The sequence below is a fragment of the Streptomyces sp. NPDC032721 genome (genome assembly GCF_055579625.1).
On sequence record NZ_JBVIMX010000016.1, the window covers coordinates 150,704 to 206,503 of the forward strand.

56 protein-coding genes (2 of these 56 only partly in view) are annotated in these 55,800 nt (G+C 72.1%); 35 read left to right on the top strand and 21 right to left on the bottom strand.

Annotated features, from left to right (window positions below; all coding sequences use genetic code 11):
• Window positions 1-222: the 5' end (the start) of an AMP-binding protein gene (locus ACZ5PB_RS30370; RefSeq protein WP_468695535.1), read on the bottom strand. The gene continues 795 nt to the left of window position 1, outside the view; 222 of the gene's 1,017 nt are visible here — the first part of the coding sequence; it begins with the start codon at window positions 220-222; its stop codon lies off the left edge, out of view.
• Between the two features lie 397 nt (window positions 223-619).
• Between ACZ5PB_RS30370 and ACZ5PB_RS30375 the strand changes: the two genes are divergently transcribed.
• The 4 genes from ACZ5PB_RS30375 (at window position 620) to ACZ5PB_RS30390 (ending at window position 3,823) form a co-directional block, all read left to right on the top strand.
• Window positions 620-1,447, top strand: a complete 828-nt coding sequence (locus ACZ5PB_RS30375; RefSeq protein ID WP_468695536.1) for an NAD(P)H-binding protein — start codon at window positions 620-622, stop codon at window positions 1,445-1,447.
• A 155-nt stretch (window positions 1,448-1,602) separates the two neighbouring features.
• Window positions 1,603-2,238 (top strand): hemerythrin domain-containing protein, encoded by a 636-nt coding sequence (locus ACZ5PB_RS30380; RefSeq protein WP_468695537.1) that lies wholly within the window; start codon window positions 1,603-1,605, stop codon window positions 2,236-2,238.
• The gene (locus tag ACZ5PB_RS30385; RefSeq protein WP_468695539.1) at window positions 2,235-2,783 is read left to right on the top strand and encodes an anthrone oxygenase family protein; all 549 of its coding nucleotides are present in this window, start codon (window positions 2,235-2,237) and stop codon (window positions 2,781-2,783) included. The genes ACZ5PB_RS30380 and ACZ5PB_RS30385 overlap by 4 nt, the downstream gene beginning before the upstream one ends.
• Window positions 2,784-2,824: 41 nt before the next feature.
• Complete coding sequence (locus ACZ5PB_RS30390; protein WP_468695541.1) at window positions 2,825-3,823, top strand: AraC family transcriptional regulator; 999 nt, start codon at window positions 2,825-2,827, stop codon at window positions 3,821-3,823.
• A 20-nt stretch (window positions 3,824-3,843) separates the two neighbouring features.
• Here the strand turns inward: ACZ5PB_RS30390 and ACZ5PB_RS30395 are convergent, their stop codons facing one another.
• The 6 genes from ACZ5PB_RS30395 to ACZ5PB_RS30420 form a co-directional block, all read right to left on the bottom strand.
• Window positions 3,844-4,521, bottom strand: a complete 678-nt coding sequence (locus ACZ5PB_RS30395; protein ID WP_468695542.1) for a 4'-phosphopantetheinyl transferase family protein — start codon at window positions 4,519-4,521, stop codon at window positions 3,844-3,846.
• A gap of 32 nt (window positions 4,522-4,553) precedes the next feature.
• Window positions 4,554-5,390, bottom strand: coding sequence for an alpha/beta fold hydrolase (locus ACZ5PB_RS30400; protein ID WP_468695543.1), 837 nt, complete (start codon window positions 5,388-5,390; stop codon window positions 4,554-4,556).
• Window positions 5,387-5,899, bottom strand: a complete 513-nt coding sequence (locus ACZ5PB_RS30405; protein ID WP_468695545.1) for an SRPBCC family protein — start codon at window positions 5,897-5,899, stop codon at window positions 5,387-5,389. The genes ACZ5PB_RS30400 and ACZ5PB_RS30405 overlap by 4 nt, the downstream gene beginning before the upstream one ends.
• A gap of 161 nt (window positions 5,900-6,060) precedes the next feature.
• Window positions 6,061-7,599: an FAD-binding protein gene (locus ACZ5PB_RS30410; protein ID WP_468695547.1), complete on the bottom strand. Its 1,539-nt coding sequence runs from the start codon at window positions 7,597-7,599 to the stop codon at window positions 6,061-6,063.
• A gap of 57 nt (window positions 7,600-7,656) precedes the next feature.
• The gene (locus ACZ5PB_RS30415) at window positions 7,657-9,216 is read right to left on the bottom strand and encodes a flavin-containing monooxygenase (RefSeq protein WP_468695549.1); all 1,560 of its coding nucleotides are present in this window, start codon (window positions 9,214-9,216) and stop codon (window positions 7,657-7,659) included.
• A gap of 10 nt (window positions 9,217-9,226) precedes the next feature.
• Window positions 9,227-10,123: a class I SAM-dependent methyltransferase gene (locus ACZ5PB_RS30420; RefSeq protein ID WP_468695551.1), complete on the bottom strand. Its 897-nt coding sequence runs from the start codon at window positions 10,121-10,123 to the stop codon at window positions 9,227-9,229.
• 278 nt (window positions 10,124-10,401) lie between these two features.
• Between ACZ5PB_RS30420 and ACZ5PB_RS30425 the strand changes: the two genes are divergently transcribed.
• The 3 genes from ACZ5PB_RS30425 to ACZ5PB_RS30435 are packed head-to-tail and all read left to right on the top strand — an operon-like array spanning window position 10,402 to window position 12,403.
• Window positions 10,402-10,656 (top strand): hypothetical protein, encoded by a 255-nt coding sequence (locus ACZ5PB_RS30425; RefSeq protein ID WP_468695552.1) that lies wholly within the window; start codon window positions 10,402-10,404, stop codon window positions 10,654-10,656.
• An 11-nt stretch (window positions 10,657-10,667) separates the two neighbouring features.
• Window positions 10,668-11,654, top strand: a complete 987-nt coding sequence (locus ACZ5PB_RS30430) for a 3-oxoacyl-ACP synthase III family protein (protein ID WP_468695553.1) — start codon at window positions 10,668-10,670, stop codon at window positions 11,652-11,654.
• Window positions 11,651-12,403 (top strand): SDR family NAD(P)-dependent oxidoreductase, encoded by a 753-nt coding sequence (locus tag ACZ5PB_RS30435; protein WP_468695554.1) that lies wholly within the window; start codon window positions 11,651-11,653, stop codon window positions 12,401-12,403. Before ACZ5PB_RS30430 ends, ACZ5PB_RS30435 begins: the two co-directional genes overlap by 4 nt.
• Window positions 12,404-12,601: 198 nt before the next feature.
• Here ACZ5PB_RS30435 and ACZ5PB_RS30440 read toward each other — a convergent pair whose 3' ends face one another.
• On the bottom strand, window positions 12,602-13,540 hold the full coding sequence (locus ACZ5PB_RS30440; RefSeq protein WP_468695556.1) for an AfsR/SARP family transcriptional regulator: 939 nt from the start codon (window positions 13,538-13,540) through the stop codon (window positions 12,602-12,604).
• Between the two features lie 312 nt (window positions 13,541-13,852).
• On the opposite strand from ACZ5PB_RS30440, the gene ACZ5PB_RS30445 reads away from it, so the two are divergent.
• The 16 genes from ACZ5PB_RS30445 to ACZ5PB_RS30520 all read left to right on the top strand — a co-directional run bounded on the left by ACZ5PB_RS30445 (window position 13,853) and on the right by ACZ5PB_RS30520 (window position 26,930).
• Window positions 13,853-15,064, top strand: coding sequence for an aminotransferase class I/II-fold pyridoxal phosphate-dependent enzyme (locus tag ACZ5PB_RS30445; RefSeq protein WP_468695557.1), 1,212 nt, complete (start codon window positions 13,853-13,855; stop codon window positions 15,062-15,064).
• Window positions 15,065-15,111: 47 nt separating this feature from the next.
• Entirely contained in the window at window positions 15,112-16,365 is a 1,254-nt protein-coding gene (locus tag ACZ5PB_RS30450) for a beta-ketoacyl-[acyl-carrier-protein] synthase family protein (RefSeq protein ID WP_468695559.1), read from the top strand.
• Window positions 16,362-17,210 carry a MaoC/PaaZ C-terminal domain-containing protein gene (locus ACZ5PB_RS30455; RefSeq protein WP_468695561.1) on the top strand — a complete coding sequence of 283 codons (849 nt, stop codon included), beginning with the start codon at window positions 16,362-16,364 and terminating at the stop codon, window positions 17,208-17,210. Before ACZ5PB_RS30450 ends, ACZ5PB_RS30455 begins: the two co-directional genes overlap by 4 nt.
• On the top strand, window positions 17,207-18,781 hold the full coding sequence (locus ACZ5PB_RS30460; protein ID WP_468695563.1) for an AMP-binding protein: 1,575 nt from the start codon (window positions 17,207-17,209) through the stop codon (window positions 18,779-18,781). The genes ACZ5PB_RS30455 and ACZ5PB_RS30460 overlap by 4 nt, the downstream gene beginning before the upstream one ends.
• A complete protein-coding gene (locus ACZ5PB_RS30465; protein ID WP_468695564.1) occupies window positions 18,778-19,041 on the top strand; it encodes an acyl carrier protein in 264 nt (87 codons plus the stop codon). Before ACZ5PB_RS30460 ends, ACZ5PB_RS30465 begins: the two co-directional genes overlap by 4 nt.
• Window positions 19,042-19,117: 76 nt before the next feature.
• Window positions 19,118-20,197 carry a hypothetical protein gene (locus ACZ5PB_RS30470; protein WP_468695566.1) on the top strand — a complete coding sequence of 360 codons (1,080 nt, stop codon included), beginning with the start codon at window positions 19,118-19,120 and terminating at the stop codon, window positions 20,195-20,197.
• The gene (gene trpA / locus ACZ5PB_RS30475) at window positions 20,190-21,035 is read left to right on the top strand and encodes a tryptophan synthase subunit alpha (protein ID WP_468695568.1); all 846 of its coding nucleotides are present in this window, start codon (window positions 20,190-20,192) and stop codon (window positions 21,033-21,035) included. The genes ACZ5PB_RS30470 and trpA overlap by 8 nt, the downstream gene beginning before the upstream one ends.
• Before the next feature lie 90 nt (window positions 21,036-21,125).
• Complete coding sequence (locus tag ACZ5PB_RS30480; RefSeq protein ID WP_468695569.1) at window positions 21,126-21,500, top strand: ectoine synthase; 375 nt, start codon at window positions 21,126-21,128, stop codon at window positions 21,498-21,500.
• A 62-nt stretch (window positions 21,501-21,562) separates the two neighbouring features.
• Window positions 21,563-22,708: an acyl-CoA dehydrogenase family protein gene (locus ACZ5PB_RS30485; protein WP_468695571.1), complete on the top strand. Its 1,146-nt coding sequence runs from the start codon at window positions 21,563-21,565 to the stop codon at window positions 22,706-22,708.
• Window positions 22,705-23,421, top strand: coding sequence for a phosphoribosylanthranilate isomerase (locus ACZ5PB_RS30490; RefSeq protein ID WP_468695573.1), 717 nt, complete (start codon window positions 22,705-22,707; stop codon window positions 23,419-23,421). The genes ACZ5PB_RS30485 and ACZ5PB_RS30490 overlap by 4 nt, the downstream gene beginning before the upstream one ends.
• 25 nt (window positions 23,422-23,446) lie before the next feature.
• Window positions 23,447-24,169, top strand: coding sequence for a beta/alpha barrel domain-containing protein (locus tag ACZ5PB_RS30495; protein WP_468695574.1), 723 nt, complete (start codon window positions 23,447-23,449; stop codon window positions 24,167-24,169).
• On the top strand, window positions 24,166-25,302 hold the full coding sequence (locus ACZ5PB_RS30500) for an alpha/beta hydrolase (protein ID WP_468695575.1): 1,137 nt from the start codon (window positions 24,166-24,168) through the stop codon (window positions 25,300-25,302). Before ACZ5PB_RS30495 ends, ACZ5PB_RS30500 begins: the two co-directional genes overlap by 4 nt.
• Before the next feature lie 89 nt (window positions 25,303-25,391).
• Window positions 25,392-25,709, top strand: a complete 318-nt coding sequence (locus tag ACZ5PB_RS30505; protein ID WP_468695576.1) for a DUF6191 domain-containing protein — start codon at window positions 25,392-25,394, stop codon at window positions 25,707-25,709.
• A 46-nt stretch (window positions 25,710-25,755) separates the two neighbouring features.
• Window positions 25,756-26,259 (top strand): hypothetical protein, encoded by a 504-nt coding sequence (locus tag ACZ5PB_RS30510; protein ID WP_468695578.1) that lies wholly within the window; start codon window positions 25,756-25,758, stop codon window positions 26,257-26,259.
• A gap of 70 nt (window positions 26,260-26,329) precedes the next feature.
• Window positions 26,330-26,557: a hypothetical protein gene (locus ACZ5PB_RS30515; RefSeq protein ID WP_468695579.1), complete on the top strand. Its 228-nt coding sequence runs from the start codon at window positions 26,330-26,332 to the stop codon at window positions 26,555-26,557.
• A gap of 1 nt (window position 26,558) precedes the next feature.
• Window positions 26,559-26,930, top strand: coding sequence for a toxin Doc (locus ACZ5PB_RS30520; RefSeq protein ID WP_468695581.1), 372 nt, complete (start codon window positions 26,559-26,561; stop codon window positions 26,928-26,930).
• Window positions 26,931-26,985: 55 nt separating this feature from the next.
• On the opposite strand, the gene ACZ5PB_RS30525 is transcribed toward ACZ5PB_RS30520, so the two are convergent.
• Genes ACZ5PB_RS30525 through ACZ5PB_RS30535 form a run of 3 tightly spaced genes read right to left on the bottom strand, consistent with a single transcriptional unit; the run spans window position 26,986 to window position 29,745 of the window.
• Window positions 26,986-27,618, bottom strand: coding sequence for a DUF6875 domain-containing protein (locus ACZ5PB_RS30525; protein ID WP_468695582.1), 633 nt, complete (start codon window positions 27,616-27,618; stop codon window positions 26,986-26,988).
• Window positions 27,615-28,295 (bottom strand): hypothetical protein, encoded by a 681-nt coding sequence (locus tag ACZ5PB_RS30530; protein ID WP_468695583.1) that lies wholly within the window; start codon window positions 28,293-28,295, stop codon window positions 27,615-27,617. Before ACZ5PB_RS30530 ends, ACZ5PB_RS30525 begins: the two co-directional genes overlap by 4 nt.
• Window positions 28,296-28,347: 52 nt before the next feature.
• On the bottom strand, window positions 28,348-29,745 hold the full coding sequence (locus ACZ5PB_RS30535; protein ID WP_468695585.1) for a pyridoxal phosphate-dependent decarboxylase family protein: 1,398 nt from the start codon (window positions 29,743-29,745) through the stop codon (window positions 28,348-28,350).
• A 705-nt stretch (window positions 29,746-30,450) separates the two neighbouring features.
• Between ACZ5PB_RS30535 and asnB the strand changes: the two genes are divergently transcribed.
• The 8 genes from asnB to ACZ5PB_RS30575 all read left to right on the top strand — a co-directional run bounded on the left by asnB (window position 30,451) and on the right by ACZ5PB_RS30575 (window position 41,011).
• Window positions 30,451-32,652, top strand: coding sequence for an asparagine synthase (glutamine-hydrolyzing) (gene asnB / locus ACZ5PB_RS30540; RefSeq protein WP_468695586.1), 2,202 nt, complete (start codon window positions 30,451-30,453; stop codon window positions 32,650-32,652).
• A gap of 52 nt (window positions 32,653-32,704) precedes the next feature.
• A complete protein-coding gene (locus ACZ5PB_RS30545) occupies window positions 32,705-33,751 on the top strand; it encodes a diiron oxygenase (RefSeq protein ID WP_468695588.1) in 1,047 nt (348 codons plus the stop codon).
• Window positions 33,748-35,019, top strand: a complete 1,272-nt coding sequence (locus tag ACZ5PB_RS30550) for an MFS transporter (RefSeq protein WP_468695590.1) — start codon at window positions 33,748-33,750, stop codon at window positions 35,017-35,019. Before ACZ5PB_RS30545 ends, ACZ5PB_RS30550 begins: the two co-directional genes overlap by 4 nt.
• Window positions 35,020-35,167: 148 nt before the next feature.
• A complete protein-coding gene (locus ACZ5PB_RS30555) occupies window positions 35,168-36,682 on the top strand; it encodes an FAD-binding oxidoreductase (protein WP_468695591.1) in 1,515 nt (504 codons plus the stop codon).
• On the top strand, window positions 36,675-37,745 hold the full coding sequence (locus ACZ5PB_RS30560) for an aspartate carbamoyltransferase (RefSeq protein ID WP_468695592.1): 1,071 nt from the start codon (window positions 36,675-36,677) through the stop codon (window positions 37,743-37,745). Before ACZ5PB_RS30555 ends, ACZ5PB_RS30560 begins: the two co-directional genes overlap by 8 nt.
• Window positions 37,746-37,791: 46 nt before the next feature.
• Entirely contained in the window at window positions 37,792-39,048 is a 1,257-nt protein-coding gene (locus ACZ5PB_RS30565; RefSeq protein ID WP_468695594.1) for an acyl-CoA dehydrogenase family protein, read from the top strand.
• A 38-nt stretch (window positions 39,049-39,086) separates the two neighbouring features.
• Window positions 39,087-39,956: a hypothetical protein gene (locus tag ACZ5PB_RS30570; protein WP_468695595.1), complete on the top strand. Its 870-nt coding sequence runs from the start codon at window positions 39,087-39,089 to the stop codon at window positions 39,954-39,956.
• The gene (locus ACZ5PB_RS30575) at window positions 39,953-41,011 is read left to right on the top strand and encodes a pyruvate kinase (protein ID WP_468695597.1); all 1,059 of its coding nucleotides are present in this window, start codon (window positions 39,953-39,955) and stop codon (window positions 41,009-41,011) included. Before ACZ5PB_RS30570 ends, ACZ5PB_RS30575 begins: the two co-directional genes overlap by 4 nt.
• A gap of 7 nt (window positions 41,012-41,018) precedes the next feature.
• On the opposite strand, the gene ACZ5PB_RS30580 is transcribed toward ACZ5PB_RS30575, so the two are convergent.
• From ACZ5PB_RS30580 to ACZ5PB_RS30625, 10 genes are read right to left on the bottom strand one after another with little or no spacing between them, the layout of a single operon-like run.
• Window positions 41,019-41,582, bottom strand: coding sequence for a GNAT family N-acetyltransferase (locus ACZ5PB_RS30580; protein ID WP_468695599.1), 564 nt, complete (start codon window positions 41,580-41,582; stop codon window positions 41,019-41,021).
• A gap of 40 nt (window positions 41,583-41,622) precedes the next feature.
• Window positions 41,623-42,531: an ArsR/SmtB family transcription factor gene (locus ACZ5PB_RS30585; RefSeq protein ID WP_468695601.1), complete on the bottom strand. Its 909-nt coding sequence runs from the start codon at window positions 42,529-42,531 to the stop codon at window positions 41,623-41,625.
• A complete protein-coding gene (locus ACZ5PB_RS30590) occupies window positions 42,528-42,842 on the bottom strand; it encodes a PqqD family peptide modification chaperone (RefSeq protein ID WP_468695603.1) in 315 nt (104 codons plus the stop codon). The genes ACZ5PB_RS30585 and ACZ5PB_RS30590 overlap by 4 nt, the downstream gene beginning before the upstream one ends.
• Window positions 42,839-43,627, bottom strand: a complete 789-nt coding sequence (locus ACZ5PB_RS30595) for a hypothetical protein (RefSeq protein WP_468695605.1) — start codon at window positions 43,625-43,627, stop codon at window positions 42,839-42,841. Before ACZ5PB_RS30595 ends, ACZ5PB_RS30590 begins: the two co-directional genes overlap by 4 nt.
• A 28-nt stretch (window positions 43,628-43,655) precedes the next feature.
• The gene (locus ACZ5PB_RS30600) at window positions 43,656-45,638 is read right to left on the bottom strand and encodes an FAD-dependent monooxygenase (RefSeq protein WP_468695607.1); all 1,983 of its coding nucleotides are present in this window, start codon (window positions 45,636-45,638) and stop codon (window positions 43,656-43,658) included.
• Window positions 45,635-46,285, bottom strand: coding sequence for an O-methyltransferase (locus ACZ5PB_RS30605; protein WP_468695609.1), 651 nt, complete (start codon window positions 46,283-46,285; stop codon window positions 45,635-45,637). Before ACZ5PB_RS30605 ends, ACZ5PB_RS30600 begins: the two co-directional genes overlap by 4 nt.
• Complete coding sequence (locus ACZ5PB_RS30610) at window positions 46,282-47,700, bottom strand: flavin-containing monooxygenase (RefSeq protein ID WP_468695611.1); 1,419 nt, start codon at window positions 47,698-47,700, stop codon at window positions 46,282-46,284. Before ACZ5PB_RS30610 ends, ACZ5PB_RS30605 begins: the two co-directional genes overlap by 4 nt.
• A complete protein-coding gene (locus ACZ5PB_RS30615) occupies window positions 47,697-48,383 on the bottom strand; it encodes a hypothetical protein (protein WP_468695612.1) in 687 nt (228 codons plus the stop codon). Before ACZ5PB_RS30615 ends, ACZ5PB_RS30610 begins: the two co-directional genes overlap by 4 nt.
• 44 nt (window positions 48,384-48,427) lie before the next feature.
• Window positions 48,428-49,504, bottom strand: a complete 1,077-nt coding sequence (locus tag ACZ5PB_RS30620) for a pyruvate kinase (RefSeq protein ID WP_468695614.1) — start codon at window positions 49,502-49,504, stop codon at window positions 48,428-48,430.
• 12 nt (window positions 49,505-49,516) lie between these two features.
• Complete coding sequence (locus tag ACZ5PB_RS30625; protein ID WP_468695616.1) at window positions 49,517-50,515, bottom strand: phosphotransferase family protein; 999 nt, start codon at window positions 50,513-50,515, stop codon at window positions 49,517-49,519.
• A gap of 260 nt (window positions 50,516-50,775) precedes the next feature.
• Here ACZ5PB_RS30625 and ACZ5PB_RS30630 point away from each other — a divergent pair, with 260 nt between their 5' ends.
• The 4 genes from ACZ5PB_RS30630 to ACZ5PB_RS30645 form a co-directional block, all read left to right on the top strand.
• Window positions 50,776-51,774: a LysR family transcriptional regulator gene (locus tag ACZ5PB_RS30630; protein WP_468695617.1), complete on the top strand. Its 999-nt coding sequence runs from the start codon at window positions 50,776-50,778 to the stop codon at window positions 51,772-51,774.
• A gap of 734 nt (window positions 51,775-52,508) precedes the next feature.
• Window positions 52,509-53,972 (top strand): multicopper oxidase family protein, encoded by a 1,464-nt coding sequence (locus ACZ5PB_RS30635; RefSeq protein ID WP_468695619.1) that lies wholly within the window; start codon window positions 52,509-52,511, stop codon window positions 53,970-53,972.
• Between the two features lie 224 nt (window positions 53,973-54,196).
• A complete protein-coding gene (locus ACZ5PB_RS30640; RefSeq protein ID WP_468695635.1) occupies window positions 54,197-55,753 on the top strand; it encodes an acyl-CoA carboxylase subunit beta in 1,557 nt (518 codons plus the stop codon).
• 29 nt (window positions 55,754-55,782) lie between these two features.
• A protein-coding gene (locus ACZ5PB_RS30645) for an acyl-CoA carboxylase subunit epsilon (protein WP_468695621.1) crosses the window boundary here: on the top strand, window positions 55,783-55,800 show its start. The gene runs 258 nt beyond the window's last position; the window shows 18 of its 276 coding nt (coding positions 1-18); it begins with the start codon at window positions 55,783-55,785; its stop codon lies beyond the right edge, outside the window.

Below are 55,800 nucleotides of genomic sequence, written 5' to 3' on the forward strand. Positions count from 1 at the left end.
GAGTTCCAGGTACGTCGCCTGGTCCTCCGCGTCCTGTGCGGCGATGCGGTCCGGGTGGCGGGCGGCCACCGCCGCGAAACGGGCGTCGACGCGGTCCCGTCGCTCCGGCCGCTCACCGGCCGGGTCGAGCCCGATCCGGCCGAGCATCGAGGCCAGGTCACCGGACAGTCGGTCGAGCTCCGGCTGCTCCAGCTGCTCAGGCTGCTCAGGAGCGGGGTTCATGCGGCCTCCCGGGCCCTCGGGTCGGTACGGGGTCGGTGCGGGTCGGTACGACGTCGGTGCGGGGGCGAGTCGCGGTGTGCGTGCGGTGCCCCCGGAGGCCGATGGTGGCGCGTGAGGGCGGAGTACCGCTCAAGTCCTGGTGCAATCACGGGACTTGGCGCAAGAATGCGCTTTCGGGCGCGGCGCACCGGAACATACTCCAGCAAGACTCAAGAGTCGGTCCACGCGGGATCCAGGACGGGTGGAGAGGCTGTGACACGACCCGCCCGCAGATGCCACGCTTCTCGGGCTCATGCCACTGCCGCACTCTCCACAACCGCGCATCCTTAGACGGACGCGTATGGAACTGAGCTTTGTGGCTATGGCCCGTCTCGCGAGACTGGACTTGACTGTACTCATGACTCAGAACGCGCAGAACACGCAGACCACCCTCGTCATCGGCGGAACCGGCAAGACCGGACGCCGAGTTGCCGAGAAGCTCTCCGCGCAGGGCCGTCAGGTCCGGATCGGTTCGCGCAATGGTGAGCCGCCCTTCGAGTGGAACGACCCGTCCACCTGGGACGCCGCACTTGCCGGTGTCGACCGCGTGTACGTCACCTACTACCCCGACCTCGCCTTCCCGGGTGCGTCCGACCAGGTCGGCGCCTTCTCCAAGGCCGCCGTCGCCGCCGGCGCCCGCCGGCTGGTGCTGCTCTCCGGCCGTGGCGAGGAGGCCGCCGAGGTCGCCGAGAACAAGCTCAAGGAGTCCGGCGCCGAGTGGACCGTCATCCGGGCCGCCTGGTTCAACCAGAACTTCGACGAGAGCTTCTTCCTGGAGCCCGTCCTCTCCGGTGAGATCGCGCTGCCGACCGGCGACGCCGTCGAGGCCTTCGTCGACGCCGACGACATCGCCGACGTCGCGGTGGCCGCACTGACCGAGGACAAGCATGTCGGCAAGACCTACGAGGTGTCGGGCCCGCGCCTGCTCAGCTACAGCGACGTGGCCGACGAACTGTCCCGCGCCACCGGCCGCGACATCAAGTTCATCCCGGTCACCGACGCGCAGTACCGCGCGGTGCTCAAGGAGAACGGCCTCCCCGAGGAGTTCGCCGACCTGTTCGCGCTGCTCCTCGACGGCCGCAACGCGCACATCGTGCACGGTGTCGAGGAGGCCCTGGGCCGCAAGCCCAAGGACTTCGCCGACTACGCCCGCGACGCCGCCAAGACCGGTGTCTGGAACGTCTGACCGTACGAGTACGGCACACCGCAACACCCCTTGAGACCCTGACCGGTTGGGCGGCGACTCTGGTACGGCCGCCGCCCGACCGGTAGACGGGCATCAGCACCAAGCAGCACCAAGCAGCACCAAGCAGCACCAACCCGGCAGGAGGCGTTCGTCCCATGCCCACTCCGAAGACCTGGTCCAGCGAACAGGGACTGCACCACCTCCCCCCGCACTTCCACGGCTTCGCCCTGATGCACATCGCCATGCGGCGCGACGCGGCCCGGCTGCGCACCGCCGCCCCCCACTGGCAGGGCACCGGAAACGAGTGGTGGCAGCGCTTCCGCGAAGTCATCGAATGGCACCACACCAGCGAGGACGACGTCCTGTGGCCCGGCCTGCGCCGCCGCGACGCCGACTTCGACGCCCAGGCCCGCGAACTCCACGACGACCACGACGAACTCGACCGCGCCATGGCAGCCGTCTCCTCGGCCGTCCAGCACGGCGGCGCCGGCCTCGTACAGGCCGCCGCGCACTTCGAGGGAATCCTGCACGACCACCTCCGCGACGAGGAACAGGTCGTCTTTCCCGTCTTCGACCGGCTCGGCGAACGCGCCTACCTCGCCGAGGAGCGCAAGGTCGTCTCCAGCGCCCCGCGCCGCGTGATGACCTACCTCCAGCCCTGGATGTTCGACGGCGCCGACCGCCGCGCGGTGGCCCACGTCTCGGCCACCATCCCGCCGCCCGTCCGGCTCCTCGGCTCGACGGTGCTGCGCAGGCGGTACGAACGCACCCTGAGGGGGATCCTGACGTGAGCAACGCACAAGTGACCGACATGGTGTCCGAAGTGGTCACCGGCTCCACCACCGGCTCCACCACCACCCAGTCCGTGACCCTGGTCGCCGCGACCGTCGGCACCGGACTGATGGCCGGGCTCTACTTCGCCTTCGACATCTCCGTGATGCCGGGCCTCGGACGCGGCGACGACCACACGTACGTCACCGCCATGCGCAACATCAACGACGCCATCGACAACGGCCTCTTCGGCCTCCTCTTCCTCGGCGCCTTCCTCGCCACCGGCATCGCCGCCGTCCAGCAGCAGCGCGGCGGCCGGCCCGACGCGGCCCGCTGGGGCTGGACCGCGTTCGCGCTCTACGGGCTCTCGCTCGTGGTCACCGCGGCCGTCAACATCCCGCTCAACACCCAACTGGCGCGCGCCGGTTCGGACGTGAGCGCCGCCCGCACCCGGTTCGGCTCCCGCTGGACCAGCGGCAACCTCATCCGCACCGTGGCCTGCACGGCGGCCCTCGCCGCCCTGGGCCGCGCACTGACCCTGCACGGCCGGGGCTCGGCAGCGTAACTCGGCACGACCCGGCGTGACTTCGCGAGGATGATGGAGCGATGGACACCCTCACCGGCCTGCTGGAAGGTCCCAAAGCACGCGGCGCCTTCCTCCTCAAGTCCGTGTTCAACCCGCCCTGGTCGCTGCGCGTCGAGGACCACGCGCCCATCTCCATCGTCACCATGGCCCACGGCGACGCCTGGCTGATACCCGACCACGGCACGCCCGCCGCGATCCGCCCCGGCGACGTCGCGGTGGTGCGCGGCCCCGACCCGTACACCGTCGCCGACTCCCTGGACACCCCCGTCCAGATCACGGTGGGCCCGCAGCAGCGGTGCAGCACCGAGGACGGCGAGGACGTCACCGAGGCCATGGCCCTGGGCGTACGGACCTGGGGCGCGGCCTTCCAGGAGACCGACTCGGCCGTGATGCTCAGCGGCACCTACCAGGCCCCCAGCGAGATCGGCCGCCGGCTGCTGAGCGCCCTGCCGACCCTCCTGGTACGGCCCTCCGAGGGCGCCGACACCACCCTGATCACCCTGCTCGCCACCGAGATGGCCCGCGACGAACCGGGCCAGGAGATCGTCCTCGACCGGCTCCTGGACCTGCTCCTCATCGGGGTGCTGCGCACCTGGCTCGCCGATCCGGGCAGCGGCGCCCCCGCCTGGTACCGCTCGCAGAGCGACCCGGTGGTCGGTCCCGCGCTGCGGCTGCTGCACGAGAACGCGGCCCACGGCTGGACCGTCGAGGAGCTCGCCCTCAAGGTCGGCGTCTCGCGCGCCTCGCTGGCGCGCCGCTTCAACGACCTGGTGGGCGAGCCCCCGATGGCGTACCTCACGGGCTGGCGGCTGGCACTCGCCGCCGACCTGCTGCGCGAACCCGACTCCACGGTGGCCTCGGTGGCCGGACGGGTGGGCTACGGCTCGGCGTTCGCGCTGTCCAGCGCCTTCAAGCGGGTACGGGGCATCAGCCCGCAGGAGTACCGGTCGGGCGCGACGCCGAGCAGCCCGCGCGAGACCCCGCCCGTGCCCCGTACCGTCATCCTGCCGAAGGCCTGAACCCCGGCTACGGCCGGACGCTACGGCCGGACGCGCGCCACGGCCGTGAGGACCAGGCCCTCCTCGGCCAGCCAGCGGCCGTCGTACGCGGGGTCGACGGTGGCTTCGCGCGGCGGGCGGATCTCCGACGTGAACGTGCCGTCCATGGCCAGCGACAGCGTGGCGTCGCGGAACCCCAGCCAGATGCCGGTCGCCGGGTACCAGGCCTTGTACACCGCCTCCTTGGCCGAGAAGAACACCCGCTCCCAGGGGACCGCGGGGTCCAGCTCCGCCAGCGCCGCCAGTTCCGCGCGCTCCGCCGGTGAAGTGATCAGCCCGAGCACGCCCTTGGGCAGCGGCCCGGCGGGCTCCGCGTCGATGCCCAGCGCGGCGTACCGGGAGGCGGACGCGACGACCGCGGCCCGGTAGCCCTCGCAGTGCGTGATGCTGCCGACCACCCCGGCCGGCCACTGCGGGGCGCCGCCGGGCCCGGGGAGCAGCGGGGCGGGGGAGCGCCCCAGCTCGGCCAGGCACCGCCGGGCACAGGCCCGTGCCGAAGCGAACTGCCGCCTCCTGCGCGGCAGTCGACCCCTCATCAGGGCCGCCTCGGCGAGGAACAGCGGGGCGGGCGCCGCGTCGTCGAAGACCTCCGACGACGTGACGCCCGGCGGGAGTATCCGCCCGATCAGCGCGGCGGTTCCCACCCTCGCGAGGGGCATTGCGTGGGGCGTCGCGAGGGTCATCGCGAGGCTCATCGCGAGGCGAGTTCGGCCACCGCGGACACCGCTGCCGACGGGCGCTCCAGCGGCAGCATGTGGCCCGCGTCCTCGATCCGTTCGAAGCGGGCCCCGGGCAGCACCTGCGCGAGGATCTCGGCCAGTCCGATGCTGATCACCTTGTCCGCCGTGCCGTGCAGGACCACCGCGGGGACGTTGACGGACTTGAGGGCCTCGCGCACGTCCCAGCCGCGCGTGCAGCGGAAGAAGTCCGCCCGCACCCGGGGCTGGGTCGCCGAGAACATCTGGCGGTTGACGTCCCGGACCACCGGGTCGACCACCTTGCCCATCGTCGAGCTCAGCAGCTTGCGGCCCAGCCAGCCCCGGCGCAGTCCCCAGGAGAAGGGGGCGCCGCCCATCATCTTGACCTCGCTGTCGGGGGTGTCCTGGCCGTGCGCGGCCGTGCCCAGGAGCACAAGTCCCTTGAGGCGTGCGGCGGATGGCGAGGTGGCCGCGTAGTTGAGTGCGGCGAAGCCGCCGCCCGAGTGGCCGACCACGACCGCCTCGCGGGCGCCCGTCTCGGCCAGCACCGCCGCCAGGTCGGCGCCGAGGCGCTCGACCGAGACCGGCGTACGGCCGAGGGTGGAGGCGCCGTGGCCGCGCTGGTCGTACAGCACGACCCGGTGTCCGGCCCTGATCAGCCGGTCGGAGACGGTGCCCCAGGTGCGGCGGGTGTGTGCCCAGCCGTGCACCAGGACCACGTCACAGGCCCCCGAGAGCCCGGCCAGCGGCGTCAGCACCGTGACCGCGAGGTCGGCGCCGTCGTCGGTGCGGACCGTCAGCTCGTGGGTCAGCTCGGGGATGGTGGTCACTTCCGCACCGCCGAGGGCTTGGCGGGCTTGCCCGTGGAGGACTTCGCGGCGGACAGCCGCCTGTTCAGCGACTCGAAGGCCGCCAGGGTGCCCCTGGAGTGCTCCGCGCCCAGGTCGGCGACCTTGGCGAGGATCTTCAGCCAGCCGTGCGGGGTGCCCGTGAAGTGCATCGACAGACGGGTGCGGCCGTCCTCCAGCGGGTCGAGGCGGAAGGTGCTCGGGCCCCGGAAGACGCCCTCGACGTACTCGATGTCCAGCCGGCGGCCCGGCTCGACCGCCACCGTGCGCGAGGTGAAGCGCAGCTTCAGGCCGCCCTTGTCGGAGCCCTTGGTGTGCACGGTCACCCCCGTCCTGCCGCCCACCTCGTCGGGCTCGCCGGAGACCGCGTGGAAGGTGTTGGCCGGAACCCACCACTCCTTCGCCCCGCGGAACTCGGAGACGAGTGCCTCCCAGACGGCGTCCGCCGGGGCGTCGATCACCGCCTCGTCGATCAGGTCGTACGTGGTCATCCGAAGCCTCCGTAGAAATTCGTGGAATCAGCAGGAACGGCAAAGGCGGGGGGGGGGGGGGGGGGGGGGGGGAGGGGGACCCCCCCCCCCCCCCCCCCCCCCCCGCCGCCGTCACCTCAGGTACCTCAGGGCCGTCACGGCCATCAGTGCCGTCAGGGCCGTCAGGCGAAGATGCTCTGGCCCGGCGTGAAGAGGTTCTTGGGGTCGTACTTCTTCTTCGCCGCCACGAAGCCCGCCCAGCGGGTCCCGTAGTGGGCCTTCCAGTCCGCCACGGTCATGTTCGGGATCGCGCCTACCAGGTAGCGCTTGGCGCCCATGCTGACCGCGAGGTCGTACAGGCGTCGGTTCTGGTCGAGCATCGCCGTGGTGTTGGGGTCACCCGGGTTGGGGAAGCGCAGCAGGTCGAAGAGGTAGCCGATGGTCTCGTTGGGCTGGACCGCCAGCGGTGCCTTGATCTTCGACGTGTAGTACGGGTAGAAGAGCAGGAATCCGCCGCCGAGCGAATCGGCCGTCAGCTCCTGCTCGACCCGCTGCATGAACGCCTTGGTCTTCGAGGCGGGCAGGAACATGCTCAGCCACGGCTTGGGCGTGAACCAGTGGCCGGTCTCCTTGAGGTACACCTCGAAGGCGTCCAGGCGGAACATGTAGTCCCGGTAGGTGTGGTCCTCGATGACCGCCTCGGCCCGGATGTCCCTCAGTCCGGCCAGCAGCTTCGTACGGTCGGGAACCGTGGTGTTGTAGGTGGCGCCGGCCTCCATCTTGTAGCGCCAGCCCGAACCGTCCGGCGTGCGCACCATCTCGCCCGCGTTGACCTGGAAGCGGCCCTCGGCCAGGAGCTTCTCGGAGTCCGCGAGGTACGTCTCCAGATCGGCGTAGTAGAGGGTGAAGATGACCGCACGCTTCGGCGCGGGCACCAGCTTCACCTTGACCCGGACGATGATGCCGACCTGGCCGCCGCCCGCCAGGGCCGCGTGGAACAGGTCGGGGCGGATCAGCCGCGACGCGGTGACCAGCGAGCCGTCACCCGTGACGATGTCGAGGGAGTCGACGTTGTCGACCATCAGCCCGTACTTGTGGACGGTGCCGCCGATGCCGCCGACGCTCAGCGTGCCGCCGATCGACAGGTGCAGGTAGTCCGGCAGCGCCGGCGGGGTCTTGCCGAGCTTGATGGCGGCCTCGGTCAGCTGACCCCAGGTCACCCCCGCCTCGACCTGGACGACGCTGTTGCCGAAGGAGCAGATCTTCGACATGCCCCGGGCGTCGATCGAGATGCCGCCCGGCACCCGCGCCTGGCCGTACACCGAGTGCGACTCGATGTCCGTGCCGGTGCCGCCCTGGCCGTTGACGGCGACCTTGATGTTGTTGGCGTTGGCGAACTTGACGATCTTGACGATGTCGTTGATGCTGCCGGGCCGCAGCACGGCCCACGGCTTGTTGCCGCCGCCGTCGAAGAAGTGCCCGAAGTCGTGGGCGAAGGAGTCGACCACGGCGGGCGTGGTCACCAGGCTGCCGTCAAGCACCGGCACCGGCACCGCTGCCCGGCTGTCGCCGGGCTCGGCGGCCGTGGCCCACGACTGGTCCAGGGCGTTCCAGCCGACGACCGCGACGGCGGTGGCCGCGATGCCGCCCAGCACTCGGCGCCGGGACGGCTCGGCGACCGTGCCCGCGCCTGGGCGGGCGGCAACTGTTCTCGGGGTCATGCTCATCTGCGTACGTCTCCCGTTTGATGTCCCACGAATCCCATGGCCTGCTGCGTCCTACTGGGGCACCTGAGTGCCGGTGCGCACCTGCGAGGCGAGCTGGTACTCGCTCAGGTCGAAGCGCTTGGTCTGGGCGCGGAAGCGCCACGTGTACGTCGGCCAGATCGACGGGTTGCGGCCACTGGCGTCCAGGTACCAGCTCTGGCAGTTGCCCGCGTTCCACACGGTGCCGTCCAGCTTGGCGTCGAGCGCCTTGTTGTACGCCTCCTGCGCCTGCGGCCGAACCTCGACGCTCGCCAGGCCCCGCTGCTCGATCTTCTTGAGCGCGTCCAGGACGTAGGCGATCTGCGCCTCGATCATCACGACCTGCGAGGAGTGCCCCAGGGTCGTGTTCGGGCCCAGCAGCATGAACAGGTTCGGGAAGCCGGCGATGGTGGTGCCGCGGTGCGCGGACATGCCGTCCTTCCACGCCTCGCGCAGCTGCACCCCGTCCCGGCCCCAGATGCGGCGGGCGACCGGCCGGTCGGTGGCCTGGAAACCGGTGCCCAGGATGATGGTGTCGACCTCGCGCTCCACCCCGTCCTTGCCGACGATCGACTTGGCCCGGACCTCCTGGATGCCGTCGGTGACCAGGTCCACGTTGGGCTGCTGGATCGCCGGGTACCAGGCGTTGGAGAACAGCAGCCGCTTGCAGGCCATCACGTAGTCGGGGGTCAGCTTGGCGCGCAGCGCCTCGTCCGGGACCGACTTCTTCAGATGGTCGCTGGCCATCTTCTGCATCTTCCCGGCGACCTTCGGGCGGGCCATCACGAAGGCCAGGAACTCCCGGCCCCACATGTTGAAGTTCCGCCGGAAGTTCTGGTAGCCGGGCAGCGAGCGCAGCAGCTTGGCCTGCAGCGGGCTGGTCGGCTTGTCGCTCTTGGGGCCGATCCAGGCGGGCGTGCGCTGGTAGAGGTCCAGGTGCCCGACCTCGGGCTGGATCTGGGGTACGAACTGGATCGCCGAGGCACCCGTACCGATGACGGCGACGCGGCGGCCGGCCAGCTCGTGGTCGTGGTCCCAGTTCGAGGAGTGGAAGACCTTGCCCTCGAAGTCCTTCAGGCCCTTGATGTCGGGGACGGCCGCCTCGCTGAGGTAGCCGGTGCCGGTGACCAGGACCTGGGCGGTGTAGTCGCCCTGGGACGTCTCGATCTTCCAGTGGCGCTCGCCGTCGTCCCAGCGGGCGGCGACCAGCTCGTGCCCGAAGCGGATGTGCGGGCGCACCCCGAAGCGGTCGGCGGTGTCGCGCAGATACGCGTACAGCTCGTCGCGCTTGCCGAAGGTGGACTTCCAGTTCGGGTTCTGGGCGAACGAGAACGAGTAGAGGTGTGACATGACGTCGCACGCACAACCCGGGTAGCTGTTGTCGCGCCAGGTGCCGCCGACCTCGTCGGCCCGTTCGAACACCAGGAAGTCGTCGATGCCCGACTGCAGCAGCCGGACGGCGGTGCCCAGGCCCGAGAATCCGGTGCCGATGACCGCGACCCGCAGATGCCGGGTGGGGCCACGGCCGCCGGGGGCCGTATCGGCGGTGGTGCGTGCTCCGCCGTCCTTGGCCGGTTCGAGAATGCTCGTCACGTCAACCTCCTCAGCGGCGCGTGATGGTGACGCGGAAGTTGTTGAAGAACTTGTCTTCGAGCGTGTACGCGAAGATGTCCAGGTAGCGCTCGAAGCGGGCGACGACCTCCTCGCCCTCCATGGCCACGGCCTCGTCCCGGCGCTCCGCCAGCAGGACCAGCCAGGCGCGGCAGGCCATCGCGAACGACTCGCGCTCGTTGACGATCTCGTCGACCTCGAAGAGACCCTCGGCGGCGGCGGTCAGCTCGTGCAGGTGCGGGATGTGGCAGCCCTCGAACTCCGAGCGCTGGAGGAACTTCAGGTCGTCCAGGAGCGCCCGGTTCATCGGCAGCGCCTCGGCGGTCATGGTGTGCAGCACGAACTTGGCGCCCGGGTTGAGGGCGTTCGCGATCTGCTGGAAGAAGAAGCGGTAGCGCTTGGTGCGCTCCTTCGGCGGCAGGTTCGAGGAGACGAAGTGCTCCAGGGCGTTGATGCAGAACGCGGCGTCGTACTTCTCGCTGTCGTCGGCGACCTTGTAGTCCGCCCAGCTCGTCACCAGCGTCTTGATCCGCGGGTTGTTCAGCGCGTCGTTGAACGCCTCCTGCGTACGGGAGAGCGTCAGGCCGACCGCGGCCTCCGCGCCGTGCACGGTGGTGACGCGGTTGATCATGGTGCCCCAGCCGCAGCCGATGTCGAGCACCCGCTTGGCACCGCCGGGACGCACGTTCGCGATCTCGGCGAACTTGTCCAGCTTGCGGTACTGGGCCGCGTCGAGGGCCTCGTTGAGATCCTCGCCGTCCTCCCAGTAACCACCGGAGTACATCATCGAGGGACCCAGGATCAGCCGGTACAAGTCATTGCTGACTTCGTAGTGGTGCCTGATCGCATCGACTTCCGGGTCCACCGACTTGGGCGCGACCGTTGTCATCTGATCCTCATTCCTGTTCCGGCGGGCCAGCACGTACCTTCAATTCGCGTCCGAGGAAACCGGATGCCCCGCAAGGAATGCGCAATACGGGCCGCCCACCGCCCCTCGCGCAATGGAGGGGACGGCCGGGAGGAATCCCGGGAGAGTTTCGGACGAGATCAGGTGGAATCCCGGGGCCGGCCCACCGGAATCCCCCGGGCGTCTTGCGACTTCCTTGCGGGGGCGGCGCTTTCATCGCATCGGTAAAACAGGACGCACCGCCGAGAGAGGACCGACCCATGTCGCTGCCCACCATCGAAGAACTGGCCAGCCAGCTAGAGGCCGTTTCCGGCGCCGCCGAGGTCAAGCCCGACGCCCCGCTCCAGCACATCGCGGACGTCGACTCGCTGGACCTGATGGAGTGGCTGTACGGCTTCCAGAACCAGTACCCGCACATCCCGGCCGACGAGTCGCTCTTCGCCGACCTCGACGACACCACCACGCTGCGCGACGTCTACGCGAAGATCGTGGCGCTCGTCCCGGCGAACGCGTAGGCGAGGGGCCTGTGTCCGGCTTCGACATCACCGGGTGGGGCATGTCCGTACCCGAACGCGTCGTCACCAGCGCGGAGCTCGCCGAGCGCTTCGGCGTCGACGAGCACTGGGTGGTCAGCCGCTGCGGAATCCGCGAGCGGCGAGCGGTGGACCCGGGGCAGACAACCGCCTCGCTGGCCGTCGAGGCCGGCCGGCGGGCGCTGGAGAAGGCCGGTCTGACCGGCGACGACATCGCCCACCTCATCGTCGCCACCGCGACGCCCGAGCAGCCGTCCCCCGCCACCTCCGCCTTCGTCCACCACGAACTGGGCATCTCGGGGAGCGCGCACGACGTCAACTCCGAGTGCGCGGGCTTCGTCTACGGGCTGGTGTCCGCGATGGCGCTCATCGCCATCGACCCCCGGCCGATCCTGCTGATCGGCTCCGACACCCACACCCTCACCGCCAACCCCGAGGACCGGGACCTGTCGATCCTCGTCGGTGACGGTGCGGGCGCGATCGTCCTGCAAGCGGGCCCGGAGAACCGGGTCAAGGCCTGGAACCTCGGCGCCGACGGCTCCTGCGCCGGCTCCCTCAAGGTCCTCGCGGGCGGCAGCCGCATGCCGACCACCGCCGAAACAGTGGCGGCCGGCCTGCACTACGCACAGATCAACGGCAACGAGATCTACCTCAACGCCGTCCGCTACACGGTCCGCACCGTGCGCGAGACCCTGGAGAACGCCAAGGTCGACGCGGCCGACATCGACCACGTCGTACCGCACCAGGCGAACATCCGGATCATCAACTCGATCCTGTCGCACACCGGGCTGCGCCAGGAAGCACTGATCACCAACCTCCAGAAGTACGGGAACACGGCGTCCGCGTCGATCCCCATCGCGCTCACCGAGGCGCTGGAGGAAGGCCGCATCAAGTCCGGCGACAAGGTCCTGCTGGCCGGCTTCGGAGCCGGTATGACATGGGGTTCGATCCTTCTGGAATGGGGCGGTGTCGCCGCATGAGCAAGAACAGTGCAGGCCAGCGGCCGGAGTCCCCGGTAGCGCTGGTCACCGGCGCCTCGGGCGGCCTCGGCCAGGCCCTGGCGCTGGAGCTGGACTCGCTGGGCTGCCGGGTCGCGGTCCATTACAACAGCTCCGTCGACGCGGCCAAGGCGCTCCAGGAGAAGCTGACCAACCCCTCGGTGCTGGTCACCGGGGACGTCGGCTCCTGGGAGACCGTACAGAGCATGTACGCCACCATCACCGACGAACTCGGCGCGGTGGACGTCCTGGTCAACAACGGGGCCATCCGCAAGGACGGCCTGATGGCCATGCAGAACCCGGACGACTGGGCCCAGGTCATCCAGACCAACCTGATCGGCTCCTTCCACACCGCCCGCGCCAGCGTTCCCTACATGCTGCGCAAGCGGTGGGGCCGGGTGCTCAACATCGTCTCCCCGTCCGGGATCATCGCGACGGCCGGGCAGACGGCGTACTCCGCCTCCAAGGCGGGGCTCATCGGCTTCACCCGCACCCTCGCGTCCGAATGCGGGCGCCGGGGCGTCACGGTGAACGCGCTCTCGCCCGGATTCATGATCACCGGGATGACGCAGGACCTCCCCGACCGCGTCATCGAGGGCATGGAGGACAAGGCGCCGATCCCGCGCTTCGTCACGGTGGAGGAAGTGGCGCGCAGCGCGGGCCTGTTCCTCGACCAGGACTGCATGACCGGTCAGGTGGTCTCGATCGACAGTGGTGTGTCCATCACCTGACCCGCCCTCCTGCCCTCCCGTCCCGCCCCCTTGCCGGGCCCCGGCCGCTCAATCCCCCCGTAGCGGCTGGGGCTCGTACATGCGCGTGAGCTGTGCGGGCACCACGCGCCAGAAGCCGCCGCCGGATCCCCTCTCCGGCGGCGGCTTCGTGCTGTCTGCTGTCGTTCTCCTGCTGCCTTCTCCTGGCGTTTCCCGGCTCTACGCGGCCGGGTTCGCGGGAAAGCGGGCCGGCGCGGACCCCGACAGGGGCGCCGGCATCGGATGGGTCACACAGCCGTGGGCCGACAGCGAACACGGCCTGGGCGGCGCCGTCCCGCGGTCCACCTCGAACATGCCCATCAGCAGCGGGTCCAGCACGGTCACCGGACGCAGCGCGGCCCGCGGCTCCGGCGTGCGCAGCAGCTCCAGGTACGCGGCCTCCGTCTCCGGCGCCGGGTCGATGCCCAGCTCCTCCGCCAGCACCTCGCGCAACTGCTGGTAACTGCGCAGCGCCTCCGCCCTGTTGCCGGCCCGGGTGTGCGCCGCCATCCGGCAGCGGTACGCGCTCTCCCGGAACGGGGCCCGGCGCACCGCCTCCTCCGCGTAGCGCAGCGCGTGGTGCTCGTCGCCCAGCGCCGAGGACGCGAGGCTCGCGGTCTCCAGCGCGTTCAGCCGCAGTTCCTCCAGCTGTTCGCGCACCGAGTCCACCCACTCGCCCTCGTGCGAGGGCAGGAACGAACCGCGCAGATTCGACACGGCGCCGGCCGCCAGCTGCCGGGCCACCGCGAAGGCACCCGCCCCGTACGCCTCGACGGCCTCGGTCACCGCGCTCTCCGCGACCTCCACGTCGACCACCGCGTGCGCCGGGATCCGCAGCACATAACGGCCGCCCTGGGCAACCAACGGGGTTTCCCCCGGCAGGTCCTGCGGTGTGGTGACGAAGGCGCGGACCCGGCTCACCACACTCCGCAGCGCGGAGGCCCAGGTGTCCGGCAGCCCCTCGGGCCATACGGTTTCGGCCAGTTGGTCGCGCTGGGTGCCATCGGCCCGCTCCATCAGGAGCCGGGCGAGCGCCACTTGTGCCTGGGCGCTCGACAGGTGCTGCGGCGGAGCCCCGTCCTGCTCGATCGCGACAATCCCCACGAGTCTGATCAGCATTCTGCACTCTCCGAAACGGACTGATTCCGGCCGTGTCTGTCTAGTTCGTGCGCTCTGTACATAACCTTGCGCCCGCTTTGCATGTCAACGGCGAAATGCCCCATTGACCGCTCTTCCAGTACGACTGGATCCCCGCACTTCCCCGGCACTTGCCGCGCTCCTGCCGCGCTCGATTCCCGTATTGGCGCCCGCTGTTGCGCCGCTATTGCGCCCCCCGAGCATTAATGGAATTCCACTAGAGCCCCGCCGGAGAAACGGCAGGGCGCCGATGGAGTTCCGGGTAGGCCGGAGAAACGCGACGAGGAGAAGAACGTGAACGCATCCGCTGGCTGGGACCGCCTGGAGCCGAAGCTCGCCTACTTCCGCGACCGGGTCGCCTCCCTGGAGTACGAGCCCGACCGCAAGAACAGCTTCGTGGCGTACACCTGCGAGCGGAACTCGGCGTACGCGGACCTCGACGGCCGCCGGCTGCTCATGATGTCGGGCTACAGCTACCTCGGCCTGGCCGGCGACGAGCGCGTGGTCTCCGCCGCCAAGGCCGCCCTCGACCTCTACGGCACCGGCAACCACGGCGTCCGGGCCCTCGCCGGATCCACCCCGCTGCACGAGGAACTGGAGGCCGAGGTCGCCAAGTTCGCGGGCCGCGAGAAGGCCATGGTCTTCGGCTCCGGCTACGCGGCCAACACCGGCACCGTCGGCGGCATCGTAGGACCCGGCGACACCGTCTTCATCGACAAGTACGACCACGCCAGCATCGTCGACGGCTGCCGCCTCTCCGGCGCCACCGTCACCCGCTTCCGCCACAACGACGTCGGCCACCTGGAGCGCAGGCTGGCCGCCGCCCCCGAGACCGGCGTCCGCCTGGTCATCGTCGACAGCGTCTACTCCATGGACGGCGACATCGCCCCCCTCGTCGACCTCCGCAAGGTCTGCGACATGCACAACGCGCTGCTGATGGTCGACGAGGCCCACGCGCTCGGCGTCATCGGCGCCACCGGCCGCGGCATCGAGGAGCACTTCGACTACGAGGCCAAGGTCGACATCAAGCTCGGCACCCTCTCCAAGGCCATCCCCTCCATGGGCGGCTGGGTGGCAGGCTCCGCCGAACTCATCCACCACCTCAAGTACGCGGCCCGCCCCTTCCTCTTCTCCGCCGCCCTCGGCCCGGCCCAGGCCGCCGCCGCGCTGGCCTCCCTCCAGATCCTCCAACGGGAGCCGGAGCGCGTGGAGTTCATCCAGAAGGAGTCCGAGCGCTTCCGCCGGATCCTGCACGAGGCCGGCATGAGCACCGTCGACAGCGAGACCGCCGTGGTCCCGGTCATCGCCGGATCCGACGAGGCCGCCTACGACTACGCCACCACCTGCCGCAAGAACGGTGTGATCGGCCTCCCCGTGGTCACCCCCGCCGTCCCCAACGACCTCGCCCGGCTGCGCATCGCCATCACCGCCGCGCACACCAAGGCCGACATCGACTTCGCCGCCGAAGCCTTCATCAAGTCCGCCCGCGAGTGCCGGATCATCTGACGGCCCCGGCCGCCCACACGCCTGACGACAGCTTCCGAGGAGCAGACATGCCTGGACAGTCCAGGGGCAGTTCGGCGCAGCCGCCCATCGCCATCACCGGCATGGGCGTGGTCACCCCCGGCGGGTGCACCCCGGACGAGCTGTGGAACACCCTGCGGGCCGGCCGGTCCACCGCCGCCGCCCTCACCCACTTCGACCTGAGCCGCCACCGCGTACGGATCGGCTGCCGCGTCACCGGCCTGGAGGCCGTCGCAGGCCTCGTACCGGCGAAGGAAGCCCGCCGGATGGACCCCTTCGCCCACTACGGAACGGCCGCCGCCCTCGCCGCCCACGCCGACGCCGGCTCACCCACCGCCGAACCCGGCCGCACCGCCATCGTCGTCGGCAACGCCGTCGGCGGACGCGCCACCAGCGACCTGGAGTCCGCCCACTTCACCGAGGGCGGCCCCGCCAGGGTCAACCCGCTGATGCCCCTGATGACCATGCCCAACGCCGCCGCAGCCCACATCGCCATCCGGCTCGGCTGGACCGGACCCGCCCTCACCGTCGCCAACACCTGCGCCAGCGGCGCCGACGCCATCGGCCACGCCATGATGCTGCTCCAGACCGGCCGCGCCGACGTCGTCATCGCGGGCGGCGCCGAACACACCCTCACCCCGGTCACCCTGGCGGGCTTCGGCAACCTCAACGCCGTCTCGATGCGCAACGACGACCCCGCCCGCGCCTCGCGCCCCTTCGACAAGGACCGCGACGGGTTCGTGATGGGCGAGGGCGCCGGATTCGTCGTCCTGGAACGCCTCGCCGACGCCAAGGCACGCGGCGCCCGCACCTACGGACTGGTCGCCGGGTATGCCGCCACCGCCGACGCCCACCACCTCGCGATGCCCCTCCCGGACGGCTCGATGGCCGCAGCCGCCATGCAGGGCGCCATCGCCGACGCCGGCCTGGCCCCCGAGGACATCACCCACGTCAACGCCCACGGCACCTCCACACCCCACAACGACCGCACCGAAGCCGCCGCCCTCACCAAGGTGTTCGGCACCGCCCAGCCCCCCGTCACCGCCCCGAAATCCGTCATCGGGCACCTCATCGGCGCCGCCGGCGCCGTCGAACTCATCGCCACCGTGCAGGCCGTGCGGCACGGCGAGGTACCTCCCACCGCCAACCACGAACAGCAGGAGCCAGGAATGGACATCGACGTCGTCCACGGCGCACCGCGCGCCGTGCCGCAGGGACCCGCGCTCACGAACTCCTTCGGGTTCGGCGGCCACAACTCCTCCGTGGTGGTGATGCCGGTATGACGACCCTCGCCCTGCCCTCCCCGGTCCGTACCCTCACCGTCACCGAGCCCGCCCTCACCGGCTACCGCACCGTCGCCCGGCACTGTCTGCCCGCCGCCCGCCCCGGCCAGGCGTCCCCCGTCCACGCCTTCGTACTCGCCCACACCGTCGCGGAACAGACGGTCGCCGCCCTGACCGAGGCCGAACCGGGTCCCGTCTCCGTGGTCCACCTCGGCCAGGACATCCGCATCGTGCGCCAGGTCCGTCCCGACGAGCAGGTGACGGTCAACCTGGAGGTGACCGGCATCCGCAAGGAGGCCCGCGGCGCCCGCATCGCGCTCACCGTCGAGCTCATCGGCGAGGACGGCCCCGCCCCCATCGCCCGCCTCACCATCTCCGCCCTGCTGGTCGGCGCCACCCAGCTCGAACCGTACGGGGACATAGCCGGCGGCCCGCCCGCCCCCGCCCCGGCCGGCACCGCGCCCGCGCAGACCGCCACTCACACCCTCACCCCCGACTGGATCAGCAGCTACGGCCACGTCTCCGGCGACCTGAACCCCATCCACCTCGACCCGGAAGCGGCCAGGGCGGCCGGCTTCGACACCGTCATCGCCCACGGCATGAGCGTCGTCGCCCTCGCCGTCGAGGAGGCCGTGGACCGCTTCGCGGCCGGCGACGCCACCCTCGTACGGGGACTCGGCTGCCGCTTCTCGGCCCCCGTGCCGCCCGACACCCCGCTGGAGATCACCCTCCAGCCCGACGAGCAGGCCCGGGTGGTCCGCTTCACCTGCAAGACGCCGAAGGGCGCCGCGGTGAAGTCCGGCTGGCTGGAGCTGGCACCGCCGCGGACGGGGGCCCGGCAATGACCCCCACACCGCAGCCCCTCGCTCCCGGGCCCGCCGCCACCGGCCTCGTCGCCGGATTCCTCACCCAGGTGCGCGACCAGCCGCACGCCACCGCCCTCGTCTTCAACGGGACCGAGACCACCTACCGCGCTCTCTACGAACTCGCCGGACAGGAACGCGACCGGCTCGCGCACCTGCGGCTCGGGCCCGGGGAGCCGGTCGGCGTCCTCGCCGACAAGTCCCCGGCCGCCGTCGCCCTCGTCCTGGCCTGCCTGCTCTCCCGGCGGCCGGTGATGATCCCCTCGCCCGCCCTCGCAGACTCCCTGCTCGCCGACCTGTTCGCCCAGGCAGGCTGCGCCCACGTCCTGGCCCCCGGCGGCGAGGCGGCCAGGGTGACGCCCAACCCGGACGTCACCGCCCAGCCGCTGCCCGCCGACGAGGCCGCCGAAGTGGCCTTCCTGCTCACCACCTCGGGCTCCACCAGCCTCCCGAAGATCGTCCCGCTGGCGATGGACGCCGTGGACCGCTTCACCCGCTGGGCGGGCCCCGCCTTCCAGGCAGGCCCCGGCCGGACCGTCCTCAACTACGCGCCCCTCAACTTCGACCTCTGCCTCCTCGACGTCTGGACCACCCTCGCCCACGGCGGCCGGGTCGTCCTCGTCGACCCGGCGCTCGCCGCCCACGGCCGCCACCTCAGCGAACTGCTCCAGCGCCACGAGGTGCACGTCATGCAGGCCGTCCCGATGGCCTTCGGGCTCCTCCAGGACGCCGCCGCCAAGACCGGCACCGTCTTCCCCGGCGTCGAGCACGTCATGTTCACCGGCGACGCCATCCCCGACCGCACCTTCGCCGCCCTGCCCGGCCTCTTCCCCCGGGCCCGCATCCACAACATCTACGGCTGTACGGAGACCAACGACAGCTTCATCCACGAGGTCGACACCACCGCGACGGCCTTCCCGCCCGTACCCATCGGCCAGCCGCTGCCGGGCGTGCACGCCCTCCTTCTGGACCCCGACACCCAGGAAGTCGTCGAAGGACCCGGCAGCGGAGAGCTCTACGTCTCCACGCCCTTCCAGACCCACGGCTACCTCGACCGCACCCGGCACGCCGACAAGTTCACCGGCCACCCGCTCGGCCTCGACGGCCGCCGCTGGTTCCGCACCGGCGACCTCGTACGGCGCGACGGGGCCGGCACCCTGCACCTCACCGGACGTACGGACTTCCAGGTCAAGGTCCGGGGCGTCGCCGTCAACACCGCCGAGATCGAGCGGGTGCTCCAGGAACACCCCGACGTCCTCGAAGCGGGAGTGGCCGCCCTGCCCGACCCGATCGCCGGCAAGAAGCTCGTCGCCGGGATCCAGCGGGCCCCCGGCTCCGCCCTCACCGGCCTCCAGCTGCGCAAGCACTGCGCCCAGCACCTGCCCAGGGCAGCCGTGCCGGGCCACCTCACCCTCATCGACGCCCCGCTGCCGAAGACGGCCACCGGAAAGGTCGACCGCAAGGCACTCGACCGCCTCGACCAGCTGATCACCACCACGGCCGCCGCCACCCCCTCCACTTCCGTACCGACACCCGAAGGAATCCAGTCATGAGCAACGTCGACACCATCAAGAACTTCGTCATCTCCGAGTTCCTCCCGGGCACCCCGGCGAGCGAACTGGCCACCGACCACGACCTGCTCAACGACGGCGTCATCGACAGCCTGGGCGTCCTCAAGCTGATCGCCTGGGTCGAGGACCGCTTCGACGTCGCGATCGGCGACAACGACCTCGACCCGAACAACTTCCGCAGCGTCGCCTCCATCGACACCTTCATCACCGAAGCCCGCGCAACGGCCCCCGCCACGGCCTGACCGCAGGGCTCACAAGGCCCACCGGGCCACCAGATCCACCCCCCGCGCCAATCCCCATCCGAGACGGAGTCCGACCGTGCATGACGCCCTCACCGGCCTGCTCCGGCAGCAGGCACCAGTTGGTCGGGAGACCTGGCGGTCCTGGTGGGATCAGCTCGGCGACGGCAGTCTGGAGCAGTCCCAGACCCAGGCCGTTGCCCTGCTGGCCTCGCTGACCAGCCGGATCCCCGACCATCAGACCCTGCGCCACCTGCTGGACTCGCTCGCCGAGCGTCGGCCCGAGCTCCCGGTGACCGCGCCCTGGGAAGGCACCGTGAACGTCGTCGGCACCGGCGGCGGGCCCCGGACCTTCAACATCTCCACCGCCTCGGCGTTCGTCGCCGCGGCGGCCGGGGTCAAGGTCGTCAAGACCGGCTCCCGCGCCTACACCAGCTCGCTCGGCTCCGTCGACCTGCTGGAGCGGCTCGGTGTCCGTCTCACCTCCTCGTACGCCCAGACCGAGGACACCCTCGGCACGTACGGGATCGCCTTCGCCGGACCCTTCGTCTACCCCGCCCAACTGACCCGGCTGGCAAGGACAGTTGCCCCGCTGAGCATGAAGCCCTTCGGCCGCTTCCTGAACGCGCTGGGCCCCTTCCTCGCCGACCTGCCGGTGACCGCCCAGGTCACCGGGGTCTCGGCAGCGGCCCCGCTGGACACCCTGCGCGCCCTGGCCGCGAGCCACCCCGGCCGCCGGATCTGGCTCACCACCAACGACACCGGCGCCGACGAACTGCTCCCGTTCGCCACCAACACCGTCCACGGCGACAACGCCCTCACCCGGATCATCCGTCCCGGCGAACTCACCCCCGCCGACGGCTCGTTCGGCGACCTGCGCCCCGCCGCCGACCCGTCCGGCGCCGTCGACCACTTCCTCTCCGTCCTCTCCGGCACCGCAGGACGGGTCGCCACCCGCACGGTCTGCCTCGGCGCTGCCGCCCTCGCGGTGGCCACCGACACCCGCAGGGACTGGCACTCCGCCGTCGCGCTGGCCGAGAACGCGGTCCGCTCCGGCGCCGCCCGCGACCTGGCCCGCCGGATCGCCGAGGCCGCCAAGCCCTCGGCCCCCAAGCCCGTCACCCCGTCGAAGAAGCCGGCGGTGGCAGCCCATGCCTAACCGACTGGAGGTCAACAGGACTACCGCCCCCACCGCCCCCGCCCCCTTCTTCCCCCGCCGGACCCCCGGCCGGACCGGCCTGGCGCTGTTCCTCAACGCCGGCGACCCGCCGCTCCCGGTCCTGCGCGACCTGCTCCTGATGCTCGACGAGGAGCGCGTGGACTGCCTCGAACTGGCCGTCCCGTTCCCCAACTCGATCACCGACGGTGCGGTCGTACGACGTTCCGCGAGCCGCGCACTGGAGCGCGGCGGAGCCGACCTGGACGACGTACTCGCGTTCATCGCCGACGTACGGCCGCACCTCACGCACACCCGGATCGCCCTGCTCACCGACTGGAGGTACTCCCTGGGCCACCGGGACCTCGCCGCCGCCACCCGCGACATCGCCGCATCAGGTGCCGACGGCCTCCTCGTCCACGCGCTGCCGCCCCGGCTGCGCACCGCCCACCTGGAGTCGGCCGCCGAGGCCGGACTCCCCGTCGTCACCACCTGCTACGCCAAGAGCCCGCAGGAGACCCAGGCACAAGCAGCCGCCCAGGCCTCCGCGTACCTCTACCTCGTCGCCCACTACGGACGCAGCGGAACCGCCCCGGCAGCCGGCCACGCCGCGCTCGCCCGGACGGTCACCGAGCTCCGGGAGCACACCGAGGCCCCGATCGCCGTCGGCTTCGGGGTCAGCACCAGGGCACACGTCGAGGCCGTCGGCGCCGCCGGGGCGGACGCCGCGATCATCGGCTCCGCCGCCGTCGCCGCCATCGAGGCGGCCCAGGAGGCAGGCCGGGACGTGACCGAGGCCTTCCGGACCTTCGTCCGCTCGGTCACCCCGGAGGGCCCCTAACTACCCGCTGGATAAGGCCAGTTGGTCGCATCCAGCCACCTCGCACCACCCACCTCGTACCACCCACACACCACACCCCAGGAGACAGCCATGATCGTTCGTGACATCAAGTCCGTGAAGACCGTCGAGTGGGGCAACGGCCTCAGCCGCCGCTTCCTCCTCGCCGAGGACGGACTGGGCTACTCGCTCACCGACACCGTCGTCGCCGCAGGCACCAAGTCCCGGCTGGAGTACGTCAACCACCTGGAGGCCTGCTACTGCATCGGCGGCTCCGGCGAGGTCATCGAACTCGACGGCACCGCGCACTCGATCACCCCCGGCAAGATGTACGCCCTCGACAAGCACGACGCCCACTTCCTGGTCGCCAGCCCCGAAGAGGACCTGCGACTGGTCTGCGTCTTCTCGCCGGCCCTGCGCGGCGACGAGGTGCACAGCCTCGACGCCGCCACCTCCTCCGCCTACTGAGGCCGCCCGATGAGGCCGCACCTCACCGTCCCGAACCACCCATCCACGCAAAGGGGTCCGTCGTGATCCGTTGGAACACCGACCAGGCAGAACTGCGCGACAGTCTGGAGAGGTGGGGAGACGCACTCAGCGCAGACCACATCGAACTCGACGAGAAGTCCGCCTTCTCGGAGGACAAGTGGAAGCTCGTCCAGAAGACGGGCATCCTCGCCCTGCCCTTCGCGGAGGAGTACGGCGGCCTCGACCAGTCCATCCTGACCACGATGTACGTCCTGGAGGGACTCGGCGAGTACAACCGGGACGCGGGCCTCAGCTTCTCCATCACCACCTCCATCTGCTCCACCGGAATCCCGCTCGCGAAGTTCGGCACCACCGACCAGAAGGAGCGCTATCTGCCCCTGATCTGCTCGGGCGAGGCGATCGGCGCCCACGCCATCACCGAGGCCGAGGGCGGCTCCGACGCCATGGCCATGACGACCCGGGCTGTCCGGGACGGCGACGACTTCGTCATCAACGGCAGCAAGGTCTTCGTCAGCAACGGACCCGTAGCCGACCTGATCGTGGTCTACGCCCGCACCCACCCGGACGGCGGACCGCTCGGCACCACCGCGTTCCTGGTGGACAAGAACACCCCCGGCCTGACCGCGGGCAAGCCCATCAAGAAGATGGGCCTGCGGACCTCGCCGCTCAGCGAACTCTTCTTCGACGACGTACGGGTGCCCAGGAGCGCGGTGCTGGGACGGGTCGGCGGCGGGTTCCTCGTACTGGACCACGTGATGAAGCGGGAGATCCTCTTCTCCTTCATCGTCAACGTGGGGGAGATGCAGCACCGGCTGGACCGGTGCGTCGACTACGCGAAGACGCGCAAGTCCTTCGGGAAGGCGATCGGTTCGTACCAGACGATCGCCAACAAGATCGTCGACACCAAGATCCAGCTGGAGACCGCCCGCAAGTGGCTCTACGACACGGGCGAGAAGCTGGAGGCCGGCGAGAACGTCACCGAGGACCTCGCCATCTCCAAACTGGTCACGAGCGAGAGCAACCTGGCCACCAGCCTGACCGCCGTCCAGATCTTCGGCGGACACGGCTACATGTCGGAGTTCGGGCTCGAACAGGAAGTGCGCAACGCCGTCGGAGGCACCATCTACTCCGGCACCAACGAGATCCAGTACAACCGCATCGCCTCGATGCTGGGGCTGGGCAAGTGACCCGGCTCCCACCCCTTCTGCTGAAGGTCTGCGGGGCCACGGCCCCGCAGGACATCGAGGCGGCGGCGGCCGCCGGGGCGGACTGTGTCGGACTGTGGCACGGTGTCCCCGGCGGTCCGTCGGAACTCGACCGCCCCACCCTCAACTCCCTTGCGGGACAGGCCCGTTCGTCCGGTCTTCTGCCCGTCCTGGTCACCTTCCTCGCCGATCCGGACGAGCTGGCCGAGATCGTACGGGAGGCCGGCATCGGCCTGGTCCAGCTCCACGCGTACCAACCGCCTTCCCTCGTACGGGCGTTGCGTGAGGCACTGCCCGCCGAGGTCGGCATCGTGAAGGTGCTGCACGTCGACGAGGCGGGCAGCTGCGTGGAACGCCCGCTGGCGGGCGCGTACGCCAGGGCGGGAACGGACCTCTTCCTGCTGGACGCGGCCACCGGGGACGGCCGCATCGGCAGCACCGGCCACACCCTGGACCCCGTACACCTGAAGGCCCTGCTGCCCCGCCTGACCAGGCCTTTCCTGCTGGCGGGCGGGCTGACCCCGGCGAACCGCCCGGCGTACGAGGAGGTCGCGGAGCACCCGGGCTTCCGGGGCGTGGACGTCGACACGGCGGCCCGCTCACCGCTCACCGGCGGCTTCGGGGTCCCGGAAATCGCGTCCCTGGCCCGCGCCTGGTGCACGGGCACGGCCGCCCCCACCCTCACCTCTCTCTGACCTCTCCGACTGGAGGCACTCACCCATGACGCACCGAAACCGGACCGACTTCCCTTTCCTAGAGGCCCTCCTGGCGGCCCCGACACCAGTCGTGACCGAGGTGAAGAGACTCGACTCCCACGGCTACGACCTGCTCGGCAGCCGCACCCCCGTCGCCATCGTCGACGCGTACGAGGCGGCGGGCGCGCCCTGCATCTCGGTGGTGACCGGCCGCTGGTTCGGCGGGTCACCGGCGCTCCTGCGGGACGTGGCGGCGATCACCAAACTCCCGCTCCTCCAGAAGGACTTCATCACCCGCAAGGACCAGGTCCGCACGGCCAAGGAACTGGGCGCCTCGGCGGTGCTGCTCACGGCGGCACTGCTGCCGGCCTCCAGCATGCGGACGCTGGTGACGGAGTGCCTGCGCAACAACCTGACGCCCTTCGTGGAGATCACCACGGAAGCCGAACTCGACGCGGTCCACCACCCGGAGGAGTGCGTGATCGCCGTCAACAACAAGGACATCAAGACGCGGGAGCGGGCCCGGGGCGACCTGAACCGCAGCCTGGACCTGCTCCCGGCGGTACGGGCGACCGGCACTCCCTGCCCGGTCAGCGCCAGCGGCATCGACACTCCGGAAACCGCCGCCGAACTCCTCGACGCGGGCTTCGGTGCCCTCCTGGTAGGCACCTCCCTGCTCCGCAGCGGCGCCCCGAAAACCTGGGTGAACGCAGTAGCCCAAGCCCGAAAGGACCTGATCCTGCGATGACCCCCGACACCCCAACAACAGTCCTCCGCCCCCGCCCGAGCCCCCTTGCAGCGGGCCCCCCGCCCAGCCCCCGCCCCCTTGCGGCGGGGCCCCCGCCCAGCCCCCTTGGGCGGCGGGGCCGCCCCCCGGGGGCGGAACGGGCGGGCAAGGGGGCGGCCCCCGGCGGAGCCGAACCCCTCGCCCCCGCCCAGGCTCCGCCCCCGCCCACCCCGGCCCCGCCCACCCCGACCCCGTCCCACCCGGCCCCGACCCCGCCCCACTTCAACCTCCCGAAGGGAACACCCCCCGTTGCCCCGACCCCGCTCCCCACCACGCCCCCCACCACCCCCCTCACCCTCGACGCCGGCGTCACCCCCCTCTCCGCCCTCCTCACGGAGCCCACCACCGCCCACCCACCCCGCGCCACCATCCTCGCCATCCACGGCCGCGGCACCGGCGCCGCCTACTGGAACACCTTCACCCCCCTCGCCACCGCCCAAGGCTTCGCCGTACTCGCCATCGACCGCCCCGGCTACGGCGAATCCGCGGACTTCATCCCCGACGGCCTCACCCTCGCCGACCAGGCCACCGCCCTGCACACCGCCCTCAAGGACTACTCCCGCACCCACGCCACCGGTGCCGGAGTCTTCCTCCTGGGCCACTCCGACGGCGGCAAGGTCGCCCTGCACACGGCCGCCACCGAAGGCCCGCTCCCGCTCCTCGGCCTGGACACCTCCGGCACCGGCTACCGCTACCACCCGGAGGCCCTGCACTTCCCCACCACGCTCGGCGGCGGCGCCACCAAGCTCAACTGGGGCCCGCTGAACCTCTACCCGCCCGGCACCTTCCGCGCCAGCCGCACCCTGCTCTCCCCGACCCCGCCGCGCGAATCCGCGGAAACCGTCCACTGGCCCCGCCAGTTCGAGGAGCTGGCCCCCCACGTCCGTATCCCGGTCCGCCTGACCTTCGCCGAACACGAGCACTGGTGGGAGCTCGACGAGGCCACCCTCTCCGAAATGACCACCCGCCTCACCGCGTCCCCGTCAGCCACCACCACCCACCTCCCCTCAGCAGGCCACAACATCAGCCTGGGCCTGACCGCCGCCACGTACCACCAGGCGGTACTGGCCTTCCTGGAGGAGTGCCTTGCCTGACCACAGCGCGAAACTCAAGCCACTCCCCGCCGCATCAAGCCCCTGACCCCTCGGGAACCGGCTCCCTGCCCCCGCGCGTTGTACGGGCCATGATGGTTACGGGTCTGCTGGTGATGGCCGTCCTGGTGATGCTGCCCTTCGGGCTGGCCGTCGCCAGATACCTGGTGCTGCGCACCGGCCGTCCCGTCCGGCTCCGGCGCGCGCTGGCCCGGCGGGCCCGTCCCGGGCAGGGGGTCGGTGTCTCCGTGACCGACGAGCTGATGGCGGCACTCAACCCGAACAAGCGGGTCGAGCAGGAGCAGCGCCGCACCGAGCAGATCGTGAAGCACGACGCCGAGGACGGGGCGCCGCCCCGGGTCGGGATCGACCTGGAGTCCGGGAAAGCGGTGGTCAGGCGCCCAGCCTGACCACCGGCAGTCCCGCTGTCGGTGGCGGCCGGTAGCCTCCGGCGCCATGGGAATCGAGATCGACGCAGTGGTGAGCCACCCGGTCAACGACGAGGTGGAAAGGGTGCTGGCCCTGGCCGAGTTGCTCGACGAACCGGTCAACGTCACCTTCGTGTGGGAGGGCGGCGGCCTCCCGGAACGCACGGTCATGGTCCCCGCCGCGACCCTGGCGCTCTGGGAGCACTGGGCCCCCAGCGCCTGCCCGTTCACCAGCACTAGTGCCACGAGCGCCACAAGCACCACTGCCACCACCGCCGACGACCCCGCCCCCGACCGCCCCGAGCTGGCCCACCCCCAGGAGTTCGGCAGGTTCACCCTCTTCCGCCGCCGCACCGGAGGCCGCACCGCGGTCGCCCGGGGCGGCGTGGTGGTGGCCCAGCTCCTGGATCCCGTCGAGGCGCACTGGCTCCAGGAACAGTCGCGCAACGTCCGACAGGGCTTCATGGACCCCAGGCAGAAGGCCGCCTTCGAGGAGTTCCTGGCCCGCCGGCCGCCCGTTGGCGAGCAGTGACGCGCCCCCCTGGCCCCCTCCCCGCGACCCGGCCGTCGACAGTGTGCCGCACCTGCGGTACGTTTCCGTTATGTCCAAGAACATCAGCCTGCGCATCCCCGACGAGGACTACGACGCACTCAAGCGCCGCGCCGAGGCCGAGCACACCACGGTCTCGGCCGTGATCACCGCCCTGATCCGCCGTGACCCGCGCCTGTACGGGGTCGGCGCACGCGTCCGCGAGGACATCGCCCGGTACGGGGCGGAGTTCGCCGCCGCCTTCCCGGGCGAGGAAGTCGGCGGACCCGAGGCGGCCTGACGTGGACCTCTACATCGACCTGCCCTGGCTCCTGGAGATCCAGTCGGAGATGCTCCCCAAGGAGCTCGCGGTGGCCGACTACTCCGCCCTGCGCGCCGCCGTCACCCGGCACCAGGAGTCGCAGCCCCGTCTCGGCTACGTGCCCGACGCCGCCTGGCGGGCCGCGGCGCTCCTCGAAACGCTCGCCCTGCTGCGCCCCCTCCCGGCCAGGAGCGCGTTCTACGCCGCGATGGTCGTCGTCCGGTACATGGGCGACAGCGGCGAAGGCATCGACGCCCCGTACGGCGCCCTGTCCGACCTCGTCGCCGACGCCCGCGCACAGCACACGGACGTCTACGACGCGGCCGACCGCATCCGCTCCTGGCGCATATGAGCCCGCAGCCCCAGCGGCAGCCGCAGCAGCAGTAGCCTGCCGCGACCGGCCGCCGTCAGGCCACCACCTCGCTCACCAGCAGGTCCCGCACCCGGGTCGGGATCGACGGGGCGAAGCGCTGGAGGTAGTGGTCCATGTGCAGGTCGTCGGTCAGCAGGAACGGCAGGTCGAAGACCAGCAGCTTGCGGACCGCGAGCAGCGGCACCGGGGCGCGCAGCGGCCGGAAGTCCTCGTTGTAGAGGCCCGGTTCCTCGCACACCGGGTGGAACTGGCCGATCATCAGTCCCTCCGCCACGAACTCGTTCTTGGCCTTGAGCTGGAGCTCGTCCAGCTCCACCGAGTCCGTCGGGTCGAAGCCCGGGAGCACCAGCAGGATGGTCAGGAGCTCGCGGTCGTCCTCCGAGAGCGGCTCCGAGAGGATCGCGTGCCGGGTGCGCAGCGAGTCCACGGCGGTCGCCAGGTCGTCACAGGCGGCCGACGGCAGCGCCAGGTGGAAGAGCTCCTTGCGCAGGGAGGGCTGGGTGTACGGGCAGACCGGCCCGGTGCGGCCCAGTTCGGGGTGGCCGGAGACCAGGAAGTCCCGGCTCCAGTCGAGCACTTGGGACAGCGGGCCGATGTGCTCCGCGGGCACCTCGCCCCGGCTCACCTCGCCCGCCGTCCAGGACAGAATCAGATCGTCGCCCCTCATCGCGGGTCCCTCCACATCGGACGCAGGAAGGCGGCTGCGGCGGAGCCGTCCCCGGGCAGGACGAGGTCGTCGCCCGTCCGTACGAAGCCGAGCCGCCCGAGCACGGCCTCGCCGCCCGGCGAACTGGCCTCGCTGTAGGCGCCGACCCCCTCGGCGTCCGCCCGCGCCAGCAGCGTACGCAGGAACCCGGACACCAGGCCGCTCCGTTGGCGCTCCGCCCGGGCCCCGCCGAAGGAGAGGTAGTAGTGCGGGTCCTTCGGGTGCCGCTCCGCCTGGAGCCGGGCCACCGTGCGCATCGTGTCCGCGTACGGGCCCAGCGCGGCGGCGAGGGCCGTGTCGAGGGCGGCCTCGTCCGGTTCGGCGCCGGGCGGCAGGAAGAGGACCACCGCGTCGCCGCCGGGGTCGGCGAGGACCCCGTCGTACGCGGCGGACAGTTCGACGAACACCCGGAAGAAACCGGGCAGCAGCTCGGCCCGGACCTGCGGGTCCGGGATCAGCCGGCGGGTGATCGCGTCCTCGTGGAAGCAGGAGGCGAGCAGGGCGGACAGCCCGGCGACGTCAGGCTGGCCGCCGGGGCCGGGGCCGGGGCCAGGGCTGGGACCGGGACCGAGGGTGGGTCCGGGGCTGGGACCGGGACCGGGGCCCGGTGAGGAGGAGGACGCGAAGGGCGAGGGCAAGGTGTGCTCCAGGGTCGCGGGTGGGGTCGCGGGTGGGGGAGAGGTGCGCAGGTCAGGGCGTGGCACGGGCCCGGGCCGCCAGTTCCGTCACGCGGTCGTGCAGCACCGGCAGATAGTGCTCGTGCTCCGGCTTGATGAGGACGCTGCGGATCACCCGGGCCGCCTCCGCGTCCCGCACCACCCGGGGGTGCCGCCGCTGGAAGGCGTCCGCGTCCGCGCGCAGCACGCTCAGGAACACCGGGTCCGACTCCGCCGTCATCGCGTCCCGCAGCAGCCGCCCGGACGCCTCGTCGATCGCGGAGAGCCGGCCGCCGACGACCGTCGGGAAGTACGTCACGATGTCCAGGTCGGGCCGCTGGTAGAGCTCCAACTCCCTTGAGTTGGTGATGAGTTGGGCCCACTGCAGGGCGGCCCGGCGGTTCGCGGCCAGTACCTGCCCGAACCCCTCCACGGTCAGCGGCAGCAGTTGCAGCGTCAGCCACAGCGCCGCCGCAGAGGCGCCCGCCCGCGAGCACTCCAGGCTGATCTCGCCCAGGTGCAGTTCCGAGTCGGTGAAGTAGGTGTACGGCGAGTCGTGCGCGAAGTGCCGTCCGGCGTGCGGGTCGGGGAAGAGCACGGCCCCGCACCCGTACGGCTGGAGGCCCTGCTTGTGCGGGTCCACCACCACCGAGTCGCACTCCGCGATCGCCCGCCACGGCTCCGCGTGCACGCCGCCGGTGCCCGCGCGGCCGAGGATCGCGTAGAAGCCGCCGTACGCCGCGTCCACGTGCACCCGCGCCCCGTACCGCCTGGCCAGCGCCAGCACCTCGTGCACCGGGTCGACCGTGCCGAGCCCGGTCGTGCCGGTGGTGACCACGACGGTGCCGATCCGGCCGCCGCGCAGCAGTTCCTCCAGCGCGTCGAGGTCGATCCTGCCGCGCACGTCCACCGGAACGCGGTGGCCCTCCAGGCCCAGGACGTGGCACATCCGCTCGTGCGTGTAGTGGCACTCGGCGCTGTACGCGATCCCGCGCCCGGGGTGCAGCTCCCGGGCCACGTACAGCGCCTCCAGGTTGGCCATGGTGCCGCTGGTGGTCAGATGGCCGACGTGGGACGCGGCCAGGCCGAACATGTCCGCCAACGCGGCGACCGCCTCCCGCTCCATCTCGGTGGTCGCGGGGCCGCCCTCGGCGGCGTGGTTGTTCGGGTTGAAGAGCATCGCCGTCAGATAGCCGGTGACGGCCGCCGGATGCGGCGGCTTGACCATCTGGCCCGCGTAACGCGGATGGAAAAAGGGGTAGTTGTCGTCCATCCGCTTGGCGAACCGCTCGAACGCCTCGTCGAAGGCGACAGGCCCGACCCGGTGCGCGCCATGGCTCTCGTACGGGCCGAACCGCCCGCCCCACCGCTCGGCGACCGCCAGCGCGCGAGGCAGCCAGGAGCGCAGGTCGTGCAGGTCGTGCAGGTCCACGGGAGCCTCCGCCAAGGGCCGCACCCGGACTCGAAGCACGGCTCGCATCGGGCGTACGCGGTCCCGCGCACGCACCAGGAGCGTGCCGCGCACCCCGCAAGCCCCCCGCAACAAACGCCCGTTGAACCGTCCTTGGACCACCTCGCGTTCGGTCAGCACCGAATGCCTGGGCCAACCCCCGCGACCAGTGGTTCTCTCATGTCATCGCAACGGAGAACGGCCCCCGGAAGGGGGCGGTGACCGCACCGCGAACCCCCTTCCGGGAACCCCCGGAAGGACCTCGGGAAAAGGAGTGACACATGCAGAAGTTCGTCCGCCCGACCGCCAAGAAGGTTTCCCAGACCACGACCCTCAAGGGCAACACCTGAGCGGCCCCGACGCGGGGCCGCACTAGCCGAGGCCGGCCGCACGGCCCCGCTGATGTGCACGACCAGGTGCTCCTACCCGCACGAGGGAGGTGAACCGCCATGCAGAAGTTCGTCAGACCCTCCTCGAAGAAGGTCTCGCAGACCACGGCGCTCAAGGGCAACACCTGAGCAGCGACGTGACCGCCCCCCACACCGGGGATCCGGTCGTATGGCACAGGAGGGTGCGCGCCCACCGCCACAAGCGGGTGGCGCGCACCTCCCCACCAGCCCCAACAGTCCTACCGGCCTCACCCGGCCCCACCGTCAGACGACGTGTCCGATGTCCGAAGGAACTCACATGTGTGGAATCGCGGGCACGGCCCGACTCGACGGGCAGGATCTCGGTCCCGAGACCGACGCCCTGCTGGAACTGCTGGCCGACACCCTGCACCACCGGGGTCCCGACGAGCGCGACGTACTGCGCCAAGGGCCCGTCGGCCTCGCCTTCACCAGGCTCTCCCTGGTGGACCCCGCCGACGGCAGCCAGCCGCTGGTCAGCGACGACGGCAACCTCGTCCTGATCGCCAACGGCGAGGTCTACAACCACCGCGAACTCGTCGCCGCCCTCCCCTCGGGAGCACGGATGAGGACCGGCTCGGACTGCGAGGTGCTGCTGCACCTCTACCGGCAGTACGGCCTGGACTTCCTGCGCGACGTACGCGGCATGTTCGGCCTGATCCTCTGGGACCGGGCCAACGGTCAACTGGTGCTCGCCCGCGACCGGTTCGGCATCAAACCGCTCTACTACCACCGCGACGAGCGGCGCATCACCCTGTCCTCGGAGATCAAGGGCCTGTTCGCCGACCCCGCGACGCCCCGCGCCTTCGACTGGGAGCGCTCGCTGTCGGTGCCCGCGCTGGCCGCCTCCCCGCGCTTCGGCGGACCCGGCCAGGTCACCTGGTTCGAGGGCGTCCACAGCGTCCCCGCCGCGACCGTCCTGCGCATCGACCTGAAGGACGGCCGCCCCCACAGCCACCGCTACTGGGAGATGCCCAGCGAGCCCGAAGAGGGCACCAGCGCCGAGGAGTTCACCGAGCGCTACGGCGAGATCCTCCGGGAGTCGGTGCGCGAGTGCGCGACGGCCGACACCGAACTCGGCCTCTTCCTGTCCGGCGGCATCGACTCCGCCGCCGTCCTCGCCCTGGCCGCACCCCAGCTGGGCGACATCCACACCTTCACCGCGCTGTCCGGCGGTACCCGGGTCAACGGGGACGCCGAGCACGCCCAGTGGTTCGCCCGCGAACTCGGCGTACCCAACCACCAGGTCGTCTTCGGCCGCGACCACGTCCCCTCGCCCGAGGAGTGGCGCCGTCTCGTGTGGCTCGCCGAGACCCCGATGACCGGCCCGGAGATCTACTACAAGCACGAACTGCACCGCTTCGCCCGCACCGAGCGGCCCGGCCTGCGCGGCATGCTGCTGGGCGCCGCCAGCGACGAGTTCAACGGCGGCTACTCGCGCGACCTGATCGGCGACAAGGACTGGGACTCCTTCGAGGAGAGCCTGCGCCACATGGACCGCGCCACCGCCCTGGACCGCCACCCCGGCCTGCGCCGCTGGTGGTCGGAGGGCCACGACTACTTCTCCGACGCGGCGCTCGACCACCTCGGCGGCGGCCCGGGACGGGACGTCTACCGGGCGTACGTCGATTCGGAGTACGCCAAGATCCAGCAGTACAACGTGTGGCACGAGGACCGGACCGCGGCCGGCAGCAGCACCGAGGCCCGCGTCCCCTTCCTCGACCACCGGCTCGTCGAGCTGACCGCCGTCATCCCCCAGCACCTGCGCCCCCGGCTCCTGTGGGACAAGCAGATCCTGCGCGACGCCGTGCGCGACCGGCTGCCCGCACGGATCGCCGACCGCCCCAAGGGCCCCTTCTTCTACGGGTCGGGCACCCGCCACGCGTACCGGATGCTGATCGGCGTCCTGCGCGCGAACGACTGCGAACTCGTCGAACGCGCCCTGGCCGCACCCGGCGCCGACCGCTACCTCGACGCCGCCGCGATCCGCCGCAGGCTCGCCGCGTTCGGCGACGGCTCGACGGACGACCCGGGCGTGGAACTGCTGACCCGCGTGGTCAACATGGGCCTGCTGGCGGAGATGGCCGCGGCGCCGCCCCGGCTGGCCGACCTCGACCCGGGCCCGGTCCGCACCACCTTGGTTGCAGGACCCGCCGGTTCCGCCGGTTCTGTCGCCGACGGCACACACCTGACCTCGGACGACGATCCGCTCGGCTCCGGCCGCGACTACAGCGGCGACCGCGTCCCGGCCGCCGCCGAGGGCGTCCAACTGCTCACCGACGCCGAGGAGTCCTGGTTCCTGCTCCACGAGGGGCAGATCGAGTACGTCCTCGAACCGGACTCCCCGACCCTGCGCGTGCTGCGCCGCATCGACGGCCGGACACCGTTCGCACGGGTCCTCAAGGCGGCCGAGGTGAGCGCGGACGAAGTGCGCTCCGACCTCGACGACCTCTTCGACCAGCACCTGCTCGCCTTCAACTGACCGACTGACCGACTGACCGACGCACGCGCGAGACCAGGGGGACCAGGTGGGCATGTACGAGCAGCGGGCGCAGGAGCAGTTGGTACGGGGCAACGCGGCCGACCGCCCCAAGGTGACCGGGTACACCAGCCGTTACGGGCGCTGGGAGGACCTGGCCAGCGTCCGCCGCAAGCCCCGGCGCGACTTCCCGGCCCAGGGGGGCGTCGGCGACCTCTACTTCCCGCCCGAGCTCTACCCCGTCGTGCTGCACCCGCTGGTCGCCGCGAAGGGCGAGGCGGTCGTGGAGGCCCTGCTGCTGCTCCGCCTCTACGACTACCTCGACTTCACCACCGAACTGGAGAACCTGGCCGTCATCCCGGTGGCCACCAGCATCAGCCGGGGCAGGTCCGGACTGATCCTGCCGGAGCAGATGAAGTCCGACGCGTACAAGATCGTCACGGACGAGGCCTGGCACGCCCAGTTCAGCCACGACTTCGCCCGGCAGATCGAGATCGCCACCGGCCTCGCCCGCACCGCCCCCGAGGACAGCGGGCCGCCCGCCTTCGTACGCCGCCTCGACGAGCTGCGCCACGGGCTGCCGCACGAGGTGCGGGGCATCGAGTCGCTGCTCTTCGGCATCGTCAGCGAAACCCTGATCTCCGGCCTCCTCTCCGACATCCCCCGCGACGAGCGGCTGCCCGTCCCGGTCCGCGAACTGGTCCGCGACCACGCCGAGGACGAGGGCCGCCACCACGTGTACTTCCGGTCCGTGCTCAAACACCTGTGGCCCGCGCTCACCGCGCGCGAACGGCAGGCCGTCGGACCGCACGTCCCGGCGGCCGTCGCCGCGTTCCTCGAACCGGACCGCGAGCAGACCGCCGCCCACCTGCGGGACATCGGACTGAACGAGGAGGCCTGCGCCCAGGTCATCGCCGAGTCCTGGCCCGAACACACCCTGCGCCGCACCGTCGCCGACGCCGCACGTCCCCTCGTGCGCTACTTCGCCGAGGCGGGCGCCCTCGACGACCCCCGGACGCGGGCCGCGTTCGAAGAGGCCGGCCTGTGGGGCACCCGCCCCGTCCGAGCCGCCCCCGGCACGCCCCAGGAGGTGGCGGCATGAACACCCTGCACACCACAACGAAGGAGACCACCCGCCCGCCCGCCGCGCCTGCTCCCGAGGCCAGTCCGGCGGCGATGTTTCGGCGGTTCTGGCTTGCGACCACCGTCAGTGGGGCGGGTTCCGCGGTCACCGTGGTGGCGTTGCCCATGGTCGCGCTGACCCTCCTGCATGCTTCCGCGCTTCAGGTCGCCCTGCTCAGCGCCGCCGGGCAGGCGGGGTGGCTGGTGCTGGGGCTGCCCGCCGGGGTGATCGTGCAGCGTTACCCGCTGCGCCGCCTCCAGATCACCATGGACGTGGTGCGGCTGGCCGCCATCGGTTCGCTGCCGCTCGCCTGGTGGCTCGGCCACCTCACGTACGGCCATCTGGTCCTGGCGGCCCTCGTGGTCGGGTTCGCCAGCGTCCTGTTCGAGATCGGCAACTCGACCTTCCTGCCCGCGATCATCGACCGCGAGGAGCTCAACTCCCGCAACAGCCTGCTCTCCGGCACCCACGCCGTGACCCAGACCGGCGGCCCCACCGTGGGCGGGCTGCTTGTCCAGGCCACCGGGGCCGTCGGTGCGCTGCTCCTGGACGCCGCCAGCTATCTGGTGTCCGCCCTGGTCCTGCGCACCCTGCCGGAGCGCGCGGCCGGTCCGCGCCCGCAGGTGCCCGCCCGCCAACTGATCAAGGAGGGCTGGAACTTCGTCGTCCGGCACCCGGTGCTGCGGCCCTGCCTGATCTGGGCGACGGCCACCAACTTCTTCTCCTCGGCGCTGCTCGCCCTCATCCCGCTCTACCTGGTCCGCGCGATCGACGCACCCGCCTGGCTGGTCGGCGCCGTGCTGGCGGCGGACGGGGTCGGCGCGCTGATCGGCTCGGCCCTGGCGACCCCGCTCGCCCGGCGCCTGGGCACCGCCCGCGCCCTGCTCTTCGCGGGCCTCACCGGCGGACTGTTCGCACTGCTCATCCCCTTCACCACCAGCCTGGGCACCAGCTTCTTCTTCCTGGCCGGGAACGCCGGGCTGTCGGCGGGCATCGTGGTCGGCTCCATCGTGACCCGCACCCACCGGCAGACGGAGAGCCCGCCGGAACTGCTGTCGCGGGTCATGGCGACCGTTCGGTTCGTTTCCTGGGGCGCCAGCCCGGTCGGCGCGGCGGCGGCCGGACTGATCGCCGCCACGGCCGGGCTGCACCCGGCCCTGTGGGTGGTGTGCGCGGGCACCCTGCTCGGTCCGCTCGTCCTGGTCGCCACGCTGCGACACCGGCGGGAGCTGGCCGACCCCTCCTGAACGTGCCCCCTCCTGAACGTGCCCCCTCCGGCATCGGCGGCGCTGATGCGGGTCATCGGGAATGCCCGTGGCCCGCGCGTTGCCAGCTCCTCCACGGCCCGCTGATCATCGGTCAGTGGCCGGGCCGCCGTGCCGAGGAGGAGGGACGATGGACATCGACGTACGGACCGGGGACCTCCGGGCCGGGGACCTCGGGGCCGGGGACCTCCGAATCGGGGACCTCGTCCGGGAGCTGTCGGGACGGGTGCTGCCCGAGTCCCTGGTGACCGAGGCCGGGGGCGGCGGCAACAGCGGCGGGTTCCGCAGCCGCCGGGTGCTCGGCGCGGTCGAACCCGAAACGCCCCGTCAGGTCGCCGACCTGCTGAAGGAGTACGCACGGGCAGGCGCCGGCCGCATCCACGTCCACCCCACGAGCTCCGGCAAGAACTGGGGGTTCGGCTCCGCCGAGCCCGTGGCCGACGACGCCGTCGTGATGCGGCTGCACCGCCTCGACCGGATCCGCGAACTCGACACCGACAGCGGGGTCTGCGTCGTGGAGCCCGGGGTCACCCAGGGCATGCTCGCCGAACGCCTGACCGCCAGCGGCTACCTGCTCAACGTGACCGCGTCGGCCGCCGCCACCAGCGTGATCGGCAACGTACTCGACCGGGGCATCGGACTGCGCAGGCAGCGCTCCGAGGACCTCATCGGCCTGGAGGTCGCCCTCGCGGACGGCACCCTGGCCCGGGTCGGCCGCTGGCCCCGGCCCGGCACGGCCACCACCCCGTACGACCACCTGCCGGGCCCCAACCCGGTCCAGCTCTTCGCCCAGTCGAACCTCGGTGTGGTCACCGCGGCGGTGCTGCGGCTGATCCCGCGCACCGAAACCCTCCGGGTCGTCGCCCTGCGGCTGCCCGTCGAGCGGTTCGACGACGGGCTCGCCGCGCTCCGCGACTGGCACGCCAACCGGATCGTCTGCGGAGTCGTCAAGATGTTCGACGCCGCCTCCACCGTCTCGTACGGCGGCCGGGGCTCCGGCGGCTACCGGGTCTTCGTGCCGGTGGCGGGCCGCACCGCCCTGGTGGACGCCGCCTGCGCGCTGCTGGGCGAGGAGGCGCGAGCCGCGGGCTTCACCGAGTGCCTGGTGCTCGACCCCGCCCAGGACACGCCCGCAGGACCCCCGCCCTCCGTACAGGAACGGGCCGCGCTGCGCGGCTACGCGGGCGACCCGAGGGCCAACGACCCCATGGTGGAGGCCGTGTTCCACACCCCCGTGGAGGAGGCCGACGAACGGAGCGGGCAGGGCTGGCTGTTCTGCGTGCCGGTCGTCCCCTTCACCGCCCCGGCCCTGCACACGATGCGCCGCCTGGTCGCGCTCGCCTCGGCCCGGATGCCGGAGGCGACCGTCGGACACACCCTCAACGTCATGCCCAACGGCTGGGTGGACGTGGTCGTCTCGGTGCGCTTCCCCCGCAACTCGAACACCACCGCCAGGGCCCACGCCCTGCTCGACCAGCTCCACCGGGACGCCACCGCGGCGGGCTTCCCGCCCTACCGGCTCGACATCGACCACATGGCGGCCGCCGCGGGACACCGCGGCGACGCGGGACAGGAAACCCTGCTCCGCAGGCTCAAGGCCGCACTCGACCCGCAGAACATCATCGCCAGGGGGCGCTATGCATGACGCCGCGCATGACACGCGGACGGCGAACGCGACCGGCCACCACACGCGGACGGCGAGCGCCACGGACCACCACACGCGGACGGTGAACGCGCCGGACCACCTGATCGCCATCCACGACCTCGACGAGGCGGCCGTGCGCGGCCACTTCGCCGACGCCGACCTGATCGCCGCCACGGCCCCGGACGAGGCCCGCCGCCTGCTGGTGGGACGCCTGCTCGCGGTGCTCTTCTTCCAGCCCAGCACCCGCACCCGGATCGGCTTCGAGGCCGCCGCCCTGCGACTGGGCGCCACGGTCTCCGGATTCGCGGACCCGGCCACCAGCCGCTCCGTCGACTACATCGGCGAATCCCTGGAGGACACCGTCGCGGTGGTCTCCGAACTGGCCGACGTACTCGTCCTGCGGCACTTCGTGGCGGGCGCGGGCCGACGGGCCGCCGCCGCCTCCTCCTGCCCGGTGGTCAACGGCGGCGACGGCTCCAACGAACACCCCACCCAGGCACTCAGCGACACCTGGGTGATGACCCGGCGGCTGGGCGACCTGCGCGGCGCGGTGGTCGGCATCGTCGGCGACCCCGGGACCCGGGTGCTGCGCTCCCTGGTCCTCACCCTCGCGCTGCTGCGGGTCGGGAAGATCCTCTTCCTGGTGCCGCCCGCCGCCCCGCTGCGCACCGGCCCCGGCGCCTCCTTCCTGCACACCACCCTCCCGGCCGACCTGGCCGCGGCCCTGCACTCCTCGGGCACCGCCTTCGACTTCCGCGCCGACGTCCTCGACCTGCTGGCCGAGTGCGACGCGGTCGAGATGATGCCCGTCGACGTCCCCGGCCTGGAGGCCGACCCCAACTCGCTGGCCAAGAAGGCGGCGCTCACCCCCGAGCACTACCGGATCACCGCCGAGAAGATCCGCCGCACCTCCTCCCGCGCCCTGATCCTGCACCCCGGCCCCCGCAACGACGAACTGCACCCGGGCGTCGACGCCCTGCCCGGCGGCCTCTACCTCGACCAGGTCCGCGAATCCCTCCACCTGCGCATGGCGGTGCTCGCCCGGCTGTGCGGCGCGCTGTGAACCCGCGCCGCCAACCAAGGAGTGCCGGCAACCAAGGAGCCACGACATGACCATCGCCCCGGAGGCGCCCCTCGCGGACGCCCGACCCCTCGCGGACGCCGACACCCGCCAGGACGCCGACACCCGCCCGGACGCCCGACCTCACCCGGCCGCGTTCCTCGGCGGCCCGGAGATCGGCCGCCGCCTGGGGGCCCTCGCACCGCTGATCCGCGCCCGCCAGGAGGAGATCGACCTGGCCCGCAGGCTCCCGCACGACCTGGTCGAGGCGCTGCGCGAGACCGGCGTCTTCCGCTCCGCGATGCCCCGCGAGTGGGGCGGGCCCGAACTCTCCTCCATGGAGCAGATCGAGCTGATCGAGCAGCTCGCCAGGACCGACGCCTCGGTCGCCTGGTGCGCCATGATCGGCATGGACTCCGGGATCTACTCCGGCTACCTGCGCCCGGACGCCGCCCGCCGCCTCTTCCCCCGCCTCGACACCATCACGGCGGGCTGGCTGCCGCCGGTCGGCCGGGCCCACGAGGAGGACGGCGGCTACCGGGTGGAGGGCCACTGGCGGTTCGGCAGCGGCATCACCCACGCGGACGTCGTCGCGGCCGGCTGCACCGTCCACCGCGACGGGAAACCGGTGCTTGACCAGGCGGGCCGGCCGCTCTGGCGGGTGGCGCTCGCCCCGGCCGACAAGTTCACCGTCCTCGACACCTGGCACACCACGGGCCTTGCGGGCAGCGGCAGTTGCGACTACCTCGCCGAGTCCCTGTGGATCCCGGCGGACCAGACCTTCTCCTTCGACGAGCCCTACCGGGACGGGCCGCTGCACCGGCGCTCCGACTCGATCCTGCGCAAGATGTCGGGCGTTCCCCTCGGCGTCGCACGCGGCGCCCTTGACCACGTCTACGGGCTCGCCGCACTGCGCTCCACCCGCCCCGGCACCCCGTGGGGACAGTCCGAGCACGTGCGGGGCGTGGTCGCCGAATGCGAGATGCGCCTGTCGGCGGCCCGCTCCGAGGTGTTCGCCTCCGTCGAGGCCCAGTGGCGGCGGCTGGAGGCGGACGAGCCGGTCACCCGCCGCGAACGCGCGGCCGCCGCCCTCGCCCGCTACCACGCCTTCCGCACCGCCCGGGACATCACGTCCCAGCTGTACGACCTGGTCGGCGGCGACTCCGTCTACCGGCCGCGCTCCCCGCTGGACCGGGCGCTGCGCGACATGACCACCGCCTGCCAGCACGTGGTGGGCCAGCACAAGATCCTCCAGTGGTCCGGCCAACTGCTGATGGGCCAGGAGCCGGACACCGCGTTCCTCTAGAGCACCCCACCGCGCGTCGCCAACGTCAGGAGATCCCCGTGCACACCGTCGCAGCTCCCGCGCGCAACGCACCGGCCGAACCGGCCACCCCGGCCACCTCGGTCGCACCCGGCACCCCGGCCGTACCCGCCGAACTGGCCGAACTGGCGTCCGCCGTACGCCCCCAGGACACCCTCCTGCTGGTCGCCGACGGGCCCGAGGGTGCGGACCTCCTGCTGCTCGGCACCGGTCCCGCAGCCACCGGGGCCGCTGCCTCCGTGGCGGCCCTCGGCCGGGGCACCTACGCGGTGGCCCCGGGCCGCACCGCCACCGTCCGCTTCCGCGGGCACGTGGAACTGGCGTCCGTCGCGGCCCGTACCGCGCACTGCGCCGAAGCACTGGTGGAACCCGCCGTACGGGCCAACGCCCCGACCCTGGACGAAGGCACCCGGCAACTGCTGCACCGCGTCCGCACCGGCCGGGTACTGGCCAACGAGTCCATCGCCCGGCACTGGCGCGAGTCCCTGCGCACCGACCGACTCGCGGACTTCCTGCTCGCCGAACACCTCGGCAGGCACGAGGAGTTGCGCCGCGCCGTGGCGGCCCGCCTCGCCGACGGGGAGCCGCGCCGCGCCCAGTGGACGCTCCGCGAGTGCCTCACCGAACTGCTCGGCGCACTGCTCGCCGCCCTGGGCGAGACGGACCCCGACCGCACCGGCTGGCTCCCGCTGCTCGACCTGCACGCCGGATCCCTCGGCCCGAGGACCGCCAGGGACCTGGGCGGGGCGCTGCTGCACTGGCACGACGGCGCGGCGGCCGAGGGGCACGTGCGCTCCGGCCTCGCCGTCGCCGACCTCGTACGGGACCTGGTGCTGGACCGCGCGGCGCACCTGCCGCTGCTGCGCACAGCGCCCCGGCACCGGCCGTGACGGCACCGATCGTGACGGCACCGGCTGTAACGGCACCCGCCGCGACCGCGCTGATCGCGACCGTCGGCCCGGCGACCCGCTCCCGCGAGGCGATGACCGAACTCCTCGAACTGGGCGTCGGCGCACTGCGCTTCTCGGCCTCCAAGTTCGGCCCCGGGGAACTCGCCGCGCAGGCGGCCGACGCACAGGCCGCCGCCCGCGCCTCGGGCCGCCCCGTAGAACTGCTCCTGGACCTGCCGGGAGTCAAGAACCGGTTCACCAACGCCCGCCCCCTCGACCTGGCCCAGGTCAGCCGCTTCACGGTGGTGCACGGGACACGGCGCGCCCGCGAGGACGGCCCGACGCCCGAACTCGGCCTGTCCGCACCGGAGTGGGGCCGGGGCATCGAGCTCGGCGACGTCCTGCTCCTGGGCGACGGCGAGGACGCCGCGCGCGTGGTGTCCGTGGCCGAGGACCACTGCGTGGCCCAGCCGCTGACCCGGGGCGTGCTCGGCCCGCGCAAGGGCGTGTGCGTACAGGGGAGGCCGCGCGGCCCCCGTACCGACGCCCCGCCGGACCTGGCACTGCTGGACCAACTGGCCCACGCACCCTTCACCGGCGCCATCGTCTCCTTCGCCGAGTGCGCCGCCGACCTGACGCCGGTCCGCGACGCCTGGGGCGGTCGCGGGGCCAACGCCGTCGTGGCGAAGGTCGAGACGGTCGCCGGGGTCGAAGCCGTCGCGGAAGTCGCGCAGGCCGCCGACAGCGTGCTGCTCGGCCGGGGCGACCTGCTGCTGGACGGCGGGGCCGTCGAGTTCCACGACCTGTGCACCCGGGTCGTACGGGAGTGCGCCCGGCTGTCGGTGCCCGTCGTCGTGGGCACCCAACTGCTCGCCGGCCTGGAGAACTCCTGGCTCCCGCACCGCTCCGAACTGGCCCACCTGTGCGAGCTGTTGGAGGCCGGGGTCGACGGGCTGCTGCTCGCCACGGAGACCACCATCGGCACCGACCCCGCCCGTACGGTCGCCCTGCTCGCCGAGCTGGTCCGCCGCTACGGCACCGGAGCAGCAGCCTGAGCGACCGTCAGAGAGTGATCCAGTAGCGGGACTTGGGGCCCAGTACGGTGTCCCTGACGTCCTCCAGCACACCCCCGGCGCGCTCGATCACGCGCACGGACGGCGTGTTCTCCGGGGTGACGGTCAGCAGCACCCGCTCCATGCCCCTGCCCCGCGCCTCGGCCAGTGCCGCGCCCAGTGCCCAGCCCGCGAGCCCACGCCGGCGGTAGTCCGGGCGGACGCTGTAGCCGATGTGCCCGCCCGCCTCCAGCAGGAACGGGCTCAGCCCGTGGCGCAGTTCGACGGCGCCCAGCAGCATGCCGTCCGCCGCGATCCACCAGTACGTCGAGTGCACCCGCCCCGGCGCGGGCTCCACCGCCGGGTCCGCGCAGCGCCGCAGCCGCTCCACCCAGGCCGCGAAACCGGCCGGGTCGGCGGTCTCGACGCCGTCGCCGAGCCCGGAGCCGTCCATGTGCGAGCCCGGCGGCCACTGCGCGTGCGCGGCGAGCCAGGCGTCGTGCAACCGGGCGTCGGGGAGGACGAGTTCGGGGCGGAGGTCGGCGAGGTCTGCGGTGGCCGGGAGGTCGCTCATGGTCAGAACCCTAGGCGCATGTCAGAACCCCAGACACAGGTCAGAACCCCAGGTGTTCGAGGACCGCGAGCCCGCCGCGGTCGAGCTGGTAGAGGACCCGCCCGCCCTCCCGTTCCTTCCACACCAGACCGGCCGAGGTCAGCACGGTCAGGTGCTCGGACACGGTGCTCTTCGCGAAGCCCAGCGTCCGGGCCACCGCCGTGGTTGTCCTGGGCACCTCCAGTGCCCGCACCACCTGCGCCCGGCCGTTGCCGAGCAGCAGCGCCAGCCGGTCCTCCACGTCCGCCGCCCGCCCGTCCGGGGCCAGTACCCGCAGGAACCGGGTGGTCCTGGCCTGGTACGACATGGCCACCACCCCGTCCTCCTGCTGGAAGAGCCGTACGCCCCCCGCGAAGACGGTGGGCACCAGCAGCAGTTGCGCCCCGGCGGCGGTCACGTCCAGATCGCGGTGGTACGGGGCGGTCAGCCGGGGCCTGGCCCACAGCACCCGGCCGTCCAGCTCCTCCAGCATGGCCTCCGCGCCCGACACGGCGAGCGTCCGCCCCCGGAAGAGGACCTCCTCCTCCAGCGAGGCCCGGATCGAGGCCCAGTGCGGGGCCACCGCCCACTCCCAGTACCGGGCGAGCAGCGCGCACAGCCGCTCCGCGCCGGACCCGTCGAACCGGGCGCGCAGCGCGTCGAGTTCGGCGGCCAGCGTGCTGCGCGCCGGGTCGGGCAGCGGTACGGACCCCGGCGGGAACAGCACGGACCGCCGCATCGGCACCACCAGGCCCTCCACGAGTTCCCTGGGCATCGCGTGCCGGACCGTCCGGGCCCACTGGGTGTACGGCGACGGGGCCTGGCCCCGGTACCTGGCGAGGATGGCGAGGCTGCCGATGGTCTCCCACAGCGGGCTCAGCCCGAGCCGCACCCGGCCCAGGCTCTCGTCGTCCACCTCCAGACGGATCACCTCTCGCGCCCCGGCCCGCCGGGGCCGCCCGGGCTGCCCGCTGCGGACCACTCGACGACCGACTGCCCCACCAGCTCGTCCAGGAACTCCGCGACGTCCGCGAACACCTCGTCCGCCTCGGCCCCGTACGCGGCGGCGACGGTGGCCGCGACCTCGGCGACGGTGCGCCGCCCGTCGACCGACTCGTAGATCACCCGGGCGGTACCGGACAGCTCCAGCGCCTGGTCCTGGACCCCGAGCACCAGCTCGCCCGCGACCCGGCGGACCGGTACCCCGAGCGCCCTGCGCGGCACGTCGTGCGCGGTGCTCACGAGGTCTCCACCCGCATCGAGATGTCCTGGCAGATGGTCAGCACCGTACGGATCCACGGCCGGGGGTCGGCCGGGTCGTAGCCCCGCATCGTCTCCAGCGCCCAGTACTCCTCGAAGGACAGCGCCTCGGGGGCCGCCGCCCTGAAGCGGTGCGGGCGCCACTTGGGCATGTGGCTGCAGTACTCGCCCTCGCCCTCCAGCAGCGCGTCCACCGCGTGGCCCAGCGCCCGGCGGGCGGAGAGCGTCGCGGCCTCCAGGTGCCCGGACTCCAGCTGGCCCAGGGCGTCCTCCACCGCGTCGTCGGCCGCGCCCAGGGAGCGCACCACGACGAAGGAGCGGAACGCGGACTTCTCCAGCTCCCGGTTCTTGTCGGCGACCCACTCCTCGCCGAGCAGCGGCAGACAGGTGCCGAGCCGGGCGAGGGAGACCTCCTCGCGCGGGGTGAGGACCTCGCCCGCGATGATGCCGCGCTCGTACACCTCCCAGCCGACCTTGGCGAGCATCTGGTCGACCTGGCCCGGGGTCCAGTACGTGACCTCCCAGCGCCTGCCGTCCTCGTAGAACATCTCGCTGCACACCCTGGGCGGGTTGAGCGGCATGAGGATGGAGTTGCTGGTCTCCGTCTGCCACTCCTCGGTGGTGACCACGTAGATGTCGTAGTCGCTGCGCGAGTTGTGCCAGCCCCGGGCCGCGGAGCCGACCACGAAGGCGGCGACGGTACCGGCGGGCAGGAGCTGCCGGGCGCGGAGGGGGGCCAGCCAGTCGGCGGGCTGCTGCTGCGGCATGAGCGGACCTTTCGGAGTCGGATCGGAGTCAGAGGTGGAGGATCGCGGTCAGTGCCCTGGTCAGGGACTTGGCGGCGGCCTCGGGGTCGTAGCACGGGCCGTCGTGGCGCCAGGCGATGTGGCCGTCGGGCCGCACCAGCAGACAGCCCGCCTCGTCGAGGTCCTCGGTGAACCGCGACCAGACGCCGTACGGGTCGAGGGCCTCGGGGGTGCCCACCACGACCGCCCGCAGCCCGACGCCGAAGTGCCCCGCGCAGTGCGCGACGGCCTGCGCCCAGACACCGCCGGCCAGCCCGGTGAGCACCGTGAAGGCACCCCGGCCGACCAGGTCGATGGTGGAGCGGCGGTGGCCCGACGCGTCGGTCAGCCAGGCGTGCGGCAGCCGGGCGCCGGGGCGGGCGGCGGGCTGGTGGTAGAGCTCGGGGTCCCGGGCGAAGGTCTCCCGGGCGAAGGTCTCCCGGGCGGGCGCGGGCGGCCCGTCGGCGCCCGGCGGCGGCCCGTCGAGGATCGCGGTGGAGGCGTAGCGCTGGTTGAGCTCCACGCCGTGGGCGCTGAACTCGTAGTGCTTGAGGCGGACCGCGTCGGCCAGTTCCCGCCGCCGCTCGGCACCCCGGGCGTCCGGGGCGCGCAGCGCGGCCAGACCGGCCGACAGATCGGCGGTACGGGTCCCGTCGCCGAGCCCAAGCGCGTCGAACAGCGCCCCGAACTCGGTCGCGCTGCGGGCGGCCCGGCGCACCACCTGCCGCCCCACCGGGACGCGTTCGGCGCCGTAGGTGTCCAGCAGGCCGGGGCCCGCGCCGCCGCGCAGCACCGCCGCCAGCTTCCACGCCAGGTTGTGGGCGTCCTGCACGGAGGTGTTGGAGCCGAGGCCGTTGGCGGGGGAGTGGCGGTGGACGGCGTCGCCCGCGCAGAACACCCGGCCACGCCCGTACTCGGTGGCGAAACGCTCGTGCACCGCCCACACCGAGACGGACTCGATGCGCACCTCCGCGAGGTCGCCGCCCAGCAGCCCGCGCACGATCTCGCGCGCCGCGGCGTCGTCGATCCGGGGGCGCGGCCCGTCGATGTCGTACCCCCAGACCGCCATCCACCGGTTCCAGGGGCGGACCATCCGCAGCACACCCACGCCGACCCCGGCGATGCCGTCACCGGGGCGCAGCATCCAGTACAGGACGCCGGGCCGGTGCTCGACGTAGCGGGTCAGGTCGGCCTCGAAGACGATGTTGATGCTGCCGCCGGTCGCCTCGCGGCCCTCGAAGGGCAGCCGGAGCTGCTCGGCGACCCGGCTGTTGGCGCCGTCGGCACCGATCAGATAGCGGCTGCGCAGGCCGAACTCAAGCCCGGTCAGCCGGTCCAGCAGACGGGCGTCGACCCCCTCCGCGTCCTGCTCGAAGGAGAGCAGCTCGGTGTCGAACCTGACCTTGGCGCCGCGCCGGGCGGCCCCGGTGACCAGCACCGGTTCGAGCAGGGACTGCGGCAGATCGGCGGGCGGACAGGGGCTGGCGGTGGCCCAGTCGCCGAGCCGGTCCTCGTCGGTCCCCCAGGCGCGCAACCGGGCGATCTCGGGCCCGGCCAGGCTCTCGCAGTACACGTTCTCGGCCATGTCGGCCTGGGGCGTGGACAGTTGACGCAGCTCGTCCTCCAGACCGAGCTCGCGCATGATCTCCATGGTGCGCTGGTTGGTGATGTGGGCCCGGGGGGACGCGGCCGTCCAGCCGTGCTTGCCGACGACGAGGGTACGCACCCCCAGCTCGGCGAGCAGATTGGCGGCAGCGGCCCCGGCCGGCCCGGCACCCACGACCAGCACTTCGGTGTCGAAACCGGCACCGGGCCCCGCATCGAGCCCGGCACTGGGCCCGGCACCGGCCGCGCTGCCCGCCCGGGCTCCGTGCCGCTCACCCGCCTCCGGCGGGCGCGTGTCCGGCGTGCTGGTGTCCGGCCCGAAGTTCGTGCCCGGCGTGCTCGTACCCGGCCCGGTCATGTCCTCTTCGCCCGTATCCGGCGCGTTCATTTCCGGCGTGCGAGCGACATGCCGTCGGCGATCGGCAGCATGACGACCTCGACCCGGTCGTCCTGGGCGAGCCTGGCGTTGAACTCGACCACCGCCTCGTCCACCTCGCCCTGCGGGTCCAGCACCCGACCGCTGCGGAAGACGTTGTCGAAGGCGATGAGCCCGCCCGGGCGGGTACGGACCACCAGCTCCTCGAAGTACTCCTGGTAGCCGGTCTTGTCCGCGTCCACGAAGGAGAAGTCCAGGTGCGGTTCGGCGGGCAGGGAGCGCAGCGTCTCGACCGCCGGGGCGACGCGCAACTCGATCAGGTCCGCGACGCCCGCCGTCCGCCAGGCCTCCGTGGCCACCTCGGTCCAGTCGTCGGTGACGTCGCAGCACAGCAGGGAGCCGCCCGGCGCCAGGCCACGGGCGATGGCGAGCGCGGACATCCCGGTGAAGGTGCCCACCTCGACCGCCCGGCGCACGCCCAGGCTCCGTACGAGCAGGGTCAGGAACGCGCTCTGCTCCGGCGCGGTCTGCCAGTGCGCCACCTCGGGGAACGAGGTGGTCCGTTCGGTGATGCGCTGCTGCACGGCGTCCGGCGCGACGCTGTGCGCCAGCATGTAGGCGTGCAGGTCGGCGGGCATGAGAAGGGTGGATTCCTTCATGAGGAGGCGGCCTTTCCGGTGGCGGTGGCGGTGCGGATGAGTACGGAGTCCAGGTCGCGGCGCAGCCGGGCCAGCACCCGGGCGTAGCGGTGCAGGTCGACCTTGAGCGGGTCGGCCTTGAGCGGGTCGCCCGGGTCGCCCGGGTCGCCCCGGTGGCCGCCGGGGCCCGCAGGTGCGTACGCCGCTCCCGCGTGCCGGTCCAGGGCCCGGCGCACCGCGTCGCGGGCGCCCTCCCCGGACCGGCTGGCGGCGATGATCCGGGCGACGGCGGCGGCCTGGTCGTCGAAGAGCTGCCAGGCGCCGCCACTGGGCTGGATGTGGCCCACGAAGAACAGGTCCTCGTGCTCCGGGTGGCGCAGGTGCAGCCGGACCGGCCCCTCGGTGCCGGACAGCGCGCCGTCGACGGGGATGCCGGTGCGGAAGCCGGTCGCGTACACGATGACGTCGACCCGCTCCACCGTGCCGTCGGTGAACCGGACGCGGTCGCCGAGGAGTTCGGCCACCCCCGGCCGGGGCAGCACGGCGCCGTTGGCCACCTGGTGGACGATCTCGGAGTTGAGGACGGTACGGCCGCCCTGGCCGGAGCGGACGGCGGCGGGCCGGGGCAGCGAGAGTCGGACCGGGTCGCCGAAGACCACCCGGCTCATCGCCCGCCGCACCGCGCGCTGGAGCCAGCGCGGGGCGCGCCGTCGCTCCAGGGCGGAGGTGATCACGTCGGTGGGCAGCCCGCAGAAGAACTTCGGCAGGTAGTGACAGCCGTGCCGGGTGGAGTGCAGGGTGCGGGCGGCGGTCCTGGCCGCCTCGACGGCGATGTCGCTGCCGGAGTTGCCGCCGCCGACGACCAGGACGCGGCGGCCGAGGAACACCTCGGGGGTGCGGTAGTGCGCCGAGTGCAGCACCGTACCGTCGAACTCCCCCGGATATACGGGGTACTTGGGGTCCCAGTGGTGGCCGGTCGCCACGATCACCCCCCGGTACGGGCGCCGCGAACCGTCCTCGAAGGTCACCGTCCACCCGTCGCACCCGTCGGCGGTGCGCGCGACGGCGGAGGCGCCGAGGCCGTACTCGATGTGCGGGGGCAGGTCGTGATGGTCGGCGTAACGGCGCAGGTAGGACAGCACCTCGTGGTGGGTGGGGTAGGGGAGTCCGGTACCGGCCATGGGGAAGCCCCGGAACTCGATGAGGCGCCGCGAGGAGATCATGGTGGTGGAGGCGTAGACGGAGCTGCCGGGCTCCCCGTAGCGCCAGATCCCGCCGAGGCTCTGCTGCCGTTCCACCACGTCGAACTCGATGCCGAGGTCCCGCAGGTTCTTGGCGGTGGTCAGCCCGGCGGGACCGGCGCCGATCACGCACCAGCGGTCGCTGCTGCCCGTGGTCGGTCCGTCCGGCGTGCTCGGTGCGTCCGGCGCGCTCATACGGCGGCCGCCGTACGGTCCTGGGCGTCGAAGAGCGCGAGCACCCGGGCGGCGAGCTCCGTCGCGGGGGAGTGGTCGGAGTGCAGCACGGTCCACTCCGGGTCACCGTCGACGAGCGCGGCGGTCGCCCCGTCGAGCACCGCCACCTCGTCGAGGTGGCGGTGCAGGAACGCGTTGATGGCGTGCTTGGCGGGGCCGCCCGCCCGCTGCGCGGCCCGCTCCCGACGGGTGTCGGCGGAGCAGGTCAGATAGACCTGCACGGTGAAGCGCGGCGCCCGGGTGCGGATCCAGTCCGGGGACAAGTGGCCCTCACCCGGCGTCAGATGGGTGTTGAACGAGTGCTGCGTCATCCAGTACCTGTCCTGCACCCGCAGCTCGCTGGGGATCAAGGCGGGCCGCTGCGCTGCGAGTTCGGCGTCGATGGCCAACTGTGCGGAGCGCACGCTGTTGAACCGGCGCCACAAGTCGGGGTCGGCGAAGGGCCGGTGGGCGGCGCCCTCGAAGACCGCCACCCCCTCCGCGAACATCGCGTCCACCAGGCCGCCCTGGGTCAGGGTGCCGTGCGACTGCGTGACGATGCGGCCCCGCGCCCGCAGCCCTTCGGCGACCAGGCGGGCGAGGCTGGACTTGCCGCTGTACTCGTGCCCCTCGATGGTGATCCCGGGGACGAAGGGGCGTTCCACGATGGCTCCTCGGGTCGGTTCGGGGTTCACGGGCTTGACGGGTTTCACGGCTGGAGCGGTACGGGGCCGGAGGCGGGCGCGTACCGCTCGCGCAGGGCGTCGAGCAGGGCCACCGCGCGTACCGGGTCGGCGGCGGCAGCCGTCTCCTCGGCCAGCATCAGTCCGGCCACCCCCTGGGTGAGCAGCGTGCCGAGGTGCGCCAGCTCCGACCGGTGCGGCAGCCAGCCCGCGTCGAGCCCGGTCAGCAGTTGGGTGCCCACGTCGACGGGGCAGCCGGCCGCGCGTGCGGCGTCCAGCACCCGTCGGCAGGCCGCGTGGAACTCCACCGGCCCCGTGTCCAGCAGCAGGTCGCCCCGGCCCAGTAGGATTCCGTCCGCCGAGGCGGCGATCTCCTCGGCCGCCGCAGCCCCGGCAGCGGTCTCGACCTTGGCGATCAGGGCGGGCCGGGGACCGTCCGGGGCCGCTTCGGCCAGCACCGTACGGGCCACGGCGAGCAGCTCCGCAGACTCCGTGAAGGACAGGACCACGGCGTCGAAGACGTCCCACGGCGCGCCGCGCAGCGCGTCCAGGTCGTACGGAGTGAGAACCGGCTCCCGGCCCGAACTGCCGTGCCGGGGAAGGGAGATGCCCCTGCGCCGTCCGATCACCCCACGGGTCAGGGGAGCGGCCGTGCACTCACCGCCCACCCGCTCGGTGACCCGTAGCGCGTCCTCGCCGTCACCGATCACCAGGACGTCGCCCACCCCGGGAAGCGGGTCCCGGGGGCCGACCCCGGCGACCCCGAGCACGGGCACCGGGCCCGAGAGGTCGGCCGGTCCGCCGTCGAAGCGGAGCCGGACGGAGGTCACCCCGGCCAGGTCGAGATAGGCGTCGTTGGTGAGCCGGGGCTTCGCGCCGGGCAGGTCGAGCAGCAGCTCAACCGGCCTGCCGAGGCCCTCGGCGAGTTGCTGCACCCGCACGGCCAGCTCGGCGAGTTCGGCCACCGAGGTCTTGGAGGCCGGGAAGCGGAAGGCGTCCACCCCGGCCTTGAGCAGTGCGCGCAGGGTCTCGTCCGAGGAGCAGGCGGGCCCGGTGGTGGCGACGATACGGGTGACGGGATTACGGGTGACGACACGGGTCATGACGGCCGCCGCTCAGACCGTCGCGCCGAGCAGACCGAGCGCACCGGCGGCCTCGGTGGCGGGCGCCGCCTCCAGCCGGGCCAGCCCCGTGTGCACGAAGGCCAGGCTGAGCCGGAACACCGACCAGCCGAACTCGTCGTCCACGCCGTGGTCGAAGACGAAGGGCTCGCCGACCATGTCGGGCGTCCAGGTGCCCAGCCGGCCGCGCAGCTCCCCGGGCACCAGCGACAGCGCGCTGAGCCCGTAGCGCAGCAGCACCAGGCAGGACAGCAGCTCCAGCCGGGCGGACTCGGCCTCGGTGGCCGGGCGGCCGAAGTACGTCTCCACGAACCGGACGCGCAGCTCCTCGTCCATGTCCAGCGACAGCATCGCGGTGGCGACGTCGAACAGCGGGTCGCCGGTGCCGAGGTGGTCGAAGTCGATCAGCCAGGCGCGGGCGGAGTCGAAGAGGATGTTGCCCGGGTTCAGGTCGTTGTGGCAGAGCCGGTCCTCGGTGCCGAGCGAGCGCAGGGCGCCGCGGAGCGCGTCGAACCGGTCGGCCGCCTCCCCGTACACCGCTAGTCGGGGTATCCGGGCCACCAGGTCCGCCACCGCTGCCGAGGCCTCGATCCGCTTGCGCACGTGCAGCCGCAGGCCACCACCGACCGGTTCGACGGCGTGCAGGTCGCGCAGCACCCCGGCCAGCGAGAGCGCCTGCGCCGGGGAGGCGGGACGTACCGGGGACCCCTGGACCTCGTCCATCACCAGGACGCCGGTGGCCACGTCGGCGTACCGCACCCGGGGGGCGATGCCGTGCTCGCCCAGCAGCCGGGCCGCGTCGAACTCGGTGCGCACCACCGCCTCCTGGGCCAGCTTGGGCTCGATGAGGCGGGCGACGAGCCGGGTGTCCCCGGCGGCCACCGCGTAGGTCGTCGCCCAGGGGGTGGGGGTGGCGGGGAAGGCCCGGACCGTCGGCCCGTGGGCCGCGTCGAGCCGTTCCAGAATTCCCGCCAGCCTGTGGTCCACAGTCATGGGAAGGTCTCTTTCCGATCAGCGTCCCAGGGACAGCCCCACGAGCAGTCGCAGGAGCAGTCCCAGGAGCATCGGCCTCGGGGAATCCGCCGGTCAAGCAACCGATCGGCCCAGCCGATCAGGGCGTTCGCCGACTTCCATGCAGGGCTGTTGCCACTGCTGGCCTCTTTGGTCCATGGACCGAACAGGCCACCCGGAGAGCCTTGTGCGGGGTCCCTGACGGCGCGGATCGTGACCCCTGTCGCCGCCCCGCCGCCTCGGTGCCGGACGGCTCCCGCCCGGCCAGTACCGGTGCCGGGAACGACGGGAACGCCGGGATCGACGGGATCGACGGGAACGAGGGGACGTACGACATGGACCTGAAGCAGCTGAACACCTTCCACCGGGTGGCGACGGTGATGAGCTTCACCCGGGCGGCCGCCGAGCTCCAGTACGCGCAGTCGAGCGTCACCGCTCAGGTCAAGGGGCTCGAACTCTCCCTCGGCGTCGACCTCTTCGAGCGCCTGCGGGGGAAGATCCAGCTCACTCCGGCGGGGGAGCGGCTCGTCCCGTACGCCGAGCGGGTGCTGACACTCGTCGACGAGGCCAGGTACTGCACGGCGGGCCGCAGCGAGCCCGCCGGCACGCTGACCATCGGCACGGTGGAGAGCCTGACCTCCTACCGGATGCCGCCGGTCCTGGAGTTCTTCCACCACCGCTACCCCCGGCTCCAGCTGGCGCTCCAGCCGAGCACCTGCGAGGAGGCCTGCGAGGCGCTGCGCAAGGGGGTCCTGGACATGGGCTTCCTGATGTCGACCGAGACCCGCTACCCGGGCATCGAGAGCGAAGTGCTCGGCACCGAACAACTGGTAGCCGTGGCCGCCGCCGACCACCCCCTGGCAGGCCTCACCGGGGTGACGACGCGCGACCTGTCCGAGGTGCCGATCCTGGCCCCCGGCGCGGGCTGCGCCTACCGGGGCCTCTTCGAAACGGTCCTCAACGAGCACGCGCCGGAGCCCGTCGAACTCCTGGAGTTCGGCAACCTCGAATCGGTCAAACGGGGAATCGCCGCCGGACTGGGCGTAAGCGTGCTGCCCGCCGTCGCGGTCGTGGACGAGGTCGCCTCGCACGGCCTACGGGTCCTGGACTGGCAACCACCCTTCGAGGTGCACACGCAGATCGCGTGGCGCAGGGGCAGGCGCCCCACCCCGGAGATGCGGATCTTCATCGACCAGATCACCCGCTTCATCGCCCAGGACGAGGTAAGCCTGGCCAGCTGAGCCGGGCGGCCGGCTGAGTGGTGCGGCCGGCTGAGTTGTGCGGCGTGGGGCCCGTACGGCCTGAGGCCCGCACCGCGTGGGCCCTGTACGGCCCGAGGCCCGTGAGTCGTGTACGGCGTTGGGCCTGTACGGCCCCGACTCGTACGGCCGGGACTCGTACGGCTTGGGACCTGTACGGCGTGGGCCTGTGCGACCCGGGCCCGTACGACCTGGAACCCTTGCGGCCTCCGACTCGTACGACCTGGGACTTGTGCGGCTTGGGGCTTGTGCGGCCCGGGACCCGTACAGCCTGAGGCCCGCACGGCGTGGGGCCCGTACGACCTGGAACCCTTGCGGCCTCCGACTCGTACGACCTGGGACTTGTGCGGCCCGGGACTTGTGCGGCCCGGGACCTGTACGGCCCGGGACCCGTAAGGCCCTGAGGCCCGCACGGCGTGGGGGACCGTGCGGTGTGGGGCCCGTACAGCCTCGGCCCCGCGCGGCCCGAGCCCCGTACGGCCCGGGGCTCTTGCGGCTTGGGTTCCGTACAGCCAGCTGACCCGTACAGCCAACTGACCCGTACGGGCTGGGCCCGTTCGGTACGGGGCCCCACGGCCTTGGCCCCGTGCCGTCCGGGACCGTACGGCTTCCGGCCGTACGACCTGGGGTCGAGCGGCGCGCAAGCCGCCTCTGGTGCACTCGCGGCGCGACGCCCGGCGGCGTCGGGACGCCCGTACTGCCCCAGGAGGAAACCCATGGTCACCAGACGCAGTGTGCTCGGCGGCGTCCTCGGCGCGAGCGGCGCGGGACTGCTCACCGCAGGCGCTCTCACACCCCTGCTCCGCGCACGCCAGGCCGAAACCGAACTGGCGCCGGTGGCCGGGGCGCAGGTGGCCCCGCCGCCGCCCTTCACCGTACGGATGCCGACGCTGACCACGCTCAGCCCGATATCCACCCTCGGCGGCCAGGACACCTACCTCGTCACCGTCAAGGAAGCGACCCGGGAGATCATCCCCGGCGTGCAGACCAGGGTCCTCACCTACAACGGGCACTTCCCCGGCCCCGTGCTGCGCGCCCGCAGCGGCCGCAAGGTGGTCATCCGGCACCGCAACAACCTCACCATGCCCCTCTCCTGCCACCTGCACGGCGGCTCCGTCACCCCCGAGAACGACGGCGGTCCGATGGACACCTTCGCTCCCGGCAAGGACCGCACGTACACCTACCCCAACCAGCAGCCCGGCGCCACCCTGTGGTTCCACGACCACGCCCACCACATGGAGTCCGAGCACGTCTACCGGGGCCTGTCCGGCAGTTACCTGCTCTCCGACGAGACCGAGCGCGCGCTCCCGCTGCCCAGCGGGTCGTACGAAGTCCCCATCGCCCTGCGCGACGCCCGCTTCGACGACGCCGGTCAACTCGTCTACCAGATGGACGACATGGCCCGCAGCACCATCCTCGCCAACGGCCGGCCCTCCCCGTACTTCGAGGTCGCCGCCCGCAAGTACCGCTTCCGGCTGCTGAACTCCTCCAACATGCGCTTCTTCCAGCTCCGCCTCTCCGACGGCAGCCAGATCGTCCAGATCGGCACCGACGGCGGCCTGCTGGAGCGTCCCTACGTCACCGACACCCTCGGTCTCTCCCCGGCCGAACGCGCCGACGTGGTCATCGACTTCTCCCGCTACCCGGTCGGCACGAAGATCGTCCTGGAGAACACCCTCGGCCCCGAGACCCCCGACAAGGTCGGCAAGGTGCTCCGCTTCGACGTCGTACGCAAGGCCTCCGACCCCAGCCGGGTGCCCGACGTACTGCGCAAACTGCCGCCGATGCCCCGGGCGGCGGTGGAGCGCACCATCGTGATGACCATGGACGAGGACGGCCGCCAGGAGCCGCGCGCCTACCTGGACGGCAAGATCTGGGATGCCGCGCGCATCGACCAGTCCATCGCCTTCGGCAGCTCGGAGATCTGGACCGTCACCAACGCCAACAAGATCATCCCGCACAACTTCCACATGCACCTGATCCAGTTCCGGGTGCTGGAGCGCAACGGCACCCCGGCCGGCCCCGCCGACGCGGGCCTCAAGGACACCGTGCGGCTCTTCCCCGGCGAGACGGTGAAGCTGCACGCCACCTTCGACTCCTACCGGGGCACCTACGTCTACCACTGCCACCTGCTGGACCACTCCGCGATGGGCATGATGGCCAACTTCCGTGTGAGGTAGCGGAGTTGGGGAGGAGGCTGTGGTCGGCCCAGGGCAATCCTCAAGCGGTCCTCGACAGCTTGTCGAGGGCCGCACCGCAGGGTTGCCCGGTACGGACGTGCATTCCCGGCCACCGCAGACAGACGCAGAGAGACACAGGAGGACCGCGGCAGAGAGTGCCTCCGGCCCCAACAGACCTCCCCACCCTCCGGAGGAATCCCGTGAGCATCACCGATGCCGCTCCCATCCCCCTACGTACGCAGGAACGTGCCGCGGAACTGGCCGAGATCAAGGCCAAGGCCGTCGACGGCCCCAGCCCCCAGGCCACCGAACGCCAGCACGCCAAGGGCAAGCTGACGGCTCGTGAGCGCATCGGGCTTCTCCTCGACGAAGGCTCCTTCCACGAGATCGAGGCCCTGCGCAGGCACCGTGCCACCGGCTTCGGACTGTCCGGCAACCGCCCCTACACCGACGGAGTCGTCACCGGCTGGGGCACGGTCGAGGGCCGCACCGTCTTCGTGTACGCGCACGACTTCCGCATCTTCGGCGGCGCGCTCGGCGAGGCCCACGCCACCAAGATCCACAAGGTGATGGACCTCGCGGAGGCGGCCGGCGCCCCCCTCGTCTCCCTCAACGACGGCGCGGGCGCCCGCATCCAGGAGGGCGTCACCGCGCTCGCCGGATACGGCGGCATCTTCCAGCGCAACACCCGCGCCTCCGGCGTGATCCCGCAGATCTCGGTCATGCTCGGCCCGTGCGCGGGCGGCGCCGCGTACAGCCCGGCGCTCACCGACTTCGTGTTCATGGTCCGCGAGACCTCGCAGATGTTCATCACGGGCCCGGACGTCGTCCAGGCTGTCACCGGCGAGAAGGTCTCCATGAACGGCCTCGGCGGCGCCGACATCCACGCCTCCGTCTCCGGCGTCGCCGCCTTCTCGTACGACGACGAGGAGAGCTGCCTCGCCGACGTCCGCCACCTCCTCTCCCTCCTCCCCGCCAACAACCGCGAGACGGCCCCCCGCCAGCCCACCGACGACCCCGCCGACCGCCGCACCGAGTCCCTCCTCAACCTGGTCCCGGCCAACCCCAACCAGGCGTACGACATCCGCAAGGTCATCGAGGAGGTCGTCGACGACGGCGACTACTTCGAGGTGCAGCCCGGCTGGGCGCCCAACATCGTCTGCGCGCTGGCCCGCCTGGACGGCCACGTCACCGGAATCGTCGCCAACCAGCCCGCAGCCCTCGCAGGCGTCCTCGACATCAAGGCGAGCGAGAAGGCGGCCCGCTTCGTCCAGTTCTGCGACGCGTTCAGCATCCCGCTGCTGACCCTCGTGGACGTCCCCGGCTTCCTCCCGGGCGTCGACCAGGAACACAACGGCATCATCCGCCACGGCGCCAAACTGCTCTACGCGTACTGCAACGCCACCGTCCCGCGCATCCAGCTCATCCTGCGCAAGGCCTACGGCGGCGCGTACATCGTCATGGACTCGCGCTCCATCGGCGCCGACCTCTCCCTGGCCTGGCCCACCAACGAGATCGCGGTGATGGGCGCCGAGGGCGCCGCCAACGTCATCTTCCGCCGCGAGATCGCCGCCGCCACCGACCCGGACGCCGAACGCGCCCAGAAGATCAAGGAGTACGAGACGGAGCTGATGCACCCCTACTACGCCGCCGAACGCGGCCTGGTGGACGACGTCATCGACCCCGCCGAGACCCGCTCCGTACTGATCGGCGCGCTGGACATGCTCCGCACGAAATACACGGACCTCCCGTCCCGCAAGCACGGCAACCCGCCGGTGTGACACCGGTATCGAGAGGAGGAACCACCGCCATGACCACCACACCCACC

Excerpts from the sequence above, each read along its gene's own strand:
- ACZ5PB_RS30375 (WP_468695536.1), top strand. The coding sequence starts at position 620 with ATGACTCAGAACGCGCAGAACACGCAGACCACCCTCGTCATCGGCGGA.
- ACZ5PB_RS30380 (WP_468695537.1), top strand. The coding sequence starts at position 1,603 with ATGCCCACTCCGAAGACCTGGTCCAGCGAACAGGGACTGCACCACCTC.
- ACZ5PB_RS30390 (WP_468695541.1), top strand. The coding sequence starts at position 2,825 with ATGGACACCCTCACCGGCCTGCTGGAAGGTCCCAAAGCACGCGGCGCC.
- ACZ5PB_RS30395 (WP_468695542.1), bottom strand. The coding sequence starts at position 4,521 with ATGCCCCTCGCGAGGGTGGGAACCGCCGCGCTGATCGGGCGGATACTC.
- ACZ5PB_RS30405 (WP_468695545.1), bottom strand. The coding sequence starts at position 5,899 with ATGACCACGTACGACCTGATCGACGAGGCGGTGATCGACGCCCCGGCG.
- ACZ5PB_RS30410 (WP_468695547.1), bottom strand. The coding sequence starts at position 7,599 with ATGACCCCGAGAACAGTTGCCGCCCGCCCAGGCGCGGGCACGGTCGCC.
- ACZ5PB_RS30420 (WP_468695551.1), bottom strand. The coding sequence starts at position 10,123 with ATGACAACGGTCGCGCCCAAGTCGGTGGACCCGGAAGTCGATGCGATC.
- ACZ5PB_RS30425 (WP_468695552.1), top strand. The coding sequence starts at position 10,402 with ATGTCGCTGCCCACCATCGAAGAACTGGCCAGCCAGCTAGAGGCCGTT.
- ACZ5PB_RS30435 (WP_468695554.1), top strand. The coding sequence starts at position 11,651 with ATGAGCAAGAACAGTGCAGGCCAGCGGCCGGAGTCCCCGGTAGCGCTG.
- ACZ5PB_RS30440 (WP_468695556.1), bottom strand. The coding sequence starts at position 13,540 with ATGCTGATCAGACTCGTGGGGATTGTCGCGATCGAGCAGGACGGGGCT.
- ACZ5PB_RS30450 (WP_468695559.1), top strand. The coding sequence starts at position 15,112 with ATGCCTGGACAGTCCAGGGGCAGTTCGGCGCAGCCGCCCATCGCCATC.
- ACZ5PB_RS30455 (WP_468695561.1), top strand. The coding sequence starts at position 16,362 with ATGACGACCCTCGCCCTGCCCTCCCCGGTCCGTACCCTCACCGTCACC.
- ACZ5PB_RS30460 (WP_468695563.1), top strand. The coding sequence starts at position 17,207 with ATGACCCCCACACCGCAGCCCCTCGCTCCCGGGCCCGCCGCCACCGGC.
- ACZ5PB_RS30465 (WP_468695564.1), top strand. The coding sequence starts at position 18,778 with ATGAGCAACGTCGACACCATCAAGAACTTCGTCATCTCCGAGTTCCTC.
- trpA (WP_468695568.1), top strand. The coding sequence starts at position 20,190 with ATGCCTAACCGACTGGAGGTCAACAGGACTACCGCCCCCACCGCCCCC.
- ACZ5PB_RS30480 (WP_468695569.1), top strand. The coding sequence starts at position 21,126 with ATGATCGTTCGTGACATCAAGTCCGTGAAGACCGTCGAGTGGGGCAAC.
- ACZ5PB_RS30495 (WP_468695574.1), top strand. The coding sequence starts at position 23,447 with ATGACGCACCGAAACCGGACCGACTTCCCTTTCCTAGAGGCCCTCCTG.
- ACZ5PB_RS30500 (WP_468695575.1), top strand. The coding sequence starts at position 24,166 with ATGACCCCCGACACCCCAACAACAGTCCTCCGCCCCCGCCCGAGCCCC.
- ACZ5PB_RS30505 (WP_468695576.1), top strand. The coding sequence starts at position 25,392 with ATGATGGTTACGGGTCTGCTGGTGATGGCCGTCCTGGTGATGCTGCCC.
- ACZ5PB_RS30510 (WP_468695578.1), top strand. The coding sequence starts at position 25,756 with ATGGGAATCGAGATCGACGCAGTGGTGAGCCACCCGGTCAACGACGAG.
- ACZ5PB_RS30515 (WP_468695579.1), top strand. The coding sequence starts at position 26,330 with ATGTCCAAGAACATCAGCCTGCGCATCCCCGACGAGGACTACGACGCA.
- ACZ5PB_RS30525 (WP_468695582.1), bottom strand. The coding sequence starts at position 27,618 with ATGAGGGGCGACGATCTGATTCTGTCCTGGACGGCGGGCGAGGTGAGC.
- asnB (WP_468695586.1), top strand. The coding sequence starts at position 30,451 with ATGTGTGGAATCGCGGGCACGGCCCGACTCGACGGGCAGGATCTCGGT.
- ACZ5PB_RS30545 (WP_468695588.1), top strand. The coding sequence starts at position 32,705 with ATGTACGAGCAGCGGGCGCAGGAGCAGTTGGTACGGGGCAACGCGGCC.
- ACZ5PB_RS30550 (WP_468695590.1), top strand. The coding sequence starts at position 33,748 with ATGAACACCCTGCACACCACAACGAAGGAGACCACCCGCCCGCCCGCC.
- ACZ5PB_RS30555 (WP_468695591.1), top strand. The coding sequence starts at position 35,168 with ATGGACATCGACGTACGGACCGGGGACCTCCGGGCCGGGGACCTCGGG.
- ACZ5PB_RS30560 (WP_468695592.1), top strand. The coding sequence starts at position 36,675 with ATGCATGACGCCGCGCATGACACGCGGACGGCGAACGCGACCGGCCAC.
- ACZ5PB_RS30565 (WP_468695594.1), top strand. The coding sequence starts at position 37,792 with ATGACCATCGCCCCGGAGGCGCCCCTCGCGGACGCCCGACCCCTCGCG.
- ACZ5PB_RS30580 (WP_468695599.1), bottom strand. The coding sequence starts at position 41,582 with ATGAGCGACCTCCCGGCCACCGCAGACCTCGCCGACCTCCGCCCCGAA.
- ACZ5PB_RS30595 (WP_468695605.1), bottom strand. The coding sequence starts at position 43,627 with ATGCCGCAGCAGCAGCCCGCCGACTGGCTGGCCCCCCTCCGCGCCCGG.
- ACZ5PB_RS30600 (WP_468695607.1), bottom strand. The coding sequence starts at position 45,638 with ATGAACGCGCCGGATACGGGCGAAGAGGACATGACCGGGCCGGGTACG.
- ACZ5PB_RS30605 (WP_468695609.1), bottom strand. The coding sequence starts at position 46,285 with ATGAAGGAATCCACCCTTCTCATGCCCGCCGACCTGCACGCCTACATG.
- ACZ5PB_RS30610 (WP_468695611.1), bottom strand. The coding sequence starts at position 47,700 with ATGAGCGCGCCGGACGCACCGAGCACGCCGGACGGACCGACCACGGGC.
- ACZ5PB_RS30620 (WP_468695614.1), bottom strand. The coding sequence starts at position 49,504 with ATGACCCGTGTCGTCACCCGTAATCCCGTCACCCGTATCGTCGCCACC.
- ACZ5PB_RS30625 (WP_468695616.1), bottom strand. The coding sequence starts at position 50,515 with ATGACTGTGGACCACAGGCTGGCGGGAATTCTGGAACGGCTCGACGCG.
- ACZ5PB_RS30635 (WP_468695619.1), top strand. The coding sequence starts at position 52,509 with ATGGTCACCAGACGCAGTGTGCTCGGCGGCGTCCTCGGCGCGAGCGGC.